This window comes from Bacillus sp. AFS040349 (assembly GCF_002577655.1).
Lineage (GTDB): Bacteria > Bacillota > Bacilli > Bacillales > Bacillaceae > Metabacillus.
This window is the reverse complement of record NZ_NUMC01000028.1, coordinates 1-57,671: the sequence shown is the minus strand read 5'-3', so window position 1 is coordinate 57,671 and position 57,671 is coordinate 1. Positions and strand designations below refer to the sequence as shown.

The window sequence follows — 57,671 nt, the reverse complement described above, 5'->3', positions numbered from 1 at the left end:
ATAAAATTTGATGAGGTGATATGAATGCGATCAAACGCCAGAATCACTGCTATTGGCACCTATGTCCCCACCAAAATCATGACAAATAATGATTTTGTTCAATTTATTGATACAAACGATGAATGGATTTCAAAACGAACAGGAATTAAGGAAAGACGCCTTGCTGCGGAAAATGAATTCACAAGCGACCTTTGTGTAAAAGCTGTTGAAGATTTAGTTATTCGGTATAACAAAGAAATCAGTGATGTTGACTTTATTATTGTTAGTACACTTTCACCAGATTTTTTAACACCAAGTGTTGCTTCATATGTTCAAGGTAGATTAGGTATTAGACAGGCAGGAGCTCTCGATTTAAATGCCGCATGTGCTGGTTTTACATACGCACTGCATATTGCTAACAGTTTACTATCAAGTGGGCTTCATAAAAAAATACTAGTAATTGGAGGGGAGACCTTATCAAAAATAACAGACTTTACAGATCGAACATCTTGCATTTTATTTGGTGACGGTGCAGGGGCTGTTTTGATGGAAGCCGACAGCGAAGGCCAATTTCTGGCATCAACTGTGAATTCTGAAGGAGAAAAAGGGCTCCATTTGTACGGTACACACCTCTCAACTACGATGTTCGATCAAGATCTTCAAGATAAAAAACAATTAGTACAAAACGGTAGAGAGGTTTATCGATGGGCTGTTACAACGGTCCCAAGCGGTATTAATACCTTGTTAGCTGATTCTAACTTAACTAAAGATGATATTGACTGGTTTATCCCACACAGTGCCAATTTGCGCATGATTGAATCAATATGTGAAAAAAGCGGATTCACAATTGATCAAACTTTATATAGTTTAGTTCATTACGGCAATACTTCTGCTGCCTCCATTCCATTAGCTCTCGATTTAGGCATAAAGGAAGGTAAAGTGAAAACAGGAGACACTTTATTACTTTACGGATTTGGCGGAGGATTATCACATTCCGGCCATATACTGACTTGGGGATAGACCATTTCCCTGCCCCGTTACATAAGATTTTAATCTTTAGTGAATAGTAAAATTAAATATAAACGATGCTAAAGGAGAATCACAACATGAAGCCGCGTATGATTTGCACCGTTTTATTTCTTTTTATAATGGTCTTTTCTCCTACCCATACAATTGGTAATGAATCTGTAAAATACGGAGCTCGAGAAGCTTTAGAAGACTCAAACATATCTCTGGCCGAGGCACTTTCTTATGCTCTTGAAGATAAATATTTAAAGCAAGCAAACTTTGATTATTCTATTGAAAAATACGGTAGTATCCGTCCTTTTGTTCAGATGAAAATCGAAGATCAACACCTGATTAGCACTTTACTACCGTTATTTAAAAAATATAATATTGACCTTCCAAAAGATAGAGCAAGACATTATATAAAAAAGGATACAGAAAGTCTCTATCAAGCGTTTCAAATACAAATAGTACGAGAAAAAAACGCTATAAAAATGTATAAAAAGTTCTTATCAATTCGAGAATTCCCGAAAGACATATTAGATACATTTCAAGAACAACTAATAGTTTCCCAAAAGCACTTAGAGGCCTTAGAACAAAATCTGATAAAATATAAGTGATTTTTTCTGTACACAAACATAAAAAAACTCCTTAGACACTTTGGTTTAAGGAGTTTTATCATTATATTTATTAGCTCGCTTTATGCTCCAAGCGAAGCTTATCAGCTACCATTGCAATAAATTCACTGTTTGTTGGTTTAGCTTTTGTCATGCTAACTGTATAGCCAAATAGAGATGAAATTGACTCTATGTTTCCACGGCTCCATGCCACTTCAATTGCGTGACGAATAGCACGTTCAACACGTGATGCAGTTGTGTTATATTTTTTTGCAATATCAGGATATAACACTTTTGTAATTGATCCTAATAATTCGATATCGTTATAAACCATAGAAATTGCTTCACGTAAGTATAAATAGCCTTTTATATGTGCAGGAACTCCAATTTCATGGATGATACTTGTAATGCTAGCATCTAAATTTTTACCTTTGGACTGTGGCTCAACAGCAGATCTCATTGAAGAATTAGCTCGTTTAATGATTGGTGCAGCATTTCCACTTACTTGACGGATGTGACTTGCTAAACCTTCCATATCAAACGGTTTTAAAATAAAGTAAGCAGCTCCAAGGTCAACCGCTTTCTTCGTTACATCTTCTTGTCCAAATGCTGTAAGCATAATTACATTTGGTTGCGGACGATCCATTTGTCTTAGTTTTTCTAAAACACCAAGACCATCTAAGTGTGGCATAATAATATCCAATACTAAAACATCCGGCTCCTTATCTTTTAACATATTTAAACATTCTTGACCATTATATGCAACACCAAGAACCTCAATATCATCTTGGCTTGATAAATATTCTTCTAATAAACCAACAAGTTCCCGATTATCGTCAACTATACAAACTTTAATTTTACCCACAAATACTTCCTCCTCAGTGTTGATTTGCCATTATATCTTATATCTATACATATGATTACATAAATCAATTCGACAATCCAGTAAAAATACCTTTATTTTTTTGAAAAAACTTTAAAAAATGGAGGATAACAAAGTTTTTCTTCAATTTACTCTATTTTTCGACTTAATACACCATTTGACAAATGAAATCCATGTTCACTTTGTCGAAAAATCTTTTCACCTTTATTTTACATAATTCCACGGACATTGAAAAGGGAAAAGATAAAAAACTGCCAAGAAAAGAGAATTTTCTTGACAGTTTCTTATTAGCTTGCTTTATCTTTTTCTTGATTTCCATAAATATCAATACCTGCTTCATTTAGCATCCATTCAATATGAACACCATATCCAGAGGTTGGATCATTAACAAATACGTGAGTAACGGCACCTATGACTTTTTCATTTTGGATAATCGGACTTCCGCTCATACCTTGAACAATACCACCTGTTTTATCCAATAATTCTTCATCTGTGATTTTAATGACCATTCCTTTAGTTGCTGGGAACTTTTGAGGAACAGAGCTAACGACTTCTACATCAAATTCCTCAACCTTGTCATTATCAACAACTGTTAGGATTTTTGCTGGACCTTCTTTGACTTCGTTAGATAAAGCAATTGGCATCGCCTTATCCATTATACCATTTGTAATATCTTGATTTAGTTCACCAAAGATACCAAAAGGACTATTACGTGTAATATTACCGATAATTTTGCGATCTCCTGAAAACCTAGCTAGTTTTTCACCTGGGTTTCCGTTACTACCCTTTTCAATTGAAGTAACAGTTGATCGAACGATTTGACCATTTTCAACAACAATTGGCTTTTTCGTATCCATATCAGAAATCACGTGACCCAATGCTCCATATTTCTTAGATTTTGGATCGTAAAATGTCATGGTTCCAATACCTGCTGCTGAGTCGCGAATATACAATCCTATTCGATATGAACGATCATTTTCGTCTTTTAGTGGATACAGTTTTGTTTTAACTTCTTGATCTTCTCTCGATAACACTAAATCAAGTGGCTTACCAGTATTACCGGCATCTTGAATAAATGGAGTAACATCGCTCATTTGCTCAATTTTCTTCCCATTTATCTTTGTAATAATGTCGCCTACTTCCACTCCAGCAATTTCACCTGGAGACTTCTTACCTTCTGCAGTATTAATTTGATGGTGTCCAACCACCAATACGCCAAGAGTATTCAGTTTTACACCAATTGACTGACCTCCAGGAATGACCTTGAAATCAGGTAACACTTTTACACCTGTTTTTTTCACCGGAAAGCCAGCAAGATCAAAAACAACTTCACCTTCTCCTGCTTTTTTCCCATGAACATCAAGTGTTTTACCATCCGTATTTTTCTGAACAGTAAACGCTGTCTCTGCATCTTGAGAAGCATTTACAGGTATCGAACGATTCACGCTCACATTTTGTGACTCAAATACCGTCATATTTTTAGGTATTTTAACGTATTCTTGAACTTCTTTCATAAAACCTAAACTCATTAATAAAACAAGGAGAAGTACACCAATTATTTTTCTGATTTTATCTGTCTGCAAAAACCTTCACTCTCCTCGCTCCTAACCCACACCATATCTTCTAATATGGCTACAGTTTTAATGTAGCCTTTTAAGGCCTTATTTATAACTGTAATAGATAGAAATTTAAAGGATTTGTTGTAAGAATTAACATCATTTTGAAAGCGAAAAAAGGCTTATCTTACCATAAATAAAAATCAAAAAAGCTGCCAACTTATATAGTGGCAGCTTTCACTTAACGTTTTGCCGAAGAAGCAAGTAACAGAAGTTCTTTTGCATGTTCCTTTGAAAGCTCTGTTACTTCCACCCCGGCAATCATTCGACCGATTTCTTTCACTTTCTCGTCTTCTACCAATGGCTTAACACTTGTTTTGGTTCGACCCGATTTTGTTTCTTTTGCAATATATAAGTGTGTATCAGCCATCGCAGCGACCTGTGGAAGATGTGTAATACATAGAACTTGAGAACCGTTAGAAACTCGGTAAATTTTTTCAGCAATAGCTTGAGCAACACGCCCACTAACACCTGTATCAACTTCATCAAATATAATTGAAGTAATTCCTTGGTGCTGTGAAAAAATACTCTTCATCGCAAGCATAATCCGTGAAAGTTCCCCACCTGATGCTGTTTTATTTAATGGTTTTAATGGCTCACCAGGGTTAGTCGAAATATAAAATTCAATTTCTTCTGCACCTGTAGAAGTATATCTTATCTCGTTAACATTGCTTCTTTTTTCTTTCATATTAACATCAAAGCTTGTTTTCTCCATATATAGCTCTTTAAGCTCTTGATGAATTTCATTAACTAACAACTTAGCATGCTTCTGCCTAATCATTGAAAGGTTTTTCGCCTCAATGGATAAATCTTCTGTAACTGATAGAAGCTCTTTTTGTAATTTAGTTAAATGGCTATCTTTATTTTGAATCGTATCAATTTCCTCTTCAATCTTAGCTGAATATGTCAAAATCTCTTCAACGGATTGACCATATTTTCTCTTTAAAGTGTTAATTTCATTCAATCTACCCTCAACGTAATTCAGTCGTCCAGGATCAAATTCAAGAGACTCCAATTCATTTCTTAGCTGATACGAGATGTCTTCCAACATATAAAAAGCGTTTGAAACGGTCTCTGAAAGTTCCTTTAATGTAGAATTAATTTGGCCCACATTCTCAAGCTGACTCATGGCAAGCCCTATCCAATCTAACCCCTTTTGTTCTCCATGAAGAGAATTATAGCCATTTTTTAGAGCGTCATATATCTTTTCATAGTTGGATATTTGATTTTTCTCTTCTTGTAATAGCTCGTCCTCTTTTGGCTGTAAATCCGCCTTTTCAATTTCGTCTAATTGAAATTGTAGTAAGTCAAGCCGATGCGCCATTTCCTGTTCATTTTCAGAAAGCTGGGTGATTTTCTTTTTAAGTCCATCATAATGTCGATAAACATCTAAATAAGCTTCTAGTGCATCTTTTACTTCTTGCCCACCATATTGATCTAGTAACGAAAGGTGATTTTCTTCGTTCATAAGCTCTTGATTATCATGCTGCCCGTGGATATCAACCAAAAGCTGACCAACTTCTCTTAAAACAGCAATAGTTACTAACTTTCCATTAATACGGCAAATACTTTTCCCCGTTGAAGACATGTCTCTTCTAAGAATAATCATTCCATCACTAACATCAATTCCGAACTCTTCACATCTTTGATAAACAGGATGGTTTGTACCATCTAATAAAAATAATGCCTCTAATTCTGCTCGTTTTTCTCCATACCGAACAAATTCAGAAGATCCTCTTGCTCCGGCTAATAAATGGATTGCATCAATGATTATTGACTTTCCAGCGCCGGTTTCACCAGTTAATACGGTTAGTCCTCTCTCAAAAGAAATGGTTAAAGATTCGATAATTGCAAAGTTTTTTATTGATAATTCCGCTAACAAACAGAATCACACCTCTTATAATAATAATAATTTCTGTTACTTTATTTCCTAAGGAATTAAAGCATATCTAAGAAACGTTGTGTGATTGTATCCGTGTCATTTGGAGTTCGACAAATGATTAGAATTGTATCATCACCACAAATCGTTCCTAAAACTTCATCCCAATCAAGGTTATCAATTAAAGCCCCGATAGCATTTGCATTTCCTGGTAAAGTTTTCATCACAAGCATATGCCCTGCAGAATCCACCTTAACAAACGCATCCATTAAGGCACGCTTTAGTTTTTGTAATGGATTGAACCTTTGGTCTGCAGGTAAGCTGTATTTATATCGTCCATCAAGCATTGGTACTTTAACTAAATGCAGCTCTTTTATGTCCCGAGAGACGGTTGCCTGGGTTACATTAAAGCCCATACCTTTTAATAAATCAACTAATTCATCTTGTGTTTCAATATCATTATTTGTAATTATTTCACGTATTTTTATATGTCTTTGTCCTTTATTCATATCAAGCACCCCTTTTGCATTGATGCAATTCTTCTTTTTTTGTATGTTTATACTCCTCATCTTATATTAAATCCTTGTAAATGTACAGATTTAATAAAAATGCTTTAGAAAAACTGCATAAATTAATACAAAATTGGATTATGTATTTCTTTGTTGATTATTGGCAATTGCATGAATATACAGACACTTCCTATAAAAACCAAATTGAAAAAAACAGGAAAATAGCTAGGGCTATTAATCCTGTTTATCACTTTGCCTTTTTTCTTTTAGTGTGGCATGTGCTTCTTCTACTACTTGTTTTGCTGATTTTTGAAAAGTATTTGTTCCTTTTTCCTGATTACCTTCCCATCTTATATGAAGAAGGAACTCAATATTTCCATCTCCTCCCGTTATCGGGGAAAATGAAAGGTTGAGAATGTCATACCCTTCCTTTAGGACGAATTCCATCATTTCTTTTAGAACATGCTCATGAACCTCTGGATCACGAACAATACCTTTTTTTCCTACAAATTCTTTTCCAGCCTCAAACTGAGGTTTTACAAGAGCAATAATATCACTTTCTGCACGTAAAATTGTTTTAAGAACAGGAAAAATAAGTCTTAAAGAAATAAATGAAACATCAATGGATGCAAACTCTGGCATTCCTTTTTCAAAATCAGCTGGAGTTACGTAGCGGAAATTTGTTCGCTCCATAACAACAACACGTTCATCTTGTCGAAGTTTCCAAGCTAATTGATTATACCCCACATCAAGTGCATAAGATAACTTTGCACCGTTTTGGAGGGCACAATCTGTAAATCCACCTGTCGATGAGCCGATATCAATCATAATTTTGTCACTAACATTAATATCAAATTCCTTTATTGCTTTTTCCAGTTTTAAGCCACCACGACTTACATAAGGAAGGGTTTGACCTTTTATTGTTAATACAACATCTCTTGATACTTTTTCACCGGGTTTTTCCAATCGTTCTTCATTACCATATATAAGACCTGCCATTATTGCACGCTTTGCTTTTTCTCTTGTATCAAACAAACCATTTTCTACAAGAAGGATATCTACTCTTTCTTTTTTACTCATGAGCGAAGTACCTTTTTTTCTTTTTTAGGAATCATAGTATCTAATTTGTTAACTACATGTTCAGTCGTCATCCCGATTTCCTCAAGAAGCTTAGATACACTTCCATGTTCAATAAATCGATCTGGAATACCGACTCTTGAAATAGCAGTTTGCGTATATTGATGTTCCTGAGCAAATTCAAGTACAGAACTTCCAAAACCACCTTGAAGAACAGCTTCTTCAATTGTCAAAATAGGGATTCCTTCAGCAAAAATTTCATGTAGCATTTCTTCATCTAAAGGTTTTATGAAACGTGCATTTACAACTCGAATTGATTTTCCTTGTTTCTCTAAGATTGCGGCAGCTTCCATTGCCATTTCAATTGTCGTGCCAAAAGTTAAGATAACAGCATCAGTACCTTGCTTTAGCACTTCCCAAGTTCCAATCGGAATCACCTTAAGCTCTTCGTCCATAGCTACACCTAAACCATTTCCTCGGGCATAACGTAGAGCAATCGGTCCATCATTATATTTAATCGCCGTATTAACTAGATGCTGACCCTCATTTTCATCTTTAGCCATCATTACGACAATGTTTGGAACATGTCGTAAAAAGGCAATGTCAAATACACCTTGATGTGTTTCACCATCAGCTCCAACTAAACCAGATCTGTCAATTCCGATGAACACATTTAAATTTTGACGACAAATATCATGCACTACCTGATCATAAGCTCGTTGTAAGAAAGTCGAGTAAATTGCTAAAAACGGCTTCATATTTTGCGTCGCCAGACCTGCTGCTACTGTAGCCGCATGCTGCTCAGCAATCCCAACATCAAACATCCGATCAGGAAATTCCTGAGCAAAAGCTTCTAATTTAGAACCAACAGGCATTGCGGGGGTAATAGCCACAATTCTCTCATCTTCACGTGCAAGTTTTTGAACAGTATCACTTACTAGCTTACTCCAGGCAGGACCAATTACTTTTGGTTTCACAAAGTCACCTGTTTCAATCTTATATGGACCTGTTCCGTGCCAGGTGCCGACTTTATCAGATTCTGCAGGTTGATACCCCTTACCCTTCTTAGTAATAACATGAAGCAAGACAGGACCTGACGTTTTTTTAGCATATTGAAGATTTTCGAATAAATCATCATAGTTATGTCCATCAACAGGACCTAAATAGGTAAAGCCTAGTTCTTCGAAGAAGACGCCTGAAACAAGCATATACTTTAAGCTATCTTTCACTCGTTCAGCTGTAGCGGCAAGCTTCCCACCTACTGCTGGTATTTTCTTTAATAAATATTCGAGCTCATCTTTCACCCAATGGTATTTCCCAGCTGTTCTAAGTCTTCCAAGAACATTATGAAGTGCACCAACATTTGGAGCAATTGACATTTCGTTATCATTTAAAACAACGATCATATCTTTTTGCTCATGTCCAATATGGTTTAGCGCCTCAAGGGCCATCCCACCTGTTAATGCACCGTCTCCAATAATAGGGATGATATGTTCTTTTGATTTTTTAATATCTCTTGCAATCACCATGCCCATTGCAGCTGAAAGTGATGTGGAGCTATGACCTGTTTCCCATACATCGTGTTCACTTTCGTCACGTTTTGGAAAGCCTGAAAGTCCTTTATATTGACGTAACGTATCAAAATCACCAGCTCGGCCAGTTAAGATTTTATGAACATAGGATTGATGGCCAACATCCCAAATAAATTTATCCTTAGGACTGTCAAACACTTTATGAAGGGCAATTGTTAACTCGACAACACCCAAATTAGGGCCGATATGCCCGCCTGTTTCAGATAATTTTTCTATTAGAAATTCACGAATTTCTGCACTAAGTTTTTCAAGTTCATTGTTAGATAATGTTTTTAAAAAGCTAGGGTCTTTAATGGATAGAAGATCCAAATGGATCACTCACTTTCAATTCAGTTTGATTCTCTAGTCGATTTCATTACTTCTATTATATTCTTGTCTATCTATTTTAACGTATATATCTAATATTTGAAAACGTTTTTAAGAATTCAATCATTCTCTGTCTTTGAAAATCGTAACGTTTTGCAAGCAAAAAAAACTTACCATAAAAATGCTATAATTACAATGATTTATGTATATAATTGACTTTTATTAAGCTTGAAAACGTTTAATCATTATGCAAAATAAAGATATCTAAAAAAAAACCGTTACCAAACGGAAACGGTTTTTAATCAATGATCTCTTTTGGCAATTAAGTCACACATTTGTTCTAATAATTCAGATGGAACAGACAGGCTTTTTATTAGTTGTTTTGCTTTTGTAATGTGATCCTCAAGCTTTGTTTTTGCTCCTTGCATCGTTAAGAGTGAAGGATATGTTGTTTTTTCATTAACCGTATCAGAGCCTACGGGCTTTCCTAGTTTATCTTGGTTTCCTTCTAGATCTAAAATATCATCTCGGATTTGGAACGCAATTCCAACATGATAGGAAAACTCTCGTAGCTTGTTAATATCTTCTTCTGGAGCTTCAGCTAATATAGCTCCAGCAATAATACTAAAAGCGAGTAGTTTTGCTGTTTTGTTTTCATGAATAGACTGAAGCTCTTCTATGCTTAACTTTTTTGCTTCGCCTTCCATGTCAGCAACTTGTCCACCAACCATTCCTTCTGCACCAGATGCTTTAACAAGTTCAGTTATTAGTCTAAGCTTCTGTTCAGCTGAACAAGTTGGATCGTTTGCAATTAGGGCAAAGCTTTGAGTTAATAATCCATCACCAGCTAGCACAGCTATTGCTTCACCAAATACTTTATGATTTGTTGGTTTTCCTCGTCTTAAATCGTCATCATCCATACAAGGTAAATCATCATGTATTAATGAATAAGTATGAATCATTTCGATTGCACAGGCAGTCGCCAAGCCTAGTTCTTCAGGTTTATTATATGTATGAAGCACAGCTAAAACTAAAATCGGTCGTAAGCGCTTCCCACCTGCTTCTAGCGAATAAATCATTGACTCTTGTAAAGATTTTGGTGTTTGAAGTTCTTTTATATATAAAGGAAGCGCCTCTTCAATCTTTTGTTTTCTAGTACTTAAAAAATCGTTTAACATATTGGTCACGATTTTTCTTCCTCCTGAAGCTCAAATGGCTTTAGCTCTCCATCTTCACGTAAAATAAAGTCCATTTGTTTTTCAACATGCTGAAGCTTATCATGACATAACTTTGAAAGTTCCATTCCTTTTTGAAAATATTCAATTGCTTTTTCTAAAGGAACATCACCCTCTTCAAGCTTACCAACAATTTCTTCTAACTGTTGCATTGCAGTTTCAAATGAAACTTCTTCATTTTTAGTTTGCTTTTCATCACTCATGTATTGTTCGCTCCTCTATCCCCTGAACTTGACAATCAATCTGACCATCTTTTAATTGTACTTTCAGTTTTTGCCCTGTTTTTATATCATCTACGCTTTTTATGAGCTTGTCATCTTGATAAACAAGACTATATCCACGATCCATAATCTTTAAAGGACTTAATGCATTTAGTTTAGCAAGTGTTCCTTGAAATTGCGACTGTTTATGTGTTATCAATGTACTCATTTCCCTGTTTAGCTTTTTAAGTAAAGCTTCATGCTCTAAATTCGATCTTTTTATTTGATCTTTTGGATGCACTTGGGCCAAACGGTTCTGCAAATACATATAGTTATCTCTTTTGCGATTGATTGTTCTTTGGCCTTCTTTTGATAATCGGTCCATCATTGTGTCTAGTTGCTGTTCTTTTTGTAGATAAAGCTGCTTTGGATAACGAAATGCATAAGAATTTCGGTAATGATTCAGCTTTTCTTTCTGAGAATTTACCTTCTCTTGTAAAGCTCGTTTGACCCTATTTTTCCGGTCTAACACACGATCAATCAAATCACTGGCGTGCGGAACAGCTTGCTCTGCTGCACCTGTCGGGGTTGGGGCTCGTAAATCTGCAACAAAGTCAGCAATTGTAAAGTCTGTTTCATGACCCACAGCAGAGATAATTGGCACATTTGAAGCAAAAATCTCTCTTGCCACAATTTCTTCATTAAAGGCCCAAAGCTCCTCTATAGAACCACCACCTCGTCCAACGATTAAAACGTCCAATGTTCCTAGTTTATTGGCAGTTTTAATGGCTTTTGCAACCGAAGCACCGGCTTGTACACCTTGAACAAGGGCTGGAATGAGGATTACTTTAGCTAGAGGGTAACGCCTGTTTATTGTTGTTAATATATCACGTATGGCCGCTCCAGTTGGTGAAGTTATGACTCCAACTTGATTCGGGTATTTTGGTATGGCTTTTTTATGTATTTCATCAAAAAGTCCTTCTTTTTGAAGCTTCTTCTTTAACTCCTCGTATGCTAGGTATAAGCTACCGATTCCGTCTGGCTGCATTTCCTTTACATAAACTTGATAGCCACCACTTTGTTCATAAACAGAAATTTCCCCACGCATTAATACCTTCATACCATTCTCTGGTCGAAACTTTAATGATTTATTTGCCCCAGCAAACATAACTGCTTGAATTCGTGCTTTTTCATCTTTTAGAGTAAAATACATATGGCCACGGCTATGTAAATTAAAGTTTGAGATTTCCCCCTTAATCCAAATGTCTGACAAGTGTGGGTCAACATCAAATTTACGTTTGATATATTTTGTTAAAGCTGTAACAGTTACATATTTTGGTTCATTCATTTGCCTGCCTCCTTCCCTTAACAAAAAAAATTGAAGGAAGGACAGAATATGAAGTTCCATTCTGCCCTTTTTTTGAATTTCTTATTATAAGTTACTTATTTCGTTTCTAGAAATTGCTTGGCAGATTGAACAGTGTTATGCGCAAGCATAGTAATTGTCATTGGACCTACTCCACCTGGAACAGGAGTTAGATAACTTGCAACTTCTTTAGCTTCGTCAAAAACAACGTCCCCTACTAATTTTCCGGTTTCAAGACGATTAACACCAACATCAATGACAACCGCACCTGGTTTAATTTGATCGCCTTTAATAAAATTAGCTCGTCCAACAGCAGCCACCAAAATATCTGCTTCCTTTGTATAGGAAGTTAAATCTTTTGTTTTTGAATGACAATAAGTTACTGTTGCATGTTCATTTAATAATAGTTGTCCAACAGGTTTTCCAACAATATTGCTTCTTCCAACAACAACCACGTTTTTGCCAGCCATTTCTACGCCGACCGATTTTATCATTTCTACAATACCAGCAGGTGTACATGGTAAAAATGTTTCTTGCCCTGTCATCATGCGACCGATATTAATTGGGTGGAAGCCATCAACATCTTTTTGAGGTGAAATTTTCTCTACAACAGCTGTTTCATTAATATGTACCGGAAGCGGAAGCTGAACTAAAATACCATGATATTCATCATTATTATTATAGCTTTCGATCACATCAAGCAGCTCATTTTCCGAAAGACTTTCAGGGAAATGTTCTAATTTAAACCCTACACCGATTTCCTCAGCAGCTTTTTGCTTTCCTCTAATATAAGAGAGTGATGCTGGATTGTCCCCTACTAAAATAACAACAAGTTTCGGTAGCAAGCCTTTTGCTTTAATTTGTTCTACCTCAACAGCCAACTCACTTCTTTTTGTTTTAGATAACTCTTTACCATCAATTATCGTTGCAGCCATTCCTTATTCCTCCTCAATTATCCCTAATTAAATCTCTAAATTTTGTTTAATTTTAGAAAGAACACCATTAACAAACTTGCTAGAATGATCATCCCCAAATGCTTTTGCAAGTTCCACTGCTTCATCAATTGTCACATTAGCAGGTACATCTTGTTCATATTTTAGCTCATAGGCAGCCATACGAAGAATGGTTTTATCAATGTTTGCCAAGCGATCAATTGTCCAATTTACAAGATGAGGACTTATTAGCTCATCAAGCTCTTTTTCATGCTCAATTGTTCCGAAAACAAGTTGATTCATAAATTCATTAGAACGTTCTTCATCTAAAGCATGTTCAATTGCTTCATTGGGATCTGTATTACTTACATTCACTTGAAAAAGCGCTTGAAGGGCCTTTTCTCTTGCTGTTCTTCGTTTCATCCTTTACTTGCTCCTTTAATGTTAAAAAATGTCGAATGTCATAATGTGATCATAACATATCTCACAAACATATTCATTCAGAAATCACCTGTTTTTTAGGAATTCCCGAATGAAAAGGCTTTTTTTATAAAAAACATTCGTTGTTTTAAATTTGATATTTTCTTTTCCTTACTGTTTTTAACTATAATCCTATTTGATTATGTAAAGCATTTAGATTGAAAAGAATATTGCCCTATTATCAATATAACCAGTCATAAAGATTCTATAATCACATGATACCTTTTCATGTAAGAAAAACCTGACTCAACCCCTAGTTATTTGTATATACAAACATCCAGTCAATCCTTCCATCTTATCATACAAAAAAAGAAACCAAAGGAAGGTCCTTTGGCTCACAGACATGTATATCTTTATTTAGAATTAGAGCATTACATTTCTTGGTCTACTTCTACTTCATTTGCTTTTGTCTCAAATTGAACACCAACAACATGAATGTTTACTTCATTCACTTCTAATGCGGTCATATTTAACAACGCTTGGCGGATATTGTCTTGAATTTTTTGGGCAACAGTTGGAATGGAAACTCCGAAGATCATGACGCAGTATACTTCGATAATAATTCCTTCCTCAGTTAAATCAACTTTTACACCTTTTCCGTGATTTTTCTTTCCCAGTCTCTCCACAACACCTGCAGCAAAATTACCACGCATTGATGCTACTCCTTCAATTTCCGAAGCCGCAATACCTGCAATGACTTCAATTACCTCAGGAGCAATCTCGACCTTACCTAAACCGTTGTTTTCAGGATTCATCTCTAAAACATTATTAGTATCTTTCAAGAATCAGCACCTCCGAGTAATTTTATGACTCCATAACCTTATGCAATTCTAGGAATTTCGTATTAAAATCTCCACTTATAAACTTTTCATGCTCAAGCAATCTTAAATGGAATGGAATGGTTGTTGAGATTCCCTCAATGACGAATTCGCTTAATGCACGCTTCATTCGAGAAATCGCTTCTTCTCTAGTTGCACCGTAAGTAATAAGCTTCGCAATCATTGAATCATAATACGGTGGAATAGAGTAACCAGGATACACCGCTGAGTCCACTCTAACACCCAACCCACCTGGCGGCAAGTACATCTGAATCTTACCAGGTGACGGCATGAAGTTCTTTTCAGGATTTTCTGCGTTAATACGACATTCTATTGACCACCCATTAAAAGTAACTTCTTCTTGTGTTACAGACAATTTTTCACCAGAAGCAACTTTAATTTGTTCTTTGATTAAGTCAATTCCAGTTACCATTTCTGTTACTGGGTGTTCCACTTGAATACGCGTATTCATTTCCATAAAGTAATACTTCTTATTCACATGGTCAAAAATAAACTCAACTGTTCCTGCTCCAGTATACGCAACAGCTTCTGCAGCTTTTACCGCTGCATCACCCATTTGTGCTCGAATTTCTTCAGTTAACGCAGGAGATGGTGTTTCTTCAATTAGCTTTTGAAGTCTTCTTTGGATAGAGCAATCACGCTCACCTAAGTGAATTGTGTTACCATGGCTATCTGCTAACACCTGGATTTCAACATGGCGGAAATCTTCAATGTATTTTTCAATATATACACCAGGATTCCCAAATGCTGTAGCAGCTTCTTGCTGAGTAATTTCGATGCCTTTTACTAAAGCTTGCTCATCTTGTGCAACACGAATCCCTTTTCCGCCACCACCAGCTGTAGCTTTAATTATAACAGGATATCCCATCTCATTTGCTAGTTTTTTGGCATCATCAATACTTTCAATAATTCCTCTTGAACCTGGTACAATCGGTACTCCAGCTTCACGCATTGTTTCGCGCGCAACATCTTTTGTTCCCATTTTTGAAATTGCTTCTGCGCTTGGTCCGATAAAAATGATGTTTACTTCTTTACAAAGCTCTGCAAAATCAGCATTTTCAGCTAAAAATCCATATCCAGGATGAATTGCGTCACTTTCAGTTAGTTTTGCTACACTAATAATATTCGTAAAGTTTAGGTAGCTGTCCTTTGAAGCGGTTGGTCCGATACAATATGCTTCATCTGCAAGCTGCACATGTAAAGCTTCACGGTCTGCTTCGGAAAATACAGCTACAGTTTCGATCTCAAGTTCTTTGCATGCACGAATAATTCGAACAGCTATTTCTCCTCGATTGGCAATTAGTATTTTCTTAATCATATTTTATGCTCCTTATTCAGGCTTAACTAAGAATAAAGGTTGACCATATTCAACTAGTTGTCCATTTTCAACCAGTATTTCAACGATCTCACCCTTTACTTCAGCTTCGATTTCATTAAAGAGTTTCATCGCTTCTACAATACATACTACAGAATCATTCGTCACCTTTGAACCAACTGATACATAATTTCCTGCTTCTGGTGAAGAAGCTGCATAGAATGTTCCTACCATTGGAGAAGTGATCTTATGTAAGTTTGATGTGTCTGCTTTAGGCTCTTCTGTTTTTGGTGCAGGAGCCTCTTGCACAGGCTGTTGAGTCGGGACAGGTTGTGATTGTGTTGACGCTGCTTCCACAGTTGGAGCTGCTACCACATTTCTTACAACTGTTTCAACTTCGTGTGATTGCTTTTTCATTTTTATTTTGGAACCATCTTGTTCGAATGTAAATTCATTAATAGAAGATTGATCAATTAATTTAATCATTTCTCTTATTTCTTGTATTTTTAGCATGCTTAGGCACCCCTTTAATTCATTGATCATGTAAATACATGATCTGCTAATTTATAATCTAGTACTAAAACTTAGTCCCATAATACCATCTTACAGTACATGTGAGAAGAAATTCAACAATAATTCTACCCATTTCTTTTCGTTTCTACCGGGAATAAGTAGATTTATTTTACTATTGTGCTATATTTTAGCGTTTCCAAAAACGGTACGAGACAAAAAAAGGTCAACCCTATTCTTTAGGGCTAACCTTTCTTGTTACTTTTTAGATTATTTATCTCTTACTGGCTGAAATGTCACGATAACATCTTCCATGTTTTCCATTTCATCTTTTACAAGTAGCATGATTTCATTTGCAGCTGTCTTGCTATGTTCTTCTGCTTTAATCGTAATTTTTACATCATTTCCTTCAGCACGTACTAAAGCATCTTCAAAACCTTTTGATTTGATTAAAGTTTCTAAAAGCATTTCTTTACGAGCTGCATCATTTAAAGCTTCCATTTCGTCATAAGCATCACTTTTTTCTTCCGCTGAGGCGTTATTGCTAGCTACAATAGCCTGCAATTGCTCTTTCATCTCATTACGTTGATCATCTAATTGCATACGTAAATCTGTAAATAACTCATCGCTAGAAACACTAGAGATTACTGTTCCATCTTCTAACTCTTCTGTTTGAATATCAGCTTCTTCTCCTGCCTCTGCACCTTCGCCTTCAGTTGCTTTACCCTCAGTTTTCTCACCTTCAGTTCCTTCTTCTTCTGCAGGTTGCTCTTCGGTAGCTTCTTCAGCTGTTGCATTTTCACTAACTTCTTGGTCTTCTCCTGTCATCACGATATTACTTGTTCCACCTTCAGGAGATGTTACATAATAAACTGATAATACCACCACTAAACTTAACATTGTTAATAACCAAACTGTTTGTTTTTTCAACATCATCTATTCATCCTCCTTCATTTTTTTCGATGCTACAGCTACACGATGGCTAGGTACTCCCAGCACCCGTGTCACTGACTCTACTATTGTTTTTTTTATATGAATGTTGTCAGCACCCTCAGCTACAATTAGAACCCCGCGGATTTCCGGCTTTTGTGTTTGAACAATAATTGGAGTCTCTTTTTCACCATCCTGGATGATAACAACTTGTTCATCAATTGATTGATCTTCCACTTCTCGTTTCCCACCTTCACGATCAGTTTCTGTTGTTTTTTGGCTTTGGGAAACGCTGTTTTTTTCAATTATTTTCTTTGCTGTTGAATCGACATTTACAACAACATGTACATTTCCTACACCTGAGATCGTTTCAAGCACTTCTTTTAATTGATTTTCATATTCAGCCTCATAATCAGAGATGGAGCCAGTCGTATCACCCTTTGCCTGTTTAAACACTTCTGTACTTTCAGCTTCCTCAGTACTAGATGTGACTGGTAGTGCATTTTGTACTGAATCCTCACTACCTGTGAAAAAATTACTAAACAGCATGAATGCTACGCCTAGCACGAATACGAGAATAAAATATTGATATTTTGATGGTTTTTTAGAATCTGACTGACCAAGCATTGACTTTAGCTTATCAATGAAGCTTTCTTTATTGCTCATTTAATGACTCCTCCCCCCTTTCCAAGTCAATTGAGATCTTTTCTTTTTCAACTTCCCAAATTTCAGCTAATGATGCTGTCATTTTTGCTAACTGAATTTCATCTACTTGTTCTTCATTTACTAATTCGTTTGTCGTATCAATGGATACAGGCTGAACAACTTCAACTGTCCCATCCGCTGCAACTTTTTTTGCTTCATTTGGCTTTAATATAACCTGAATATGCTGCAAGTCTTTTTGAGAATTGATTTCTTCTACTTGTTCGTTTTCGGAAAGGTGGATCGTATCAATCATGACATCATAACTTTGCACCAGCTCCTCTTCTGCCATCGTTTTCATTTGGACAGCCATTTGTTTTAAAATATATGCACGTTGTGAGGCTTGTATTTCTTTTTTCTGAAATTCTATTAAATTTTTTCCGTTTTCACCTTCTGAAGATGCTTGCAATCTGAATTCACTCAAAACCTCATTCTTATCAGCAGAAAATATTTTAAAGATTGGATTAATAATGACAATGATTAACAATAAACTGATGACCATCTTCGCATATTTCTGCATAGATGAATTTGGAAGAAGCAGGTCGATGACAACAGCCAGCAAAATAAACACGATAATATTGGTAATCCATTCTGTTAAAAATGACATCCTAGATTCCTCCTTTACCGCATCATCATCGTCAGATTTCCTGCAGCAATGATAACCGTTAAGCTCAAGAAAAACATAAGAGAAACGATTGCCAGTGCTGCAAAGATATAAATAACACTTTTACTAATAATATCTAAACAGGTGATAACCGGGCCTCCACCAAGCGGCTGAAGGATAGAAGCAGCAAATTTATAAATAAATGCTAGAGATAATACTTTAATCGCTGGAAATGCGGCAATAAATAAGAGAATCGCTACCCCGATTACACCAACTGTATTCTTTAATAAAACTGAGGCACTGATTACTGTATCAGTTGCATCAGTAAACATCCGGCCTAGTACTGGTATGAAATTCCCAGTGATAAACTTAGCTGTACGTATGGTGATTCCATCTGACACTGCTGCAGATGCCCCCTGGACAGATATTACGCCAAGAAAGATTGTTAGAAATGAAGCGAGTAATCCGATGCTTATATTCCTAAGTAGTCCAGCTAACTGAGTTACTTTATATTGATCTGTTAACGTACTAACAATACTTAATAAAGCCGATAAAAAAAGAAGCGGTAACACTACATTTTGTATTAATAGTCCACTAGTATTCATTAAGAAGATAATGACTGGATGGAAAAATGCCGCTGAAATAATTCCCCCTGATGAAGCCATTAAGGCTAATAGCAACGGTATCAGAGCTAATATAAAATTTGTCATTGATTCGATTGCGTTGGTTGTATATTCAATCGCAACATGAAAACTGTTGAGCGCAATTATAATTAACACCATGTATACCAAAGCATAAGCAACCTTACTAACGGTACTTTGATTAAAAGCATTTTGCAGCAACTGAAGCAGCATACTAAAAATGGTTAATAATATTAATGTGCCTAGCAGCTTTCCATTTGCAATTAATTCATGAAACAAAAACTTGAGAAATGCCTTCATCCATTCTTGAAAGGAAAGCTCTTTTTCTCCACTTAAAAATTGAAGTAAGCTTCCTTTCTGACTTTCTGGTAAAAACCCCCCGTATTCCGTCATCACCGCATCCCAATAGGTTTTAATATCGGTGACATCAAGTTTCTCAACTTGTTCATTTACAAATGTTTCTGCGTTCAATTCCATTTCCGGATTTTCCGTTTCTTGAGATGTTGTCGTGGAGGCTTGTACACTTATTGGGATCGCAAGAAAAATAGAAAGAAAAAGTAAGATATAAAGAAATGCTCTCATTCACACACCTCCACTTAAACATGTCAAATAGAATAATAATTGTAGTGATTGCTAGTTGATTCGTGGTTGTTTCATATTGTTGAGTGGTCAGAGATGGATTTTCAGGGCATTTTAACCTTATACGTCAATAAATTTAAGTTCCAGGTATCATCCCAAGGACTGTTTCAATAATGACAGTTAGAATTGGAATCGCCATTGTTAAAATAAGAATCTTCCCGCCCAATTCAATCTTAGAAGCGATGGCACCTTGTCCAGCATCTTTGGTTATCTGTGCACCAAATTCTGCGATATAAGCAATTCCAATGATTTTTAAAATGGTTTCCACATAAATGAGATTCACATTTGCATTAAATGCAATACGTTCTACCATACGGACGATTTCATACACTTGATCTATTAAAAATAGAAAAATAACACAGCCGACAAACACAACAAGCATAAAAGCGAAGGTCGGCTTTTGTTCTTTTACGATAAGTGCGAGAAAGGTAGCAATTAGCCCAAGTCCTACGATTTGTATAATTTCGATAGTTGCCGCCCCCCTTACCCTTGGAAAAGAAAGACAGATTTTATCTTCTTGAATAGATCATCTACAATGGATGCAACCATGAATAAGATATAAATAAAGCCAATGAGTGTAACCCATTGTGCGTATTCTTTTTTTCCCATTTGATCTAAAATTGTGTGGAGAAATGCAACGACGATTCCTATCCCGGCAATTTGAAAGATCGTGTTAATATCTACGCCCACCTAAAGACGACTCCCTTCCACTTCTACATCAATAAAATGACTAATAATAATCCTGATAAAACACCCAAGCTTTTCACCATTTTTTCATAGCGATTTTGACGGTCAATAGCATCTGCTTCTTCCCTTTCTAAATGAGAGAGCGCTAACTTTATATGCTTCTGCTGTGAAACACGATCATGCTGTCCTAAAGTTTCCCCAAATTGCTTTAGGACTTCGTACTCTCCTTGCTTAAACGCTGTAAAACGCCAAATTTCCTGCAGACTTTCCTCCCAAGCCCCTTTGACACTCGTATGACCCTTAACCAACTTCTTAGCAAACTGCTCAAAAAACCATGATAACGGCTTAGGCAGCTGCTTTGAGATATTTTGGGACGCAACAATAAGAGAGGTATGACCATACATAATTTCTGCTTCCAGTGATTGTAAAGCAACCTTAAGCTGCCTTAGTTGCCTCGTTCTTTGACTCAAGTGCTTTGCCGCTTCAAAACCCACCCAGGTTGTTGCAATGACAATGAGGATCGCACCTACCCATTTAATCATTTATGCAACACTTCCTTTTTTAGTAAGTGTTGACCATGATTGTTTACTATTTGTTGAACCGTTCCTGGGCCATCCCTTCTAGTCAGCTCTACATAACGATCAAAGACGTTGGCTTCGAATAACGCTTTTAAGCTTGGCCGATTCAACAACTCACTTGCACGATATCCATGTACCGTTACAAATAATTGAACACCCGCATGAACAGCCTCCATTACAGCTTCTGCATCCTCTAACGTACCAATTTCATCAACAACCAACACGTCAGGACTCATTGACCTGATCATCATCATCATTCCCTCAGCCTTTGGACAAGCATCAAGAACATCCACACGTTCACCTAATTGATGCTGCGGAACACCCTTTACACACCCGGCAATTTCCGATCTTTCATCAACAATTCCTACTTTTTTTGATTCAATTTGTTGATACCCATTACTAATTAAGCGAGCGAAATCTCTTAATAGAGTCGTTTTTCCTGTTTGAGGAGGGCCAATAATTAATGTATTCAACCATTTTTGTTGATAAAGATAGGGAATGTATTTCTCAGCGATACCTATCTTTTCTTTTGCAATTCGGATATTAAACGATGTTACATCACGAATGGCTTTGACTCGTCCATTTTCTGTAATGACTCGTCCAGATAAACCGACTCGATGTCCTCCTCGGACGGTTATATAACCCTTTTTTAATTCATCCTCTAATGTGTAAATGGAATAATGACTTAGCTCATTTAATAGATTGATTGAATCCTCATAGGTTGTGTTATAAGAAAGAAAGACAGGCTTTCCAGCAATAATCACTTCAACTCTTTTCATAACACGTATTCGGATTTCTTCTATTCGAGACAGACTTGCAGGGTGAAGTTTCACAAGTTCTTTGCTAATCGATTCCGGAAGCATTTCTATCATTTCCTTCATTTCGCTTCCTCCTATTAACCTATTCGTTACTCTAATGTATGCAGGCTTGACCATAATCATTACTTATTTACATAATGTTTTGTAGGAAGTAGACGCGTTCACTTATAAATTCCAAATAAGATAAAGAACACCCCAAGACCGATAAATAATAATTTGGCATAAGATAATTGATCAGCAATGTGAAAGATTCCAATCGTCATTGTTACAATAAAAATGACTGGACCTACAATTGCTAACAAAGAATTGATCGTAACAGCCTTCTTTACATCATTAAAGAGAAGCATTAATATCGCAGCTGTAAGTTCAATTGAAGCAGATAAAAACCTCAGTCCAGCCATTGTCATAACAGTAGAATCAATATGAGAGAATATTCGTTTCATGTTGTCCTCCTAAAACACAGTTTGTACAACATATGCTGCAAAGCGAAAAATTAGACAGAAAAAAATTCGGGCGGTGCCAGGCACCACCCGAATTTTCTTGATTCAGAATAAGAGGACAAGTGCCTCGTTCAGGCCCGACAAGTATAAGGTGATATAGAATAGAAGGTGTTCTTTGTCTTATATTCTAAATTGGCTTATGACCCTCGAGGGGCTAGGCACTGGAGCAGGATGTCGAGACGTTATCCACAATTAATGCAAATTTATAAATTCCTAAACGATAAAAAAAGAGATGCCTACGCTTAAAGGGTTCCGTTTTCTATCACAAAACGTCAATTTGCATAGGAAAATGCAAACCAAAAGGTAATCTCTTTGCACTATAAAATGAAGAGCAATTTGTAAAAACATTAAAAATAGCAAGGGTTTCATCTTGCTATTTTTAAAAATTATTAATTCTTTGTATTTCGTTTCTTCTTTGAGAAGGTATGATGAGAATAAGCGGAGAATTTCCTGTTATTGTGTATTGGGAAGCTTAAAAAGCAAGAATAAGCGGAGATATTCCGGTTAACTGCTCTAGATAAGGCAAAAACAAGAGATTTGGCTAAAATAAGCGGAAAATCTCCCCTTATTTTAAACGAAATATGGGCATTTGCCGATTTAGACGGAATTTTTCCGTTTAATTTTTATAATAACATTGAACTCCAACATTCAAGCCTAACCTATATCTTCCGTTTATCAATTTGCAATTTAAAAAATGAAATGTATTTTGCTGAGTTACACTTATTGTATGCCCACATTTTAATATCCAAATTGCACTACAAATTCTCCCAAAATAGTTATTGAAATCCCTTTAAATCAACAAAAATGACCTCCAAATTAAAATTCAATTTGAAGGTCATTTTGCATTGCATTTTTAATGTTTTCGATAGATTACGTAACCGTTAGCATACGCTGCAATCTTTTTCCAACTATTATCTTAATTATGCACGTGAAACATAAGAAGCTTCAGTTGTGTTAATGATTAAACGATCACCTTGGTTGATAAAGAATGGAACTTGAACTGTTAAACCAGTTTCTAGAGTAGCTGGTTTAGTTCCACCAGAAGCAGTGTCTCCTTTAATACCAGGTTCTGTTTCTGTTACTTCTAGTTCAACTGAATTTGGTAATTCCACCCCTAGAGTTTCTGTACCAAACATCACAATTTGAACTTCCATATTTTCTTTAAGAAACTTTAATTCATACTCAATTTGAGATGAGTTTAATTCAATTTGATCATATGTTTCTGTATCCATAAACGCATGTTGGTCACCATTTGCATATAAATATTGCATTCTGCGTGTTTCAATTTGCGCTTTTGCTACTTTTTCACCCGCACGGAATGTTTTTTCTTGAACAGCACCTGTACGTAAGTTACGTAATTTTGAGCGAACAAACGCTGCTCCTTTTCCAGGTTTTACGTGTTGGAAATCCATTACACGCCAAATGCCGTTGTCTACCTCGATTGTTAAACCTGTGCGAAAATCATTTACTGAAATCATTTAAAAAATCCTCCTAGTGATATATAAATAAGGAATGGTAAACGATTATTTACATCATTCTCTATAAGAAAAGCGCTGGAGCTAGACACCAAAACTTATCACAAAATTTTATACTATTATAAAATAATAAGATCTTTCGGTGAATGAGTTAAAGACTCATTTCCTTTTTCCGTGATTACTGTATCATCCTCAATTCTTACTCCACCAAGGCCAGCTACATAGATACCCGGTTCAACCGTGACAACCATCCCTTGCTCAAGAATTGTATCCGATTTAAAGGATAGGGCTGGACCTTCATGAACCTCCATACCAAGACCATGTCCGGTAGAATGCCCAAAGTACTCCCCATATCCTTGCTCTTTTATGTAATCACGTGTTAAGGCATCTGCTTGTTTACCAGTTAAACCTGGCTTAATGCCGCTCATGCCTCGTAATTGAGCCTCTAGAACAATCGAATAGATTTTCTTAAGCTCATCACTTGGTTCACCTACTGCAAACGTTCTAGTAATATCTGAACAGTATCCTTTGTAGTATGCACCAAAGTCAAGTGTTACAAAATCACCTTTTTCAATTTCCTTTTCACTCGCTACACCATGAGGTAAAGCCGAGCGATAACCTGAGGCTACAATGATGTCAAAAGATGATGAAACTGCTCCGTTTTTTCTCATAAAAAATTCAAGCTCATTTGCCACGTCAATTTCTTTTAACCCTGGTTTTATGTAAGTTAAAATGTGCTTATAAGCCGCGTCCGCTATTTCAGCAGCTTCCTTTAATATCTTAATCTCTGCTGGTGACTTAATCAAGCGTAACTTTTCCACAGCACCTGAAACTGGAATAAATTCACTGCTCTTTAATGCTTCTTTGTACGAAGAAAATAATTGATAAGTTAAAGAATCTTGTTCAAAACCAAGTCGTTTTATACCAAGCTTTTCAACTTGATTTGCTACCTCCTCAATAATTGGACCAGTATGCTGAACAATTTCAAAGCCTTCAACTTCCTTTGCTGCTTGTTCTGTATAACGGAAGTCTGTTATAAAAACTGCTTTGTCTCCTGAAATGACTACCACACCAGCCGTACCGGTAAAACCAGTCATATATCTTCTATTATAACTGCTCGTTATTAAAAGACCGTCAATTGATAATTCTTTAAAACGTTGACGAATTTTTTCAAGTTTCATATTTTAGCCTCCAATTCGTTCTTTTAATGCTAATATCGCCAGCTCATATCCTTTAAAGCCGAGTCCAATAATTTGCCCAACTGTAACCGGTGCTGTTACAGATGTATGTCTGAATTCCTCTCTTGCATGAATATTTGAGATATGTACTTCAATGACTGGTATAGAGATGCTCGCAATCGCATCACGTATTGCATAACTATAATGTGTAAAAGCACCAGGGTTTATAACAATACCATGATATTGCTCACTCGCTTCATGAATCGCATCAATTAAATCACCTTCATGATTTGATTGAAAACATGTAACTTCACAACTAACTTTTTCACCAAATGTTAAAAGGTCTTTCTCAAGATCTGTTAATGTTTTTGAACCGTATATTTCAGGTTCTCTTAATCCAAGCCTGTTCAGGTTTGGACCATTAATAACTAAAACCTTCATGACTCCCTTACACCTCACAGTTAATCCTTAAGTTAAAACTAGTCTGTTAATATCGCAAAGGATACACTTCCTTCTGCAATCAACAACTAAGCTCTAACATAATAGTATAAAAAAAGAATGTTCATCACATGAACATTCTACCATATCTAAACATATCTCTACTAATGTTTCCTTCAGCTTTCAGGATTCGCTTGGAATTCATTGTAATCAAATGAAATCGAGTAACCAACAAATGCACCATATAGAATATAGAGACATAATGTAGTAACAATAGTTCCTCGAGGTAGTTCAAAAACTGTATCCAAATTAGGAAAGATTGGATTTAATACAAAGAAAACTAAAGCCCATAAGGCTCCACCAAATGCAACACCAATCCACATGGATTTAAATCGTTTCAATATTGCAAAATAAGCTAATGCCACTCCGATAGAAACAAGGCCGAGGATAACGATACTTATTAGATGCCCTAAAGTTCCATCCTTCCAATCTCCTAATGCGAATGGCTGAAGAATTAAGTTTGGACTAATTTCCGTAAAATTTAAAATATAAGAAAAATATGCTAACAAGCTCCAAAATACTCCTCCAACAAAACCTGTAGATATCGTTTTTCCGATCGGTGACATTGGTTCTTCTTTCTTGTTCTGTTCTAATTTAGGATTATCTTTCATTTTTTGTTCATCTTCATTTTTTTTCTTTTTATCCGCCATTTTCCAACACCTCCATTATTACTATGTCCAATTTTTGATTGTCCATGTTTTTAGAAATACAGTTTTTATTAAAGAAATTTAAAAAGCTATGTTAAGGGTGTAGTTGCACAAAAAATTTTTCAAAGTTTAACTAATTAACTAGATGTGTGGCATAGCCCGAGATTATTTTCTAATAAAATGGAAATTCCATGTCTAGCAGGAAAAAGCATGGGTATAATGTAAATAAAGGAATGTTTTCCAAGCAATTGGTTACACTAACGAAGATGACATGGGGGCTAAGTTTTTATTTTGACAAAATATCCAACCATGAACAGAATAAGAAAGTCGCAATCATATTGTTCATTTCTAAACATCGCTCTAGAGGTTTCCTTTTAAATTCTGTATTATAGAGATAATAGCTAAACATTGTATTAGGCGTTGTTTACTTTAATTAAGAATTAGGAATAGATAGGTTGGTGTCATATGTCAAATCAAAACAAGCCTGCATATGGTGGGCAAGCTGTTGTCGAGGGTGTTATGTTTGGTGGTAAGCATCATTATGTAACAGCAATTCGTCGAAACGATAACTCAATTGATTATTTTCATTTACCTAGAAAAAATCAATCTGTTTTATCAAAACTTAAAAAAATACCCTTTTTAAGAGGTATTATTGCCATTATTGAAGCAAGTGCAAATGGTTCAAAGCATCTAAATTTTGCTACTGAACGTTTTGAAGTAGATCCTGAAAATGATGAAAAAATGTTAGCTGAGAAAAAGAATGACTCAAAGCTTACGATGTGGCTGGGAATTGCAGCGGTCGGGGTACTTTCATTTTTCTTCGGAAAAGTCATTTTTACTCTTCTACCCGTTTTTTTAGCAGAATTTTTCCGCCCCCTTATACCATCAGATTTCGGGCAAATTCTCTTAGAAGGCGCTTTCAAACTTATGTTACTACTAGCATATATATATGCTATATCTTTTACACCTTTAATTAGGAGGGTGTTTCAATACCACGGGGCAGAGCATAAAGTAATTAATACTTATGAAAACAACTTGGAATTAACAGTAGAAAATGTCCAAGGTCAATCCAGGTTGCATTACAGATGTGGTAGTAGCTTTATTTTATTTACTGTGATTGTTGGTGTGTTTGTTTACACTCTTGTTCCGACTGACCCTCTATGGCTGCGAATCGTGAACAGACTAGCCTTGATTCCTGTTGTATTAGGTATTTCCTTCGAGGTGTTACAGCTAACGAATAAGGTTCGTGAAATACCAGTGTTACGCTATTTAGGATACCCAGGACTCTGGTTACAGCTGTTAACAACGAAGGAACCTACAAACGATCAAGTTGAAGTTGCGATTGCAAGCTTTAACGAATTAATTCGGATGGAAAAAGAGACAGAAACATCTACAGAACAAATTGTTTAATCGTAATCTACTTTGATTGGTATCTTTTCTTGGAGGTGGTCAAATGAATCGTCGTGTGAATTGGATTGTCATGATTGTTATCTCTTTAGGGGTTATTGGTTTTATTACAACCTTAGTATCTGATCCTGTATGGCTTTTGAAACAAATCGCCATCTATGCTGCTATTGCTGGTTTAATCTATCTTGTTTATCGATTATTTTCAAGAAGAAGAATGGGCAGAGAACATTCCTCTTATATGAAAGCTGCAAAGCAATCTAAAAGACGTTTTGACGACCGTAGCACTAAGTCTTCTAATGTCAAAAACATTTCACAAGCTAAAAAAGCAAGAAAATCCTCTGCAATCAAAAAGAAAAAACAAACTCCTTCACATTTAACTGTCATTGAAGGAAAAAAAGGCAAAAAGAAAAACAGAGCGTTTTTCTAAAAAGACCACTTCTTTAGAAATTCGTCGGTTCTGTTTCTACCTAGCTCTATAAGGGCTAGTTTTTTTTGTTCATTTAATTCAAATTCTGTTGTTACAATGTCTTCAACAGGGATAAACACAATATCTTTTTCATGTCGTCTTGAAATATGCCGCCCATCATGTGCTTCCTTCATTGTTTCAAATAATGCTCCAAATAAATCAATAGCATTATTAATCTTCTTTTTTGGTCGCTCTTTTTCACTATAACTAAGCTTTATGCCAAGAATAGGCCTTGTTTTATACGGCTTATCTTGGTGATAATATAGCCAAATTGGAAAATTACTAAGAACTCCTCCATCTACAAAAATAGTAGCTCCCTTAGAAGTATTCAACTTAACAGGTTCGAAAAAATAAGGTAAGCTACAGCTCATGCGCACGGCCTTTGCCACTGAAAAGGATTGTGGATTAATACCGTATTGATGGAGATCATCAGGTATGACCATCAACCTTCCATTAGTTAAATCAGAAGCGATAACTCTTAAACTCCCTGGTGCTATATCAGCAAACGTAGAAATACCTCTGTCCCTTAATTTCTGACATAGCCATTCCTCTAATTTATTGCCTCGATATAACCCTAGATTCCAATATAATGAGAGCCATTTTGTAAATGGTAAAGGCAGAAGAAATTTTCGTTCATCTAAAAACATTTTCAAATCTACTTCATCCATTATCTTTAATATTTCATCACTTGTATATCCTGCAATAATAAAAGCAGAAATAATAGAACCTGCACTCGTACCAGCAAGTCTTTTAAACTGATAACCCCTTTTTTCAATTACCTGATAGGCACCAATGAGAGCAAACCCTTTAATACCACCACCTGAGAAAACTCCATCAATTTTCAATCGGCCTCTCCCCTTCCCTCTTATAGTGTAAGAGCGGGCAAATGAAAATAGACCATCAATCATGATTTAGGGGTCATCATTAACTCAATGTACAGAAATCTAGAGACAACCCTTTTAAAATAACTAGCTTCAAAATATGAACACAAAGAAAAAACCCTTTTCAACAAAAGGGATTTTTTCTAAATATTATTGTTTCATTTTTGGATCAAGAACATCTCTTAAACCATCACCCATTAAATTAAATCCTAAAACGGTTAACATGATCGCCAATCCAGGAAAGAAAAGCGTCCAAGGCGCTTGTACAAGGTACTGCTTAGAATCTGACAACATTTTTCCCCACTCCGGATTTGGTGCTTGTGCTCCTAATCCAAGGAAACCTAGAGCCGCTGCTTCAATGATAGCAGTTGCTATAGCTAGTGTTGCTTGTACAATGATCGGTGTCATACTATTCGGCAATATATGTCTAAATAGAATTCTATTATCCTTCATACCTACTGCTCTTGCTGCCATAATATACTCTTCTTGTTTAACACTCAAAACCTTTGATCGAACAAGACGACCAAAGTTAGGAATATTTATAATAGCAATTGCAATTAAAGCATTTTGTAAAGATGGTCCAAGGATAGCCACTACAGCTATTGCTAATAAAATACTAGGGAAAGCAAGCATAATATCAAAAATTCTCGAAATAATTGAATCTACCCAGCGTCCATAATAGCCTGCAATAATTCCTAAAAGTGTACCAAAAATTGCAGAACCTAACACAGAAAAGAAACCAACCCATAGTGAAATTCGAGCACCATAGAGAATTCTCGAGAGAATATCACGCCCAAAATCATCTGTTCCAAACCAATGCTCACTTGATGGTGCTAACAGTCGTTTTGACAATTCCTGTTCCTTAAAGCCATAAGGAGCAATAACAGGCGCAAGTATGGCCAGAATGATAAAAAAGATAACAATTCCAAGGCCAACTAGTGCCAATTTGTTTTTACAGAAGGATCTCCACGCCTCTTTCCAAGGTGGTGTTACTTCTTCCTCTACAGCTGTATTTAAAGGATTTGGAGTGTTTTTTGCTAACTCTGCCACGATTTATCCCCCCATTCTTATTATTGATGATATTTTATACGTGGATCAACGACAGCATATAATAAGTCGACGATTAAATTGATTAAGATAAAAATAGCTGCAATAACTAAGATCCCTGATTGTATTACTGGATAGTCACGATAACCGATTGCATCGTATAAATAACGACCAATTCCAGGCCAACCGAAAATCGTTTCTGTTAAAATCGCTCCACCTAATAACAAACCTGTTTGCAAACCGATTACAGTTAAAACTGGAATAATAGCATTTTTTAAAGCATGTTTATAAACAACCCAGAACATTCTTAGACCCTTTGCTCTAGCTGTACGAATATAATCCGATTTCATTACTTCCAACATCGTAGAACGAGTCATTCTTGCAATGATCGCCATCGGTATTGTAGCTAATGCCAAACTCGGAAGGATAATGTGCTGTAGTACCTGAACAAATTGATCTGTCCTGCCTTGTAATAAGGTATCGATCATATAAATATTCGTTATGGCGGTTATCGGGTTCCTAACATCTTCTCTTCCTGTTGAAGGCAACCAACCCAACTCTATCGAAAACGCCCATTGCTCCATTAAACCAAGCCAGAAAATTGGCATTGATACACCAACTAACGCCAAGATCATAGCTAAATAATCAAACCATGAATTTGAGAACCATGCACTAATAATACCTGCATTTACCCCTATAAATATAGCGATTATCATTGCCACAATTGTTAGTTCAATCGTTGCAGCTAAGTACGGCCAAATTTCCTCATTAATTGGACCTCTTGTTCTAAGTGAGGTTCCAAGATCTCCTGTCAAAAGTGCTTTTATATAATCCACATATTGGATATACCATGGTTTATCTAATCCTAGTTCTGTCGTTAATGTAGCAATGGCCTCTTTCGTAGCCTTTTGTCCAAGAATAACCTGCGCTGGATCACCTGGTATAGCACGTATGATTGCAAACACAACTAATGTCATTCCAAACAATACGGGTATAAGTGAAAAAACACGACGGACTGTATAAGAAAACATATTGCTCACCTCTTTTTGTAGAAACTATCAATATTTTGCTTAACAAAAGGGGAGACAAAGCTCCCCTTTCTTTACATGATTATTTAAATTCAACTTTCGTTAATGCCTCAGAACCAGTTGGATGTGGTAAATAATTTACTAAATCACTAGTTCCCGCTAATAACGGTGTTGAGTGAACCAATGGAACCCATGGTGCATCATCATGAATGATTTCTTGAGCTTGTTTGTATAAATCATTTCTTGTATTTTGATCAGTTTCAGTTTGAGCTTTAATTAATACATCATGAAGCTCATCATTGCTGTAATAAGAATAGTTGTTACTTCCAATACTATCTTTGTCTAAAAGCGTGTATAAGAAGTTATCTGGATCTCCATTATCACCAGTCCAACCTAACATGTACGCGTCGAACTCACCTTTAGCAGCTTTATCTAAGTAAGTTGCCCAGTCTACTGATTGAATTTCAGCTGTAACGCCAATCTCAGCAAATGATGCTTGGATAACCTCTGCTACCTTCATTCCTTCAGGCATGTAAGGACGTGCTACTGGCATAGCCCAAAGATCCATTTCAAATCCATCAGCATAGCCTGCTTCAGCTAATAGTTCTTTTGCTTTTTCTAAATCATAAGGATATGCTTCAATCTCATCATTATATCCTTCAACAGAAGGTGGCATTGGGTTTTTTGCAACTTCTGCTTTCCCACCATAAAATGCTTCGATAATGGCTTCTTTGTCAATTGCATGATTTAATGCTTGACGTACAAGTTTATTATCAAATGGAGGACGATTTACTGTAAATCCTAAGTATCCAGTGTTCATTGATGGACGTTCAATTAATTGAAGCTGATCATTACCTGTAATTGTTGCTTCATCTGAATTATTTAATCCATCCATAAGGTCGATCTCACCATTTGTTAAAGCATTTAATCTTGCAGAGTTTTCAGGAATAACACGGAAAATAACTTGCTTTAACTTAGGAAAACCTTCTAACCAGTAATCATCATTCTTTTCAAGTACAATACGATCATTTTGTTTCCACTCTACAAATTTAAATGGACCCGTACCAACTGGATTTTCTCTAAATTTGTCACCAGACTCCTCGATAGCCTTCGGACTAGCAATTCCGAATGGAGACATTGCTAAGTTCTTTAAGAATGGAGCTTGTGGGCGGTTTAGAACAAATTCAACTGTGTAATCATCAACAGCTGTAACAGATTCAATAACATGCCCTTCTTCACCATTAAATCCACCAAACATTGTGTAGTAAGGGAAATCATCTGCATTTCCATTCATCCAACGTTCAAAGTTAAAAACAACTGCTTCTGCATTAAAATCTGTACCGTCATGGAATTTAACACCTTGACGTAGCTTTAATGTGTATGTAAGAGCATCTTCTGAAACTTCCCATGACTCTGCAAGTCCTGGGTGAAGTGTTGTATCTTGCTCTCCATATTCAACTAAGGTTTCAAAAATGTTTTCAGTTACTTTAAATGTTTCACCTTCAGTTGTTGTAATTGGATCAAGAGATGTCGAATCTCCCCCACGTCCAAAAACTAAAGTATCCTTTTTCTCTCCTTCGCTAGAAGACTGTCCTTCGCCACCAGCTTTTTCGTTTGAGTTACCACTACATCCAACTAGAAGCATACTAATCGCTAATAGTGAAATAAGTAGCAGCTTGAGTGATTTGTTTTTCATTCGCTTTCTTACCCCCATTTTTTTTATTTATCATAAATGCTGCATGTTAGTCATTGTATAAATGACATGCAACAAAATGACCATTTATATTTTTATATTCTGGTCGAGTTGTTTTACAAATGTCCATACATTCTGAGCATCTTGTATGAAAGGCGCATCCTGCAGGAGGATTCGATGGACTTGGTATTTCACCAGTAATCGTAATTTTCTCACGATTATTTTCTGGATCTGCGATAGGTACAGCAGATAATAGTGCCTTTGTATAAGGATGCATCGGGTTCGTATAAAGTTCCTCACTATCAGATAACTCTATTAATCTACCTAAATACATAACACCCACTCGGTCACTAATATGACGAACAACACCAAGGTCATGAGCAATAAAGATATAGGTAAGTTGAAACTCATTTTGTATATCTTTCATTAAGTTTAGTACCTGGGCTTGTATGGATACGTCCAATGCTGACACCGGCTCATCGGCGATAATTAATTTAGGCTTTGTCATAAGCGCTTTCGCAATACCAATCCTTTGACGTTGTCCACCACTAAATTGATGTGGATACCTTCTTGCATGGTAGCTGCTCAAGCCAACGATTTCTAACATCTCTTGAACTCGTTTCTTTCTCTCTTCTTTTGAACCAATTCCATGTACAATAAGGGGCTCTTCTAAAATTTTTTCAATAGAATGTCTCGGATTTAAAGAAGCATAAGGATCCTGGAAAACCATTTGTATGTCTCTTCGTGTTTTTCTTAATTCTGTTTTAGACAGGTTCCTAAGATCTTTATCTTCAAAAATGATGCTTCCGTCACTAGCTTCTATTAATCTCATAAGCAATCGGCCTGTTGTAGATTTCCCACAACCACTTTCACCTACGATTCCTAATGTTTCGCCCTTTTTAACGAAGAAAGATAAATCATCAACCGCTTTCACTTCACCTTGCTTTTTGCCAAGTAATCCACCATTTATAGGGAAATACTTTTTTAACCCGTTAACTTGAAGAAGTAACTCTGTCATTTTTCTCTACTTCCTCCTTTCCACTATGCAAAAAGCATCGAACATTATGATCTTCTTTTTCCATTTTATATAGTTGAGGTGTTTCTTCTTGGCATTGACCAAACATTTCCTCACATCTTGCTGCAAAACGACATCCGTTTATAATACTTCCAGGTCGTGGAACATTACCAGGTATACTGTATAACCGATCTTTTTTCCCTCGAATATCAGGGACCGATTTAATTAATCCCTTTGTGTATGGATGTTTAGGATTTTTCAAGATTGTTTTTACGTCACCTTGTTCGACAATTTGACCGGAATACATAACAATTACCCTATCACATACTTCTGCCACTACTCCTAAGTCATGAGTAATAAAAATGATTGATGTATTCATTCTTTCATTTAAATCTTTCATAAGAGATAGAATTTGGGCTTGTATCGTAACATCTAGAGCAGTTGTAGGTTCGTCCGCGATTAAGACTTGCGGATTACAGGCCATCGCCATCGCAATCATTACCCTTTGCCTCATCCCCCCGGAGAGTTGATGTGGATAATCATTAACGATTTCATCTGCTCTTGGTATTCCAACTAACTTAAGCAATTCAACTGCACGCAGTCTTGCCTCTTTTTTCGCTAGATTTGTATGTAACTTTAAAGCTTCAATTAATTGATTGCCTATTGTAAACAATGGGTTTAATGAAGTCATAGGCTCCTGGAAGATCATCGATATCTGATTCCCTCGGATGCCTCGCATTTCTTTTTCACTAAATTTTGTTAAGTCTTTACCTTCAAATAATATTTCACCATGCTCAATCACACCAGGAGGGCTAGGTATTAATCCCATTGTTGACAATGATGTAACACTCTTTCCACTTCCCGACTCTCCAACAATCCCTAAGATTTCGCCTTTATTTAACTCGAAACTTATTCCATCAACTGCTGGGACCAGCTTTTTTTCAGAACGAAAGGATACCTTTAAATCTCTTATTTGAAGTATAGGTTCTTTACTCATTTGATCACCTACCAATTATCTTGTTAAAATTTTAAATTATTAAAATATAATGAAAGTAGTGAATATTATCACATAAAAAATATTCTAATATTGTCGCTTTTTGTCGTATCGAAAGAACTTTCTTTCGACATATTTCGATATCACCACTTTAAACCTTTACTGCTAGCTTGCGTTAAAGAGTTAAACACATTAAGGGATATTGCAGAAAAAGGATCACACCCTCGCGCCACCTTTTTTTTAAAAAAGCTTCTAATTCTTTCTCAGGATAATAATTAAAATAATATCCCACTACATTAATAATGATTTTACCTTTCTTATCATTACAATGTTTCTTTACACAGACAAGGAGTTGGTTACTTTTTATACCAAGTATCTTTTTGGACAAACAAAAAAGCGGTGAATGTAGATTAACTATCATTCACCGCTTTTTCTTACTCTTCATTATTTTTTTGGATATTCCGTAGTGATTGAATTCTCTCTTCTTTTTCTTCAAAATATTGAACAAGATCTCCAATTCGATCGATTGCATTCCAACTTAGATGATGCTCAATACCTTCAACATCATTATATATCTTATCTTGATCAACGCCGATAATAGTTAAAAACTGCTCTAGCAGCTCATGGCGATAAACTAGTCGTTTTCCTGTTTTCTTCCCTTTATTCGTTAACACGAGTCCGCGATATTTCTCATAAATTAAATACTCATCTTTATCTAATTTCTGAACCATTTTTGTGACGGAGGAGGGATGAACAGCCAATGCTTCTGCAATATCAGAAACACGTGCATATCCTTTATCTTCAATAAGTAAATATATTTGTTCGATATAATCTTCCATACTAGGTGTTGGCATGTAGTCCCCTCCAGAATTGCCGATCTTTTTTAACGAAATCATTACAATTTTACATGAGTTTAAAGGTAATGACAAGGAATATTAGGAAAGCACTCCCAATTTCATGAGTGATCCTAGTATAGAACAAATTCTCCATGAGAAAATAACTTGATTGCTCATTTCTATGGCATTTTCAGGTAGTGGATTTAAATGAAATGACATTAAAATCTGTTGCCAGGTTCTTTTATCTTCGATTATGAGGAGTTTATCTTCGATTTTGTCCATTTTATCTACGATTCCTGAGATTTATCTACGATTATTGGGATAGTATCTTCGATTAGATAAAATTCACCATTTTTCGACATGATGAATTTCACTCATCCTCATATAAAAAGGACCTGACATGGTCAGATCCTTTTTAAAAGTTCATATTATAACCCGCACTTCAATTGTGCTCCACAGCTCGTACATGTGTTACAGCCGCCTAAATCTTCAACCGTACCTTCACGACAAACCGGGCAAGTGTTTCCTACTTCATTACCAATTGTAACGTCTGTTGAACGAAGGTCATTTATAGTATCTACAAGTACTACTTTCCCTTTTTCTTTCGGAACAACTTCTTCGTCACTATCATCAAACGTATTTTCTTCTGCTTTTAATGTTAAAACTTGTGTGTCACGGCTACCATCTACATAAACAGTACCGCCTTTTGCTCCACCTTTATATAAACGCTCATACACTTTTTCAACTTGCTCAACTGTGTAACCTTTAGGAGCATTTACAGTTTTACTGATTGAACTATCAATCCAACGTTGGATAACACATTGTACGTCAGCATGTGCTTCCGGTGCTAATTCCATTGCTGATACGAACCATGATGGTAGGTTATTCGCATCTGCTTCTGGATGTTGATCTAAATATTCTTGAACGATATCCGCTTTTACTTCAATGAACTTCCCTAAACGCCCGCTACGGAAGTAAGAGAATGAGAAGTAAGGCTCAAGGCCTGTTGCGACGCCAACCATTGTTCCTGTGGATCCCGTAGGAGCAACAGTTAATAGATGTGAATTACGAATTCCGTATTCTTTTACACCTTCACGAATATCTTCAGGCATTTTGCTCATAAAGCCTGTTTGTGTGAATGCTTCTCTTAAACGATTTGTTTCTACTTCTTGTTCACCAGCTAAGAATGGGAAGCTTCCCTTTTCTTTAGCAAGTTCAATAGATGCACGGTATGCAGTAGTAGCAATCGTTTCAAATACTTTATCTACTAACTGATTACCTTCTTCAGAACCGTACTCTGTTTCACAATAGATTAGTAAGTCATGAAGACCCATTACACCAAGACCGACACGACGCTCACCTAGAGCTTGATGTTTGTTTTCTGGTAAGAAGTATGGAGTTGCATCGATTACGTTATCTTGCATTCTAACGCCAACTTCAACTGTTTTTCTAAGCTTTTCGAAGTCAACTGTTTTTGTTTCTTTATTTGCCATTTCCGCTAGGTTTACAGCTGCTAAGTTACAAACGGAATATGGTGCGAGTGGTTGTTCCAGTTTTTGTTATCCTATCGGCTTTTTATCCGATAGTTCTTACGGTTTTATTCCCGCAAGTTCAGCATATCTTTTCATTACACACTTTTTTCATAAACCTAATCAATTCTTTTCTTCCACGGTCTTCCCCAAAAACAGCTTTTGAGATGACTCTGATGTCCTTCACTCCAAACTTACTTTGGATATCGTGTATTAATTGAGAAATAGTAGTTTTAATTTTATTAAGGGGTGTTCCTAAAACTATATCCTTATTGTCGATTGACCATCTTATAACATAATCCCTTATACCTTTGTGGATAGATTCTCGTTTTTCCATGTATTGAACTGTTGCATTTCGGATAGCGGAGTTTCCTGAGCATGTTCTACTACAATATTTCTTAGGTGAAGTAGATAACACCTCATATTCTTTATTACATTCAATACATTTTCTTTGTACTCTCGCAACTCGAATATATCCTTTTTTCATTCCACTTTTCTTTAATCCTTCTAGCATTTTCTTCTTTGCGAGACTTTCAGAGGCCCACAACTTTCTAGTGTGTTCCCCTATTTTCTTCTTGGCATTTTCACTATGTTTTAAGTTATAGTGAGCGTTAAGCTTACCATGTGCAGTTTTATTAATGGTCGTTTTTTCAGATTTTATCCATTCGTCTATTGTGGATGTTAAAGAAAAAGGTAAAGGTTTATATAATTCTAACAGATGTTTATAGGTAATAAGCTCAAAATCGACGTTATATATTGCCTTAATACAATCTAATGCCTTTCTGGCCTCAATTAATACATTTTCATTTCTGGACTTAATTTCGACTATCTTCTCAAGTTTTCCATTTTGATCGTAGAAAAAGAAATCAGGTTTATAAGTTTTATATCCTATATCATAGGAATGGTCTTCATAACTCCATGGTATTTTGTGAAAATCGAGATATTTTGCATAGGCGTATTCATAAGAACTCCTAAGATAATAGTTCTTATAAAATCCAGCATACCCTCTATTCATGCAAATCACCCCAATACCATTTTTATAATGATATAAATATAAAACTAAGTGTGTCATGCTGCGGCCTCGTGGACGGATTATATTCTCATTCTGAGGTTCACCGTCTATGCGTTGCCCCTGACTAAATCTTTACATTCAGCCTTCGGTTCGGATTAGCATCTCAGCCTTCCCGCTTTATTCCGCAGTTTTTAACGTGAGGCAAACTAAGCCACTTTACCACACGGATTTGTCGCAACAACTTGTTGACCATATGCTTTAGCATTTGTCATGTCGTTTGCATTATCTATAAAGAAAATACCTGGCTCTGCTGAATAAGTTGCACAAATATTAATTAAGTTCCAAAGCTCTTTTGCTTTAATTTTGCGGTACGTACGAACTTTGTAGCCAAGACCTGCCCATTCACGTACATCCCCAACTTTGTGCCAGTTTTCATTGTATTCGTTCATTTCTTGCTGAGTGTAGCTCTCTACATCTGGGAATCGAAGCTCATATTCGGCATCATTTTCTACAGCGTCCATAAAGTCTTTCGTTAGTGTAATAGAAATATTTGCTCCTGTTAAAAACTCTGAATTATGAACACTGTAAGTGCCGCCAGTACGTAGTTTTAACTCTGCGTCTTTAATAATCTTTTCACTAAATCCACCTGTGCCCGGAATTTGCTTGTAGTTCACAATTCCTTGATACATATCAATTTCTTGTTGTGTTAGTGGTGTGAATTTTAATTTATCTTGAGCGTATTTTTTAATCGCTTCATCGTTTGTGTTTTCAATTAGGTAACGTAAAATTCTTGGGTTTTGCATTTTTGAGATAATGAATTCTATGATGTCTGGATGCCAGTCTGCCAGCATGATCATTTGCGCCTTATAAAAATGTTACGTTGATTCGTTAGATCAACTCTCTAAGTCACCTTAGAGTTCAGACCATATCTTACACTCTATCTGAGTGCCCTCGCACTTCGGGATCACTTAATCCCTACTCTACTCACTTTCGCCATGTATGACGTGTTTTCGATGGTCGTTGAACCTTCTCCATAATAGGAGCTTGGCTGCTGATTGTCTTTATCCACTTACTGTTTTTAAGCATTCACGCTTACCGTTTCCAGTTACGTTGTAGCCAGTAAGTCATGTATGATGCATTTTACATTATCAAAATTATTTAATATGTCATCTTCCCAAAAACGGACTATTTGAAATCCGTTTTTTAAGGCAATCTCATTTTTTTCAATATCTATTTTTATCCTCTGTATTTGCCACTGCATAGGTTCAGGATAAAATTTTGGATTTGCATGCCAGTAGTCACCATCACATTCTATAATTAATTTATGCTCTATTAAAAGAAAATCAAATTGTCTGCCTTTCAAAACAAAAGAGTATTTGTATTTTATATTGAGTCTCTTTAAATACTCCTCCATTAACCTTTCAATTGTTGTTTTTTTAAAGACTTGATTTTCCATTTGTTTCAATATAGATGCACGAATCTTATCTATGGTCTCTTTACTATAAATCCCAGTTTTACCACTATTCCAAGAAGGAGTTTTATTTAACTTTCTAGTTTTTGCTGTTTTATTAATTATAGTCCTAAAATGTTCCTGCTTTTGTTCATTGCTCATTGAATGATGCCAATTAGCAAGCTTTTGTGATTTTAACTTTCGTGCACATATTTGACTACAGGTTTTGGTACCTCTATGTTTAGCCTCAAACTTCTTACCTCATGTTTGGCAAACTAATGGTTTTCCTATAGCACCACATGAAATACTACAAAACTTGTTAGGCTTCCCTCTTCTTAATGTTACAAGCCTTCGACATAACTCATATGCACATTTCAAGTCATTGTCTTGGTAATAGTGTTTTAAAAGGTATTCATTTAATGTAAGACCATGTTTCTTTAGATGTGACGTGAACTTCCTTGTTTGTTATGAGATAGTTGAAAATGACATATTTTACATTTTTGAAATTCAGATGCATCATATGGTTTTATCATTTTTAAATCACCTCTAGTTAATTACCTTTCAATTATGAAGATCTCTAGAAGTAATTAATAACTTAAACCATAAAGAGTTTCCAGCAATTCACGAGGTTTTTTATAGACGAGGCACGCGTTATTGTACTCTACCTCGTCTTGATCCACCTTGCTCAACAAGATGAGTCAACTTAGCAATATCATCTAACCATGAAACAGAACCAGATGATTTACCGTTAACACCTTTTGCAAGTGTATTACGTGGGCGAAGTGTTGAACCATTTGTTCCTACTCCACCACCGCGGCTCATGATTTCCATTACTTGCTTACGATGCTCTGAGATTCCTTCACGTGAATCTTTCACAAATGGCATTACGTAACAGTTAAAGTATGTTACTTCTGTTTCCGCGCCAGCTCCATAAAGAACACGGCCGGCTGGAATAAAGTTTAGGTTCACAAGCTCTTGATAGAACTTTTCAAACCATTCTTGACGTTTTTCCTCCGTTGTTTCAACTGATGCTAATCCCGTTGCATTTCTTTTTGCAATTTGTTCGTAAAAGATTTCAAGTGGTTTTTCAATGACGTCTAACGAGCGTTTCACGATTCCTGTTTCCACTTCCTCAGGCTTGTCTAATGAGTGTTTATACTCCTCTTCGACTAGAACACTTGCCATTTTTGCTTCCCAATCAATCGACTTGATATACCCAAGTCCTCTCGCTGGAAATTTAGGGTCTTCTTTAATTGTTAAGACAACGAAGTCCCCTTCAGATAACGTGATTTTTTCCGTATCTTTAAATGTGTAACGATCTAGCATAACTAGTCTTGAAACACCCTTATGAGTTAACTTCATATCTTTTGTAATAGGATGAACTTGTGGGAATGCACTGATATCTTTATTAAGCTTCTCCACATCTAAGCTCATCTTCTGCTCAGTAACAACTGTCATTGTACCAACTCCTCTATCTTTCTAGTAAATCTCCTGATTAAATTTATCATATTCAAATGCATTATTCAATATATAGTGTCTACTTTCTCACAAACAATACTACATATAGTTTTTAGGTCAACTATTTTTCATTTTGTCAAATTGATAACTTATTAAAAAAGAAAGCAAATGAAAGGTTTATAATGATTTATGAGTAAAAAAGGGGATTTTTGAAGAATTTTGTCACTTGCAAGGTGTTTTGTGTCGGAAAATGTTGCCATATCAGGCTTTTATTAATTTTTGTTTTAAAAAATTACTTTTCGTCAAAGTTCTACAAGTCTGACTTTTTCTAAAATAATCAAAACCACCAGTGTGAACTGGTGGTTTGCTCTGCGGCTGAAAGCCTCTCTTACCGGCCTTGGCCTTAAAGGCCCACTGAAAGGTTTCCCTTTTGCACCACATTCACTCACCAATTCTAAAGAATTTCTCTATTTCTTTTTATTTTTTTCTCCTGTGAACGGATCAAACTCTTCGAACAATGTTAACTGGTCAGCTCGGTAGTCTTCTACCAGCTGATTTCTAATGTATTCTTGTATTTGCTTTTTATTTCGGCCTACTGTATCAACATAGAAGCCACGGCACCAAAATTTCCGATTTCCATATCGATACTTTAAATTCGCATGCCTATCGAAAATCATGAGACTGCTCTTTCCTTTCAAGTAACCCATGAATTGAGACACGCTTAATTTTGGTGGGATACTTACTAACATATGAATGTGGTCGGGACAAGCATTGGCTTCATGAATGACAACACCCTTTCGTTCACACAAATCCCGGATGATCTGTCCAATACTCTTTTTGTATTTTCCATAAATAATTTGTCTTCTGTACTTTGGTGCAAACACAATGTGGTACTTACAATTCCATGTTGTGTGTGCTAAACTATTCATGTCCTTCAAAGGGCATACCTCCTTCTATGGCGAGATAAAGTGGTCGGGAAACCAATTTTATCCTACCATGTGAAGTGAGGTTTTTTTAATACCACGCTTGAAGCTCTTTAGAACCCCCGGCATAGCCAGGGGTTTTCGAAACCACAATAAAGGACGCAATCTTATAAGATTACGCCTCATGATCATTTACCTTTTAAAATTCCACTCATCACTTTCATACTTATTCTTAGCTATTTCATTTACATAAGCTTCTTCTTCACTTGTTAATGTATAAGGCTCAAGCTCTATATCAAGGCCCTTTTCAAAGCCTTCTTTAAATGCCTTTTTCGCCTCATCAATTGTAACTGGTTCATCTCGAAGCTCATTTGTCGCCACTGCTTTGTTTTTAAAAGCACGTTGCATTCTCTCTTTCACACGATCATTAGGATACTTGAATAAGTCAAATAACATATCCTCATCAAGATCTAGTAGGATCGATCCATGCTGAAGAATTACACCTTTTTGACGTGTTTGTGCACTTCCTGCAACTTTACGCCCTTCTACAACAAGCTCATACCATGATGGTGCATCAAAGCAAACAGCCGATCGTGGTGATTTCAAGCCAGCCTTTTCTTCATCTGTACGTGGTATAGCAAAATATGCATCAAGACCAAGGTTTTTAAAGCCTTCTAGTATTCCTTCAGATATTACCCTGTAAGCCTCTGTTACAGTTTTAGGCATTTCAGGATGCTCCTCTGAAACAATGACACTATATGTAAGTTCCTGGTCGTGTAGCACTCCTCGTCCACCAGTTGGTCTCCTTACAAATCCTAAGCCATATTTTTTTACAGCTTCTAAATCAATTTCTTTTTCTACCTTTTGAAAATATCCAATTGAAAGAGTTGCCGGATTCCAACCATAAAATCGTATTGTTGGAGGAATCTTTCCTTCACTATGCCATTCTAAAAGTGCTTCATCCAAAGCCATATTATATGCTGGTGAACAATTACCAGAATCAATGTATCTCCAAACTTCTTTTATCATGTTGTAACCCTCTTTGTTCATTAATTTTACTTTTTTAGTCTAGCAGAACTTTTTAAAGAAGAAAATAATAATGCATGTAACCTGATGACATTTCAGACAAGCTCTTATATAATAATAGAAGTCTTATAAGAGTTCTTATGAGCTTACAAACAAAGATCACACTAAATTAAAGGGGTCGAGAACATTGACAACAACTATTTTATTAATTATTTTAGCAGCCGCTCTAATTGCGTACACTGCTTTTAACTTTTTCTACCAACGTAAAATAATGAAGCAATTACCTGAAGAAGATTTTCGTGCAGGCTATCGTAAAGCACAATTAATCGACGTACGTGAGCCGAATGAATTTGAAGGTGGACATATTCTTGGAGCTAGAAATATCCCACTTTCTCAGTTACGTCAACGCTTAAAAGAAATACGTTCTGATAAGCCAGTCTACTTATACTGCCAAAACACAGTTCGTAGTGGTCGTGCAGCACAAATGCTGAAACGTAAAGGTTATAACGACTTAAACTGCTTAAAGGGTGGTTATAAAAACTGGACAGGTAAAGTTAAAAAGAAATAAGAGATGAATCCTACAAGAAGCGACTAGCAACGCGCATACCTAAACCACGTTTGGGATGTGAGTGTCAGTCTGCTTCTTTTTTATTTATTTCCTATGGAGGAGTGATGATTTGAAATTTATCGATAGTTTATCCTTTCTGTTTCGGCAACCAAAGATTGTTCTTATCCCAATTTTTTTAGATGTATTGTTAACTCTCCTTGTAACGACAGGAGCATTGTGGGGATTTACTATTTTTGATTCATTTGAAATTACGATCGGGAACCCTATCCAACCTTTTCAACCTACTGGAACATACCCAATTTGGATACCTCAGATTAGTGATTTAAAAGTGCCAGCAGGATTTATTCATGCCACACTAGATTATAACGTAGCCTTATCCCTTATCATCACAGCTGCTTTTTTTGTCATCAAAAGCTTTTTTATAAGTGGTTATTTAGGCAGTTTAAAGTCAGTACTTACTGAAGAAGAAACAATGATTTTTCATGAAGGGCGATATTATTTCAAACGATTTTTTCTACTACATATCCTTTTCGCAATCATCATGCTCGTATTAACATTATTAGGTTCATTAATCGGTCCATTTGTTATTGTTTTATTTCTTCTTACTATTCCGTATATCCTCACTCCTTACGTCGTTGTTTTAGAGGATTGTGGAATCACAGAGGCACTTGGTGAATCTAAAAATTTAGTACAGCAACATTTTTGGTTTTTACTGAGGTTTGCTCTTTTACTCATGTTTATTACGTTTTTGCTCACATTGTCTTTACAAACGCTACCGAAATCTGCAATCTACATCATAATACTCATTGTTTATTCTTTTATAAGCTCAGCTGCCATACTTACCGTTATGGGACGTTTATATGAAAAGGGAGAAGAAGAAGCAACAAAGGAATTAAACGGTAAAATTCATCTACCATTCCTACTTGCCTGCTATTTCGTTCTATTCTCCTTACCATTACTTGGTGCAAATTTAGCCAAAGGTGAATATCTTATGTTTCTAGACTTCTCAGAAAAACAAACATTTGAAGGACTTTCCTTCAGGTCTGCAAATGGATATATTCTAGACGACACGTTTCCAACATATGAATGGCTTAACGATGAAAAAATAAAAATAGAATTATCGCTTCCTTCATTGAAAGATGAACCTGATAAAATATCAGGAACGGGTACAGTCGGTATTGTAGCTCCAACTAATAGCGGAAAGCATGAAATGAAAAACGTAGACTTTATTTACAAACTACATAAATCAACCATTAATGACGTCACTTATTACCGAAATTCTCAGCAAGAGTCTATCTCGCTTTTGAATTGGGAAAGCGACATTCCACAGCCTGCTGTTACAATAATGGTTAATAACGAAGGAAATGATGTGTTCTTTTATTTAGCGGAACCTGTTCATCCTCAAGATGGAGTCTTTGGCTTTCAGCAAACAGAAACATATTTTGACGTTAATGAAACAGGACAGATATTTTTACCGATAAGAAATGATACGAACATGTATAGCTATCCTTATTATTGGTTTTCAACTGAATTGACGAAAGAAAAGGTCAGCTCATTCCTTGAAAGTAAAAATAACTATAGTGGGTTCCATCTAAACGATCCAGGCTTTCAAGTAGCCTCACTTATACGAGAGGGCTCATATCAGACAATTATTAGGCTTGCACCAAACTTAACTGAGCAAAATATTCAGCATAACTTAGATGAATGGAGTACACGTTGGGAAGGTTTCTTTGAAGACCAATATGGCAACTTATCGCTAGCAGAGTATTTAACATACGCAAGTAAGTCGGCTACATACGAAGGACTTGAATCTCATCTCACAACTGAGAATGGTGAAGAATACTACGAAAGAATTCTCTCATTTCCTACTACTGAGTTAAAGGTTCGCTATAGTGTGAATGAAGAGGGTCAATTTGAAGAACTTTATATAATAGAAGAACAATAATTTTTTTCATATAATTCCTTGCAGAATAATCGACTTTTTCTGCTAAAATCGATAAGATAAGTAAAGGTGAAAAATTTTAGTTTCAATTTGTTGGAGGAATAACATTTTGCTTATAGCTATAGCGTTTTTTCTATTTATGTCTTTTTTCTTATCAGGAAGTGAAACTGCATTAACAGCTGTTAATAAAATGAAATTAAAGAGCCGAGCAGAAAATAATGATAAGAAATCGCAAAAATTACTCGAACTTGTTTCGAAGCCTGATGAGTTAATTACCGGGATACTAATCGGTAATAACATTGCTAACATTATGCTTCCAACTCTTGTGACCATTATTGCACTTGAATATGGAATTAGTGTTGGGATTGCGACTACAGTGTTAACCGTTGTTTTAATCATCTTTGCAGAGGTATTACCAAAATCAATTGCCGCTACATTTGCAGATAAAATTGCTTATACAGTTTTCCCAGTCATAAGAATTATCCTGTTTTTGTTTAAGCCATTGATTTTCCTTCTATCAAGATTTACGAGAACCGTCATTAACAAACTTTCAAACGATGAAGAAAAAACTGCATCAATCTCAAGAGAAGAACTTATTACGATGGTAAATATCGCTACATCAGAAGGAATTCTACAAACGGATGAAGAACAGCGAATTAAAGGAGCAATTGACTTTTATGACCTGGATGTTCGAGATGCTCTTAAAGTCCCTCGAACAGAAATACAAGGAATCTCATCAGGTTCAACCTTTGAAGAAGCACGTGAAATCGTCTTAGAAGGAAGTCATACTCGCTATCCTGTTTATAAAGAAAGCATGGACAATATTGTAGGTGTGCTTCATTCAAAGTCACTTCTATCTTGGTCATTAGAACCACATAAAAATTTAGAAGATTTTATTGATGATGATCCTCTTTTTGTATTCGAATTTCACTCAATCGAAAAGGTCTTTAAATTAATGTTAAAAAAACGAAGACATTTAGCGATTGTTCTTGATGAATACGGCGGAACAAAAGGTATTTTAAGTCATGAGGATATTATTGAAGCGATGATCGGACAAGAAATAAAAGATGAAACCGATCAGGATGAAGAAATACTAATTGAAGAATTAACCGATTATCATATTATTTGTAATGGTAAACTTGCATTGCGACGTTTAAATGAAGTGTTTAAAACGAAAATTCCTGAGCAAGAAGATATCCTTACAGGGTTTCTACTAAAAGAAATGGGACGTTTTCCAGATGAAGGAGAAACTTATGAATACCATCACCTTCATTTTGAAGTAATGAACGTTGAGGATAATAAACTAAAGAGAATTAAAATCACTAAAAAAGTCGTACCAGATGAATCTTAATGATACATATAAGAAAAGCGCAAGCGCCTTGGTCAGCCTCGGGCAATAAGACGATTTGGAATAGAAGGCGTTCTTTGCCTTATATTCCAAATTGGCTTATGACCTCGAGGGGCTAGGCGCTGGAGCTAGACACTAAAACTACGTACAAAATTTTATACTTTCTTACCTATTAAATAGGCCGCATAATTTTGCGGCCTTTTCATCATTATCTTGCAAAACTTAATATTTGTTTCAAGAAACCTAATCCTGATTTCTGCTCCTGTTTCATTCGTTCTGATCTGTATTGATGCTCCTTCACAAACGTTAAAAATCGTTCCTCACGCTCATCTGTTTTCTTTTGAGCAAGCTCCCGTTCAACTTCAATTTCTTCTTTATATGATGCCCTTTCCGCTTCAGCAGTGACCGCTAAGCTTGTAATCATATCCTGAACATCAGAGAACTCAAATCTTGCCACTTCTGTTTGTAATTTTGCTGTTTCAGTAATTTTCTCGCTAACAGATGAAACCACATTTTTTTCTAGCTTTTCAAGACGTTCGTCAAGCTTTAACATGTTTTGAACTTCCTGTGATTCAATAAATGACGTAATTTTTGATAGTGTTTCATGTAATTCGGTAACATCATTTCCTTCTTGTACTGAAGATGTACTCGTTGTTCTTTGACTTTGGAAAAGCTGTTTAATGGTTTGTGTATCCATATTACTTTCCTTAAACGCTTTTACCTTTTGGAAAAACTCAATATTTTCTGCTGTAAACAGCCTAGCGTTTTTATCATCTCTCTTGATTGTAATAAATTCTGAATACTCTTCTTCCCATTGCTTTAAAATAAACACCTTTTCTCCTACAAGCGAAGACGCCTTAGATATAGTTATATACTTTGCTGCCAACCTAAACACCAACCTTTGTCTATTTTTTCTTATCTAACTAGTTCTACTAAATCCCTAGTAAATTCCTCCCTCTCGACAAAGGTTCTAAAAACTAGTCATAATGTTGGGGGTTTTGGTTGTTTTCAACATGAAATGATGAATCTTTATGAACATGAACATGAAAAAATAATAAATACTAGAAGATGAGTGATTATAACCTAAATAAAAGGTCGAAAACTGGAAATTATGTTTGTCTTTTTTCAAGTTTTTTGGTAAATTTACTAAGTTATTTATCCTTTATATACAAAATCATATGAATTTTTTTGAAATAACACATTCTGCTTTCTGTTTACCCTCTCTAGACACCATGAAAAATGTAGTCACAAAAAGAAATGGAGAAAAATTTATGTTTAACAAAATTGATTCTTTAGACACGGTCATTAAGTTAGTGCCAATTTTAAAAGCAGCAGTGCCAGCTGATCTATCTATTGCTATTTGTAATTTGCATGAATTTGTTGCTTATTTTCCAGGCGAGAATATCAACCTTCAAATAAAAATTGGACAAAAAATTAATCCTGACGAACCTCTTTCTGTCGCCATTCGTCAAAATAAAAAACTACAAGCTGAGGTACCTGCTGAATTTTATGGATTTGAATTTACAGGAACAGCTCTACCTCTACATGATCAAAATAATCAAGTAATCGGCGGAATCGCCATTCAATTACGTAGAGAGAGAGAACTAAGAGCAATTATTAAGCAAATAGCTGGCTCTTTATCACAAGCTAAAGAAAGTGTAAACATGGTAGTGGACGGATCAAACTCGTTAGCATCTCTATCTCAACAACTCCTTTTACAATCACAGCAAGCATCAAGTGATGTAAAAGAAACAGATGTTGTTTTATCTATGATTAAAAAGGTAGCTGATCAGACAAATTTACTCGGTTTGAATGCAGCAATTGAAGCAGCACGAGCTGGGGAAAAAGGCAAAGGTTTTGAAGTTGTCGCTAACGAAATTAGAAAATTCTCAAAGGAGACAGTCTCTTCCACTCAAAAAGTAAATCAAATAACTTCTCAAATTCAGGGTGTTACAACTAAGATGGGGGAGTCCATACAAACAATCGCCTCAATTGGAAACGACCAAGCAACATCGATGCAGGAAGTTTCTTCATTAATAGAAGAGATTGAGCAACTTTCGAAAAGATTATCAGAATTTGCAAACAAGATCTAATGTCATGAAAACGATAAAAAACTGACTTACCATCTTTGGCAAGCCAGTTTTTTATTATGCACGTTGATATTTTAAAATCGGTTTTCTCGCAGCTGTTGTTTCATCTAAGCGTTTAACAACTGTTGTATGTGGTGCTTCCTGAACAATTTCAGGTGTTTCTTCTGCTTCTTTCGCAATTTGAATCATCGCATCAATAAAGGAATCAAGTGTTTCTTTTGATTCTGTTTCAGTTGGTTCAATCATGATACACTCCTCCACGTTTAATGGGAAGTAAATTGTTGGTGGATGGTAACCGAAATCCAATAATCTCTTCGCAATATCAAGTGTACGAACACCAAGCTTTTTCTGACGCTTTCCAGAAAGAACAAACTCGTGTTTACAATGCTGATTAAATGGAAGATCATAATATGGTGCTAAGCGACGCATCATATAGTTTGCATTTAACACCGCATATTCTGTTACAGCTTTTAAGCCATCAGGGCCCATTGTACGAATGTAGGTATACGCACGAACATTAATGACAAAGTTTCCGTAGAATGGTTTTACTCGTCCGATTGACTCTGGACGATTGTAATCAAAATGATAGCCTTCTTCTGTTTTCACTAGCACTGGTTTTGGAAGATAAGGAATTAAATCTTCCTTTACCCCAACAGGACCAGATCCAGGACCGCCACCACCGTGTGGACCTGTGAATGTTTTATGAAGGTTCAAGTGAACAACATCAAAGCCCATATCTCCTGGACGAGCTTTACTTAATACCGCATTTAAGTTCGCTCCGTCATAATAAAGCTTTCCACCTGCATCATGGACAATTTGCGCCATTTCTAAAATATGTGCTTCGAAAAGTCCTAGTGTATTCGGATTTGTTAGCATTAATGCTGCCGTTTGATCATCAACAACACGTCGTAAATCCTCTAAATCAACAAGACCATTTTCATCTGATTTAACTGTGATCGTTTCAAAGCCTGCAACTGTTGCGGATGCTGGGTTTGTGCCGTGAGCTGAGTCAGGAACGATAACCTTTGTACGCTTTGTATCATTGTTCGCTTCATGATACGCACGAATCATCATTAACCCTGTCCACTCACCGTGAGCTCCTGCTGCAGGTTGAAGTGTTACTTCATCCATTCCTGTGATTTCTTTTAAATGCTCTTGAAGGTCAAATAATAATTCCATTGCCCCCTGAACCGTTGATTCGTCTTGTAATGGATGGATATGAGCCAGCCCAGCAATACGCGCCACATTTTCATTAATTTTTGGATTGTACTTCATTGTACAAGATCCTAGTGGATAAAATCCTGAATCAACACCATGATTTCGTTTTGACAATGCTGTGTAATGTCTCATAATATCAAGCTCAGACACTTCAGGTAGTTCAGCTTGTTCTGTGCGAATATAAACAGAAGGAATGAGTTCGTCTAACGATAATTCATCAACCTCAAGCTCTGGTAAGCTGTATCCAATACGACCTTCTTTGCTTAGTTCAAAAATTAATGCTTGATCTTGATTACTCATTAAGCATCCCCCAATTCCTTCACAAGTGTGTCAATTTCTTCTTTAGTACGCAGCTCTGTTACTGCAATAAGCATATGATTTTCAAGCCCAGAATCAACTCTACCTAAATCAAAACCACCAATAATGTCTTTTTCTAAAAGCTGTTTGTTAACTTCTGATACAGGTTTTGATAATTTCACAACAAATTCATTAAAAATTGGTTGATCGAAAGGAACCTCAATACCAGCTTTGATACATGCTCTTTTCGCATAGTTCGCTTTTTGGATATTTTGAATAGCCATTTCTTTCACACCTTGCTTACCAAGAGCTGTCATCGCTACAGAAGCAGCAAGTGCATTTAACGCTTGGTTTGAGCAAATATTAGAAGTTGCTTTGTCACGACGAATATGTTGTTCACGTGCTTGAAGTGTTAACACAAATCCACGTTTTCCGTTTTCATCCGTTGTTTGCCCAACAAGACGACCTGGAACTTTTCTTAATAACTTATTTGTTACCGCAAAATAACCACAGTGTGGGCCACCAAATGCAGTTGGTATACCGAAAGGCTGTGCATCACCCGCAACAATATCCGCACCAAATGCTCCAGGAGGTGTTAATGCTCCTAATGCAAGTGGGTTAGAAGAAACGATAAACATACTTTTTCCAGTATGTGCAATTGGCTCAATGTCTTTTAATGGCTCAATATGACCAAAAAAGTTTGGATACTGCACAATCACAGCTGCTACATCATCATTCATTTCCTGTTGTAATGCCTCTAAATCTGTTACACCGTTTGTCACAGGTACTTCCACAACTTCAATGTACTGTCCAGCAGCATACGTTTTAATGACATCACGTGATTCAGGGTTAACTGCCTTAGAAACTAACACCTTCTTTTTCTTTGTCTGACCTGCTGCAAGCATTGCTGCTTCTGCTAATGAAGTTCCTCCATCATACATAGAAGAGTTAGCAACATCCATACCAGTTAACTCACAAATCATCGTTTGAAATTCGAAAATAGCTTGAAGCTCCCCTTGTGAAATTTCCGGTTGATATGGTGTATAGGCAGTATAAAATTCTGAACGAGAAATTACATGATCAACGATTATTGGCATGTAATGATCATAAACACCCGCACCTAAAAATGATGCATGACTGCGTAGATCCTTATTTTTTGCTGCAAGCTTCGTAAGTTCTTTTAGAAGCTCTGTTTCAGATTTTGCTTTTTTAATGTTATATTCTCCTTGAAAACGAACACTCTCAGGAATATCTTGAAAAAGCTCTTCAACAGAAGTAACACCAATTGCTCCAAGCATTTCCTGCTTATCTTGTTCCGTCATTGGTAAATAACGATGATTCATTACGTGTGAACCCCTCTCATTTTAAGGTCATATTTTATAAATTAGTTTTTAGGACGTTTATAAAAAGGTGTCGCAACGACAACGGCTTTTAATCGCTTTTTACGAACCTGAACTTCTACTTCTGTTCCTAGTTCAGTAAATTCTGTTTTTAATAGAGCCAATCCTATGTTTTTACCTAATGTTGGTGATTGAGTACCTGTTGTCACCACACCAACTTCTTCGCCATTCACAAACACCTCATATCCATGACGTGGAATTCCTTTTTCAATTAGTTCAATTCCAACAAGCTTGCGGGCAGCTCCGTTTTCTTTTTGATCCTTTAATACTGCTTTTCCGTTAAAATCAGCTTCTTTATTAGGTTTCACCGCAAACCCTATGCCTGCTTCAATTGGTGTAATATCTTTTGTAAGCTCCTGGCCATATAAAGGAAGAGTTGCTTCAAAGCGAAGGGTATCACGTGCACCAAGGCCACAAGGTAACACACCGTCTTCTTTTCCAGTTTCTAAAATTTTCCCCCAAAGCGTAACAGCATCATTTGCCGCACAGTAAAGCTCGAAACCATCTTCACCCGTGTAGCCTGTTCTTGAAACTAAAGCTTTTACACCAGCAATATTTATTTCATCTCTAAATTTGAAAAACTTAATTTCTGATAAATCTATGTCTGTAAGAGTTTGAAGGACTTTTTCAGCAAAAGGTCCTTGAAGAGCTAAAAGAGCTAAGTCGTTGGAAACATTTTTAATCGAAACATCACCGAAGGTATTTGCTGTAAGCCAATCCACATCTTTTTCAATGTTTGAAGCGTTGATAACAAGTAGGTAGTTATGATCTGCTTTTTTATAAATAAGAAGATCGTCAACTGTACCGCCATCTTCATAGCACATCGCTGTATATTGTGCACCGCCATTTTTGAGCAAAGACACATCGTTTGTAGCGATTTTTTGTAAAAAAGCTAAGCTATCTTCACCACGAACTTCAACCTCACCCATGTGAGACACATCGAAAAGTCCTGCTTTTGTACGAACAGCTTCATGTTCTTCTTTAATAGAAGAAAATTGAACTGGCAAGTCCCAGCCCCCAAAATCAATCGTTTTAGCACCGTAATTTTTATACACATCATATAAAGGTGTACGATATAGCTCTGTCATATGGATTGCTCCCTTCAAATCCTTTAAAATTTGGCATCAAAAAAAGGACATAGTACTCCCATTTATTAAAATAGAAGTCTCTGTCCTTTTAACCTGAAAGTTTACCTTATGTAAAAGTAGTACAAATTCGTACCTACATAGGGCTTTCCCCTTTGGTAGTTTGTCTTTATGACAAACACTCTCCAGAGTTGCGTCAAATAAGAGTTCTTTTGCCTGAGAGATTCACAGTTGTTTGCTCCTTCGGCGCTATACTAAGTTATAGTCTCTCCCCTTATTCTCATCCGCTCATATTTTGTTGTAAAGTTGGTTATACTAATAAAACCTTTATTCATGACATTTGACATTTTAACATTTCAGTAAAGAATGAAAGCGTTAAGCTAACTGAAAGATATGAAAATGATGAACTTTCTTACTAACATCCTACCATGACCGAAGAGTTTCGACAATCACTTTTTAGCTTAACATTAAAAATTTTTTACGTCATAATGTTCGTGTTTTCATTATATCAATGTCATAATCTTTCATATATCCCTTCATCTTAATGAAATAGTGAACATTACAATATAGCACACAACATGAAAGGACTGTCTTTACGATGAATATAAAGACGAACTTCGATACAACCTGGCAGGAAGGCTTTTTTGAAAAACTAGATAGCGATGGACCATGGTCGAACTGGGAGCTGTATAAGCTTGCCTATGAGGTTCAAAAAAATACAGCAGTACCAACCTTTGAGGGATTGCAAGCACCTAACCATCTACCACACTTCACTCCTCTCCCCCACCAGCTAGAGGTGGCTCAAAGAGTTGTTGAAAAAATGAACGGAAAAGCGATTTTAGCTGATGAGGTTGGTTTAGGTAAAACAATTGAAGCCGGCTTAATTTTAAAAGAATATATGATTCGTGGATTAGTTAAAAAGGTGTTAATACTAGTCCCTGCCTCCCTCGTTTCACAATGGGCTCGGGAATTAAATGAAAAGTTCTTTATTCCAGCAGTCGAGCAAAAGAAAAGCTATGTATGGGAAGCATGTGATGTTGTTGTTTCATCAATTGATACAGCCAAACGAAGTCCACATCGAGATATTGTGTATGAACAAAATTACGACTTAGTCATCATTGATGAGGCCCACAAGCTTAAAAATAATAAAACGAAAAACTATGAATTTGTTCAGAATTTGAAGAAAAAGTATTGCTTACTTTTAACAGCTACTCCCGTTCAAAACAGAGTTGAAGAGATTTTCAATCTTGTTTCCCTGTTGAAACCAGGTCACCTTGGCAACGAAGCATATTTTACAGAGGTGTTCTCCGCTAAAGAACGTTCTCTGGAAGATCATGAACATTTACGTGAACTCATTAACAAAGTAATGATCCGTAATCGTCGCGGAGACACCGGAATTGACTGGCCGAAACGAAATGTAGAAACTGTTCCAATTGAGTTTTCCGAAACAGAGCAAAACCTATATGACACGATAACAGCTATAAAATCGTCTTCACAATATGCAGCAAATGCTTTTTCAATCATGACACTCCAACGAGAAGCATGCAGCAGTCGTGAAGCCGTTTATATGACATTGAAAAAAATGCTGGATTTACCTGAGGAAGAGGAAGCAGCTCTACCAAATGACGTTATTAAAGATATCATGATGGCAATAGACGGTGTAACTCAAAACTCAAAAGCTCTCAAGGTAGTAGAGCTAATCAAAGAAATTGATGATAAAGTCATTATTTTTACTGAATACCGTGCTACACAGTTTTATTTACAATGGTTTTTACAACAAAACGGTATCAGCTCTGTTCCTTTCCGCGGTGGGTTTAAACGCGGGAAAAAAGACTGGATGAAGGAACTGTTCAAAAACCGCGTTCAAGTGTTAATTGCAACCGAAGCTGGTGGTGAAGGGATTAACCTACAATTCTGTCATAATATTATTAACTATGATTTACCATGGAATCCAATGAGGCTGGAACAACGGATTGGACGTATCCATCGTTTAGGACAAGAACATGACGTAAACATCTACAATATGGCAACAAGAAACACAGTTGAAGAACATATACTGACCCTTTTATATGACAAAATTAATTTGTTTGAAAAAGTTATCGGTGATCTTGATGAAATCCTAACTCGACTAGAAATTAAAAACTTTGATGAGCATATTCAAGACATTATGGTCAATTCGAAGAGTGACCGGGAAATGAAGATTAAAATGGAAAATTTAACATCGATTCTTGACTATGCACATTACTCACAAGAACAAAGAAAAGCAGCTAGTGGCGACAAATAATTTTTCCCTGAAAGGTGGCGAAAAGCATGCAACAAGAGCAAATTCACAGCTATTTAGAAAGCTTCTTCACAGCCAATTCCTGTGACATCATTGAAAAAGGTCAAGGCTACATAACGGTTCAGCTAACCATTGAAATGGACAAGGAATTAATGAACCGCCCTTTCTACTGGCATTACCTTGAAAAAACAAACGGTATTCCAAACCCGATGAAGCTCACTCTCATCACAGATCAAAATCAAGCACCAAGCGATCTAAAGGGCGAGGTCATGCACTTCGGTGCCCCCCGCCTTCACCAAATTTTTCGTTCGACAACAAATTTAGGAAGCTATATCCGACTTTTTGAGCAGGTCAAAGAACCGGGTGGAAACATCCCATTACACCCTTGGATTGGTGTTAACATTATGGTTTCCTATCAATGTGATATGAAAAAGGATCAGCTTTACTCTATTGGGTTGCATTTGGTTAGTGGGACTTTAGTAGAAAACTTTCAAGATAAGCTAGAGAAATTAGAGCTAACACCGAAGATTCCGGATCTCTGTTTTACGATGACACCTTTGATTAAGCCACAAAGTGGAATTAAACGGATTGAACAGTTTATTATGCAATCTATTCATGAACAAGATCATTCCTGGGCGGATAAAGCGAGGGAAAGATGGAATGAAGATTTAAAGCTTTTGGATCATTTTTATGAAGATATGGATGAGAAGCCTGATTGTTATGAGGTGGAGAAGGAAGCATTGAGGGAGCTTTATGAGCCGCAGATAAATATTTCGGTTCAGAATGGTGGGATTTTTTATTTGACGCCGCAGGGGATATTTAAATAGAGTAAGGAGAATGGCAATCTTAGTGCGATTGTCATTCTTTTGTGTCTAGTTACTTCTACTATATCCTCCAAAATTAAAATATAGTTCGACAAAATGAATATTTGCTTGGAGCTATGTTCATTAAAGTTTTGTTAACAAAACTTCAGAAAAACTCACTTTTCTAATTCCCCTACGTAATTTACAGGCATATATACCCATCTTATATTACATAAATGTTAAAAACTCAAAATACACAAGAAAATTTTTGTCATCGACATCATTCTGCACACTTCCTAAAAATTCCCTTTTATAATATGAATAGTTAATAAGACAGACATAAACTAAGGACTTTCGCACAAAAAGATTATTTCTTTAGTAATAATATAATCAGTTCAAGGGCAAACCTATTGAAAAATAGGGACGCAAAGTCACAGGTCTAAAGTTTAAAACTATGATGGCTGGACTGCCTGGAATACAAGAGTATTTTAGGAGGATGAGATAGTTGAATAACGAAACGATACATAACCTGATTAAAGACAGGCAGCTTGACCATGAATGGGTCAAATTAATTTTAGAGGCACTTGAGATTGGTATAAGTGTAGAAGAAATAAAAGATTTCTTTATTAAAAAAGGAAATCCAACTACTTAACTCTTTCTCACAGAATTTTTTTAGAAAACCGTTCTCCATATCAAACAAAATCCTTCTTTATATGTTATAATAGCATTATTAAAGGAAGGTGACTTTGACGTGATTGGCCCACGAATAAAAAAATATAGAACCCAAAAAAACCTATCACTATCAGAACTAGCAGAACGAGCAGGAGTTGCAAAATCATATTTAAGTTCGATTGAGCGCAATCTCCAGTCAAATCCTTCTGTTCAGTTCTTGGAGAAAGTGTCATCTGTACTCGGTGTACCGGTAAATACACTTTTAAATGAACAAAACGAAACAGATCCCGAAGAACTTGACTTAGAATGGACTAAACTTGTTCAAGATGCTATGAAATCCGGTGTGTCTAAAGAACAGTTTAAAGAGTTTTTGGAGTTTAACAAGTGGAGACTTCAGAATGATCTTGATAAATGAGGCATAATTAATAGCTTACTTTTAGCTTTAAATTATGTCTTTTCTACTTAGTAAAAGTAAAATATTCCATTTAAAATATACCTATCTATTAACTAAAATAATCTAAAATCCATGCACCATGTAATAACATAACAAATGAATACAGAAGAGCAGCAAACGTAGTTAATAAAAACACTCCCTTATTATTAACTATATCTAACGATAGGTATACAATTAAACTCAGTAAAATTGATAAAGTAAACTTAAAAACGATAAAATACATAGGTTTCATAATGAACAAAGATTTCATAACTGGATTTGCTTCATCAATAATGTTCATGGTTAACCCTATATAAGTAAGAATTCCATCCACTATGTTTAATAATGCAAGATACAAGAAAACATACTTCAATATAGTACCTCCTAGATCTAAGGAATCTTTATATTCTCCAAACTAAAATAGGGAATTTGTGCATGTAAGTATCTCCACTATCGGTCCCCCTTATACTAAAGTCGAAATAATTTAACCGAGCACTTTTTTGTTCATTATATATGTATTTGATAAATTAGA

The 57,671-nt window shown here is 36.0% G+C and carries 55 protein-coding genes, 3 pseudogenes and 2 riboswitches; of the genes and pseudogenes, 12 read left to right on the top strand and 46 right to left on the bottom strand.

From position 1 onward, the window contains the following. Nucleotides 1-24 precede the first annotated feature (24 nt). Nucleotides 25-999 carry a ketoacyl-ACP synthase III gene (locus COD11_RS07000; RefSeq protein WP_098796043.1) on the top strand — a complete coding sequence of 325 codons (975 nt, stop codon included), beginning with the start codon at nt 25-27 and terminating at the stop codon, nt 997-999. Between the two features lie 86 nt (nt 1,000-1,085). After that, nucleotides 1,086-1,604, top strand: coding sequence for a ferritin family protein (locus COD11_RS06995; protein ID WP_098796042.1), 519 nt, complete (start codon nt 1,086-1,088; stop codon nt 1,602-1,604). A 70-nt stretch (nt 1,605-1,674) separates the two neighbouring features. Here COD11_RS06995 and spo0A read toward each other — a convergent pair whose 3' ends face one another. From spo0A to COD11_RS06860, 27 genes are all read right to left on the bottom strand, one after another. Further along, on the bottom strand, nt 1,675-2,466 hold the full coding sequence (gene spo0A, locus COD11_RS06990; RefSeq protein WP_098796041.1) for a sporulation transcription factor Spo0A: 792 nt from the start codon (nt 2,464-2,466) through the stop codon (nt 1,675-1,677). Nucleotides 2,467-2,771: 305 nt separating this feature from the next. After that, nucleotides 2,772-4,067 (bottom strand): SpoIVB peptidase, encoded by a 1,296-nt coding sequence (gene spoIVB / locus COD11_RS06985; RefSeq protein WP_098796040.1) that lies wholly within the window; start codon nt 4,065-4,067, stop codon nt 2,772-2,774. A gap of 214 nt (nt 4,068-4,281) precedes the next feature. Continuing rightward, nucleotides 4,282-5,982 (bottom strand): DNA repair protein RecN, encoded by a 1,701-nt coding sequence (gene recN / locus COD11_RS06980; protein ID WP_098796039.1) that lies wholly within the window; start codon nt 5,980-5,982, stop codon nt 4,282-4,284. 56 nt (nt 5,983-6,038) lie between these two features. Next, nucleotides 6,039-6,488 (bottom strand): transcriptional regulator AhrC/ArgR, encoded by a 450-nt coding sequence (ahrC, locus tag COD11_RS06975; RefSeq protein ID WP_098796038.1) that lies wholly within the window; start codon nt 6,486-6,488, stop codon nt 6,039-6,041. A 234-nt stretch (nt 6,489-6,722) separates the two neighbouring features. After that, nucleotides 6,723-7,568 (bottom strand): TlyA family RNA methyltransferase, encoded by an 846-nt coding sequence (locus tag COD11_RS06970; protein WP_098796037.1) that lies wholly within the window; start codon nt 7,566-7,568, stop codon nt 6,723-6,725. Further along, on the bottom strand, nt 7,565-9,466 hold the full coding sequence (gene dxs, locus COD11_RS06965) for a 1-deoxy-D-xylulose-5-phosphate synthase (protein ID WP_098796036.1): 1,902 nt from the start codon (nt 9,464-9,466) through the stop codon (nt 7,565-7,567). The genes COD11_RS06970 and dxs overlap by 4 nt, the downstream gene beginning before the upstream one ends. Before the next feature lie 299 nt (nt 9,467-9,765). Then, on the bottom strand, nt 9,766-10,650 hold the full coding sequence (locus tag COD11_RS06960) for a polyprenyl synthetase family protein (RefSeq protein WP_255301554.1): 885 nt from the start codon (nt 10,648-10,650) through the stop codon (nt 9,766-9,768). Then, nucleotides 10,647-10,901, bottom strand: coding sequence for an exodeoxyribonuclease VII small subunit (locus COD11_RS06955; protein WP_098796035.1), 255 nt, complete (start codon nt 10,899-10,901; stop codon nt 10,647-10,649). Before COD11_RS06955 ends, COD11_RS06960 begins: the two co-directional genes overlap by 4 nt. Continuing rightward, entirely contained in the window at nt 10,894-12,246 is a 1,353-nt protein-coding gene (xseA, locus tag COD11_RS06950; RefSeq protein WP_098796034.1) for an exodeoxyribonuclease VII large subunit, read from the bottom strand. The genes COD11_RS06955 and xseA overlap by 8 nt, the downstream gene beginning before the upstream one ends. A 95-nt stretch (nt 12,247-12,341) precedes the next feature. After that, entirely contained in the window at nt 12,342-13,199 is an 858-nt protein-coding gene (folD, locus tag COD11_RS06945; protein WP_098796033.1) for a bifunctional methylenetetrahydrofolate dehydrogenase/methenyltetrahydrofolate cyclohydrolase FolD, read from the bottom strand. A 27-nt stretch (nt 13,200-13,226) separates the two neighbouring features. Further along, a complete protein-coding gene (nusB, locus tag COD11_RS06940; protein WP_098796032.1) occupies nt 13,227-13,619 on the bottom strand; it encodes a transcription antitermination factor NusB in 393 nt (130 codons plus the stop codon). Between the two features lie 428 nt (nt 13,620-14,047). After that, a complete protein-coding gene (locus tag COD11_RS06935) occupies nt 14,048-14,431 on the bottom strand; it encodes an Asp23/Gls24 family envelope stress response protein (protein WP_098796077.1) in 384 nt (127 codons plus the stop codon). 49 nt (nt 14,432-14,480) lie between these two features. Then, the gene (gene accC / locus COD11_RS06930) at nt 14,481-15,833 is read right to left on the bottom strand and encodes an acetyl-CoA carboxylase biotin carboxylase subunit (RefSeq protein WP_098796031.1); all 1,353 of its coding nucleotides are present in this window, start codon (nt 15,831-15,833) and stop codon (nt 14,481-14,483) included. Between the two features lie 12 nt (nt 15,834-15,845). Next, nucleotides 15,846-16,343, bottom strand: coding sequence for an acetyl-CoA carboxylase biotin carboxyl carrier protein (gene accB, locus COD11_RS06925; RefSeq protein ID WP_098796030.1), 498 nt, complete (start codon nt 16,341-16,343; stop codon nt 15,846-15,848). Between the two features lie 267 nt (nt 16,344-16,610). Then, nucleotides 16,611-17,276 (bottom strand): SpoIIIAH-like family protein, encoded by a 666-nt coding sequence (locus COD11_RS06920; RefSeq protein ID WP_098796029.1) that lies wholly within the window; start codon nt 17,274-17,276, stop codon nt 16,611-16,613. Further along, complete coding sequence (gene spoIIIAG / locus COD11_RS06915; protein WP_098796028.1) at nt 17,277-17,936, bottom strand: stage III sporulation protein AG; 660 nt, start codon at nt 17,934-17,936, stop codon at nt 17,277-17,279. Further along, the gene (spoIIIAF, locus tag COD11_RS06910) at nt 17,926-18,579 is read right to left on the bottom strand and encodes a stage III sporulation protein AF (protein ID WP_098796027.1); all 654 of its coding nucleotides are present in this window, start codon (nt 18,577-18,579) and stop codon (nt 17,926-17,928) included. Before spoIIIAF ends, spoIIIAG begins: the two co-directional genes overlap by 11 nt. A gap of 14 nt (nt 18,580-18,593) precedes the next feature. Next, nucleotides 18,594-19,799: a stage III sporulation protein AE gene (gene spoIIIAE / locus COD11_RS06905; RefSeq protein ID WP_098796026.1), complete on the bottom strand. Its 1,206-nt coding sequence runs from the start codon at nt 19,797-19,799 to the stop codon at nt 18,594-18,596. 133 nt (nt 19,800-19,932) lie between these two features. Next, the gene (gene spoIIIAD / locus COD11_RS06900; RefSeq protein WP_176551010.1) at nt 19,933-20,325 is read right to left on the bottom strand and encodes a stage III sporulation protein AD; all 393 of its coding nucleotides are present in this window, start codon (nt 20,323-20,325) and stop codon (nt 19,933-19,935) included. 14 nt (nt 20,326-20,339) lie between these two features. Next, nucleotides 20,340-20,546, bottom strand: coding sequence for a stage III sporulation protein AC (gene spoIIIAC / locus COD11_RS06895; RefSeq protein WP_026558844.1), 207 nt, complete (start codon nt 20,544-20,546; stop codon nt 20,340-20,342). Between the two features lie 23 nt (nt 20,547-20,569). Beyond that, the gene (gene spoIIIAB / locus COD11_RS06890; RefSeq protein WP_098796024.1) at nt 20,570-21,085 is read right to left on the bottom strand and encodes a stage III sporulation protein SpoIIIAB; all 516 of its coding nucleotides are present in this window, start codon (nt 21,083-21,085) and stop codon (nt 20,570-20,572) included. After that, entirely contained in the window at nt 21,082-22,002 is a 921-nt protein-coding gene (spoIIIAA, locus tag COD11_RS06885) for a stage III sporulation protein AA (protein ID WP_098796023.1), read from the bottom strand. Before spoIIIAA ends, spoIIIAB begins: the two co-directional genes overlap by 4 nt. Nucleotides 22,003-22,100: 98 nt before the next feature. Then, nucleotides 22,101-22,382, bottom strand: a complete 282-nt coding sequence (locus tag COD11_RS06880; RefSeq protein ID WP_098796022.1) for a YqhV family protein — start codon at nt 22,380-22,382, stop codon at nt 22,101-22,103. A 977-nt stretch (nt 22,383-23,359) separates the two neighbouring features. Continuing rightward, entirely contained in the window at nt 23,360-23,917 is a 558-nt protein-coding gene (efp, locus tag COD11_RS06875; RefSeq protein WP_098796021.1) for an elongation factor P, read from the bottom strand. Between the two features lie 116 nt (nt 23,918-24,033). After that, on the bottom strand, nt 24,034-25,095 hold the full coding sequence (locus tag COD11_RS06870; RefSeq protein ID WP_098796020.1) for a M24 family metallopeptidase: 1,062 nt from the start codon (nt 25,093-25,095) through the stop codon (nt 24,034-24,036). Nucleotides 25,096-25,098: 3 nt separating this feature from the next. Beyond that, a complete protein-coding gene (gene aroQ / locus COD11_RS06865; protein ID WP_098796019.1) occupies nt 25,099-25,533 on the bottom strand; it encodes a type II 3-dehydroquinate dehydratase in 435 nt (144 codons plus the stop codon). 173 nt (nt 25,534-25,706) lie between these two features. Beyond that, complete coding sequence (locus COD11_RS06860) at nt 25,707-26,240, bottom strand: YqhR family membrane protein (protein WP_255301553.1); 534 nt, start codon at nt 26,238-26,240, stop codon at nt 25,707-25,709. A 462-nt stretch (nt 26,241-26,702) separates the two neighbouring features. Here COD11_RS06860 and COD11_RS06855 point away from each other — a divergent pair, with 462 nt between their 5' ends. Together COD11_RS06855 and COD11_RS06850 are read left to right on the top strand one after the other, a co-directional pair. Further along, nucleotides 26,703-27,647: a DUF1385 domain-containing protein gene (locus COD11_RS06855; protein ID WP_098796018.1), complete on the top strand. Its 945-nt coding sequence runs from the start codon at nt 26,703-26,705 to the stop codon at nt 27,645-27,647. Nucleotides 27,648-27,690: 43 nt separating this feature from the next. Then, the gene (locus tag COD11_RS06850) at nt 27,691-28,071 is read left to right on the top strand and encodes an SA1362 family protein (protein WP_098796017.1); all 381 of its coding nucleotides are present in this window, start codon (nt 27,691-27,693) and stop codon (nt 28,069-28,071) included. On the opposite strand, the gene COD11_RS06845 is transcribed toward COD11_RS06850, so the two are convergent. From COD11_RS06845 to COD11_RS06765, 14 genes and pseudogenes are all read right to left on the bottom strand, one after another. Continuing rightward, entirely contained in the window at nt 28,068-28,955 is an 888-nt protein-coding gene (locus tag COD11_RS06845) for a patatin-like phospholipase family protein (protein ID WP_098796016.1), read from the bottom strand. The two genes, COD11_RS06850 and COD11_RS06845, sit on opposite strands and share 4 nt — an antisense overlap. Nucleotides 28,956-29,141: 186 nt before the next feature. After that, on the bottom strand, nt 29,142-30,041 hold the full coding sequence (gene nikC, locus COD11_RS06840; RefSeq protein WP_098796015.1) for a nickel transporter permease: 900 nt from the start codon (nt 30,039-30,041) through the stop codon (nt 29,142-29,144). Between the two features lie 20 nt (nt 30,042-30,061). Continuing rightward, nucleotides 30,062-31,069, bottom strand: a complete 1,008-nt coding sequence (locus COD11_RS06835; RefSeq protein ID WP_098796014.1) for an ABC transporter permease — start codon at nt 31,067-31,069, stop codon at nt 30,062-30,064. A 79-nt stretch (nt 31,070-31,148) separates the two neighbouring features. Further along, nucleotides 31,149-32,762 (bottom strand): ABC transporter substrate-binding protein, encoded by a 1,614-nt coding sequence (locus tag COD11_RS06830; RefSeq protein ID WP_098796013.1) that lies wholly within the window; start codon nt 32,760-32,762, stop codon nt 31,149-31,151. 46 nt (nt 32,763-32,808) lie between these two features. Beyond that, nucleotides 32,809-33,777 (bottom strand): ABC transporter ATP-binding protein, encoded by a 969-nt coding sequence (locus COD11_RS06825; RefSeq protein ID WP_098796012.1) that lies wholly within the window; start codon nt 33,775-33,777, stop codon nt 32,809-32,811. Next, nucleotides 33,752-34,771 carry an ABC transporter ATP-binding protein gene (locus COD11_RS06820; RefSeq protein ID WP_098796011.1) on the bottom strand — a complete coding sequence of 340 codons (1,020 nt, stop codon included), beginning with the start codon at nt 34,769-34,771 and terminating at the stop codon, nt 33,752-33,754. Before COD11_RS06820 ends, COD11_RS06825 begins: the two co-directional genes overlap by 26 nt. A 431-nt stretch (nt 34,772-35,202) precedes the next feature. Then, a complete protein-coding gene (mntR, locus tag COD11_RS06810) occupies nt 35,203-35,622 on the bottom strand; it encodes a transcriptional regulator MntR (RefSeq protein WP_098796009.1) in 420 nt (139 codons plus the stop codon). Nucleotides 35,623-36,032: 410 nt separating this feature from the next. Next, nucleotides 36,033-37,154, bottom strand: a pseudogene (locus tag COD11_RS06800) (hypothetical protein); the annotation flags it as partial. 61 nt (nt 37,155-37,215) lie between these two features. Further along, nucleotides 37,216-38,148, bottom strand: a complete 933-nt coding sequence (locus COD11_RS06795) for a PDDEXK family nuclease (protein WP_098796006.1) — start codon at nt 38,146-38,148, stop codon at nt 37,216-37,218. A gap of 212 nt (nt 38,149-38,360) precedes the next feature. Further along, nucleotides 38,361-38,999 (bottom strand): annotated as a pseudogene (locus COD11_RS06790) (hypothetical protein); the annotation flags it as partial. Nucleotides 39,000-39,250: 251 nt separating this feature from the next. Further along, nucleotides 39,251-39,757: an endonuclease domain-containing protein gene (locus COD11_RS06785; RefSeq protein ID WP_098796004.1), complete on the bottom strand. Its 507-nt coding sequence runs from the start codon at nt 39,755-39,757 to the stop codon at nt 39,251-39,253. Between the two features lie 501 nt (nt 39,758-40,258). Beyond that, a pseudogene (locus COD11_RS06780) lies at nt 40,259-41,053 on the bottom strand (ribonucleotide reductase N-terminal alpha domain-containing protein); the annotation flags it as partial. 467 nt (nt 41,054-41,520) lie between these two features. Further along, entirely contained in the window at nt 41,521-41,982 is a 462-nt protein-coding gene (gene tnpA / locus COD11_RS06770; RefSeq protein ID WP_098796075.1) for an IS200/IS605 family transposase, read from the bottom strand. A 186-nt stretch (nt 41,983-42,168) separates the two neighbouring features. Further along, nucleotides 42,169-43,005, bottom strand: a complete 837-nt coding sequence (locus COD11_RS06765) for a lipoate--protein ligase family protein (protein WP_098796001.1) — start codon at nt 43,003-43,005, stop codon at nt 42,169-42,171. 196 nt (nt 43,006-43,201) lie between these two features. On the opposite strand from COD11_RS06765, the gene COD11_RS06760 reads away from it, so the two are divergent. From COD11_RS06760 to COD11_RS06750, 3 genes are all read left to right on the top strand, one after another. Continuing rightward, entirely contained in the window at nt 43,202-43,570 is a 369-nt protein-coding gene (locus tag COD11_RS06760; protein WP_476143167.1) for a rhodanese-like domain-containing protein, read from the top strand. A gap of 109 nt (nt 43,571-43,679) precedes the next feature. Further along, nucleotides 43,680-45,515 carry a hypothetical protein gene (locus COD11_RS06755; protein WP_098796000.1) on the top strand — a complete coding sequence of 612 codons (1,836 nt, stop codon included), beginning with the start codon at nt 43,680-43,682 and terminating at the stop codon, nt 45,513-45,515. A gap of 106 nt (nt 45,516-45,621) precedes the next feature. After that, nucleotides 45,622-46,863 carry a hemolysin family protein gene (locus tag COD11_RS06750; RefSeq protein ID WP_098795999.1) on the top strand — a complete coding sequence of 414 codons (1,242 nt, stop codon included), beginning with the start codon at nt 45,622-45,624 and terminating at the stop codon, nt 46,861-46,863. Between the two features lie 205 nt (nt 46,864-47,068). Here COD11_RS06750 and COD11_RS06745 read toward each other — a convergent pair whose 3' ends face one another. After that, entirely contained in the window at nt 47,069-47,746 is a 678-nt protein-coding gene (locus tag COD11_RS06745) for a MerR family transcriptional regulator (protein WP_176551005.1), read from the bottom strand. A 292-nt stretch (nt 47,747-48,038) separates the two neighbouring features. Between COD11_RS06745 and COD11_RS06740 the strand changes: the two genes are divergently transcribed. Next, the gene (locus tag COD11_RS06740; RefSeq protein WP_483296279.1) at nt 48,039-48,953 is read left to right on the top strand and encodes a methyl-accepting chemotaxis protein; all 915 of its coding nucleotides are present in this window, start codon (nt 48,039-48,041) and stop codon (nt 48,951-48,953) included. Nucleotides 48,954-49,007: 54 nt separating this feature from the next. Here the strand turns inward: COD11_RS06740 and gcvPB are convergent, their stop codons facing one another. Genes gcvPB through gcvT form a run of 3 tightly spaced genes read right to left on the bottom strand, consistent with a single transcriptional unit; the run spans nt 49,008 to nt 52,953 of the window. Further along, the gene (gcvPB, locus tag COD11_RS06735; RefSeq protein ID WP_098795996.1) at nt 49,008-50,468 is read right to left on the bottom strand and encodes an aminomethyl-transferring glycine dehydrogenase subunit GcvPB; all 1,461 of its coding nucleotides are present in this window, start codon (nt 50,466-50,468) and stop codon (nt 49,008-49,010) included. Further along, complete coding sequence (gene gcvPA / locus COD11_RS06730) at nt 50,468-51,808, bottom strand: aminomethyl-transferring glycine dehydrogenase subunit GcvPA (protein WP_098795995.1); 1,341 nt, start codon at nt 51,806-51,808, stop codon at nt 50,468-50,470. Before gcvPA ends, gcvPB begins: the two co-directional genes overlap by 1 nt. Before the next feature lie 41 nt (nt 51,809-51,849). Further along, nucleotides 51,850-52,953 (bottom strand): glycine cleavage system aminomethyltransferase GcvT, encoded by a 1,104-nt coding sequence (gene gcvT / locus COD11_RS06725; protein ID WP_098795994.1) that lies wholly within the window; start codon nt 52,951-52,953, stop codon nt 51,850-51,852. A 191-nt stretch (nt 52,954-53,144) separates the two neighbouring features. After that, nucleotides 53,145-53,234, bottom strand: a riboswitch (glycine riboswitch). A gap of 314 nt (nt 53,235-53,548) precedes the next feature. Between gcvT and COD11_RS06720 the strand changes: the two genes are divergently transcribed. From COD11_RS06720 to COD11_RS06705, 4 genes are all read left to right on the top strand, one after another. Further along, complete coding sequence (locus COD11_RS06720; RefSeq protein WP_098795993.1) at nt 53,549-55,234, top strand: DEAD/DEAH box helicase; 1,686 nt, start codon at nt 53,549-53,551, stop codon at nt 55,232-55,234. 26 nt (nt 55,235-55,260) lie between these two features. After that, entirely contained in the window at nt 55,261-56,058 is a 798-nt protein-coding gene (locus COD11_RS06715; RefSeq protein ID WP_098795992.1) for a YqhG family protein, read from the top strand. A 366-nt stretch (nt 56,059-56,424) separates the two neighbouring features. Next, a riboswitch (cyclic di-GMP riboswitch) is annotated at nt 56,425-56,508 on the top strand. 31 nt (nt 56,509-56,539) lie between these two features. After that, nucleotides 56,540-56,686, top strand: coding sequence for an anti-repressor SinI family protein (locus COD11_RS06710; RefSeq protein ID WP_098795991.1), 147 nt, complete (start codon nt 56,540-56,542; stop codon nt 56,684-56,686). Between the two features lie 99 nt (nt 56,687-56,785). After that, on the top strand, nt 56,786-57,121 hold the full coding sequence (locus tag COD11_RS06705; RefSeq protein WP_098795990.1) for a helix-turn-helix domain-containing protein: 336 nt from the start codon (nt 56,786-56,788) through the stop codon (nt 57,119-57,121). An 88-nt stretch (nt 57,122-57,209) separates the two neighbouring features. Here the strand turns inward: COD11_RS06705 and COD11_RS06700 are convergent, their stop codons facing one another. Continuing rightward, nucleotides 57,210-57,512 (bottom strand): DUF5658 family protein, encoded by a 303-nt coding sequence (locus COD11_RS06700; RefSeq protein WP_098795989.1) that lies wholly within the window; start codon nt 57,510-57,512, stop codon nt 57,210-57,212. Nucleotides 57,513-57,671 lie beyond the last annotated feature (159 nt).

What these genes read in the sequence shown, in the direction of transcription:
- COD11_RS07000 (WP_098796043.1), top strand. Translation starts at nt 25, where the DNA reads ATGCGATCAAACGCCAGAATCACTGCTATTGGCACCTATGTCCCCACC.
- COD11_RS06995 (WP_098796042.1), top strand. Translation starts at nt 1,086, where the DNA reads ATGAAGCCGCGTATGATTTGCACCGTTTTATTTCTTTTTATAATGGTC.
- ahrC (WP_098796038.1), bottom strand. Translation starts at nt 6,488, where the DNA reads ATGAATAAAGGACAAAGACATATAAAAATACGTGAAATAATTACAAAT.
- COD11_RS06970 (WP_098796037.1), bottom strand. Translation starts at nt 7,568, where the DNA reads ATGAGTAAAAAAGAAAGAGTAGATATCCTTCTTGTAGAAAATGGTTTG.
- COD11_RS06955 (WP_098796035.1), bottom strand. Translation starts at nt 10,901, where the DNA reads ATGAGTGATGAAAAGCAAACTAAAAATGAAGAAGTTTCATTTGAAACT.
- xseA (WP_098796034.1), bottom strand. Translation starts at nt 12,246, where the DNA reads ATGAATGAACCAAAATATGTAACTGTTACAGCTTTAACAAAATATATC.
- folD (WP_098796033.1), bottom strand. Translation starts at nt 13,199, where the DNA reads ATGGCTGCAACGATAATTGATGGTAAAGAGTTATCTAAAACAAAAAGA.
- nusB (WP_098796032.1), bottom strand. Translation starts at nt 13,619, where the DNA reads ATGAAACGAAGAACAGCAAGAGAAAAGGCCCTTCAAGCGCTTTTTCAA.
- COD11_RS06935 (WP_098796077.1), bottom strand. Translation starts at nt 14,431, where the DNA reads ATGAATCCTGAAAACAACGGTTTAGGTAAGGTCGAGATTGCTCCTGAG.
- accC (WP_098796031.1), bottom strand. Translation starts at nt 15,833, where the DNA reads ATGATTAAGAAAATACTAATTGCCAATCGAGGAGAAATAGCTGTTCGA.
- accB (WP_098796030.1), bottom strand. Translation starts at nt 16,343, where the DNA reads ATGCTAAAAATACAAGAAATAAGAGAAATGATTAAATTAATTGATCAA.
- COD11_RS06920 (WP_098796029.1), bottom strand. Translation starts at nt 17,276, where the DNA reads ATGATGTTGAAAAAACAAACAGTTTGGTTATTAACAATGTTAAGTTTA.
- spoIIIAG (WP_098796028.1), bottom strand. Translation starts at nt 17,936, where the DNA reads ATGAGCAATAAAGAAAGCTTCATTGATAAGCTAAAGTCAATGCTTGGT.
- spoIIIAF (WP_098796027.1), bottom strand. Translation starts at nt 18,579, where the DNA reads ATGTCATTTTTAACAGAATGGATTACCAATATTATCGTGTTTATTTTG.
- spoIIIAE (WP_098796026.1), bottom strand. Translation starts at nt 19,799, where the DNA reads ATGAGAGCATTTCTTTATATCTTACTTTTTCTTTCTATTTTTCTTGCG.
- spoIIIAB (WP_098796024.1), bottom strand. Translation starts at nt 21,085, where the DNA reads ATGATTAAATGGGTAGGTGCGATCCTCATTGTCATTGCAACAACCTGG.
- spoIIIAA (WP_098796023.1), bottom strand. Translation starts at nt 22,002, where the DNA reads ATGAAGGAAATGATAGAAATGCTTCCGGAATCGATTAGCAAAGAACTT.
- COD11_RS06880 (WP_098796022.1), bottom strand. Translation starts at nt 22,382, where the DNA reads ATGAAACGAATATTCTCTCATATTGATTCTACTGTTATGACAATGGCT.
- efp (WP_098796021.1), bottom strand. Translation starts at nt 23,917, where the DNA reads ATGATTTCAGTAAATGATTTTCGCACAGGTTTAACAATCGAGGTAGAC.
- COD11_RS06870 (WP_098796020.1), bottom strand. Translation starts at nt 25,095, where the DNA reads ATGAAACTTGAAAAAATTCGTCAACGTTTTAAAGAATTATCAATTGAC.
- aroQ (WP_098796019.1), bottom strand. Translation starts at nt 25,533, where the DNA reads ATGAAGGTTTTAGTTATTAATGGTCCAAACCTGAACAGGCTTGGATTA.
- COD11_RS06860 (WP_255301553.1), bottom strand. Translation starts at nt 26,240, where the DNA reads ATGGCGGATAAAAAGAAAAAAAATGAAGATGAACAAAAAATGAAAGAT.
- COD11_RS06855 (WP_098796018.1), top strand. Translation starts at nt 26,703, where the DNA reads ATGTCAAATCAAAACAAGCCTGCATATGGTGGGCAAGCTGTTGTCGAG.
- COD11_RS06850 (WP_098796017.1), top strand. Translation starts at nt 27,691, where the DNA reads ATGAATCGTCGTGTGAATTGGATTGTCATGATTGTTATCTCTTTAGGG.
- COD11_RS06835 (WP_098796014.1), bottom strand. Translation starts at nt 31,069, where the DNA reads ATGTTTTCTTATACAGTCCGTCGTGTTTTTTCACTTATACCCGTATTG.
- COD11_RS06830 (WP_098796013.1), bottom strand. Translation starts at nt 32,762, where the DNA reads ATGAAAAACAAATCACTCAAGCTGCTACTTATTTCACTATTAGCGATT.
- COD11_RS06825 (WP_098796012.1), bottom strand. Translation starts at nt 33,777, where the DNA reads ATGACAGAGTTACTTCTTCAAGTTAACGGGTTAAAAAAGTATTTCCCT.
- COD11_RS06820 (WP_098796011.1), bottom strand. Translation starts at nt 34,771, where the DNA reads ATGAGTAAAGAACCTATACTTCAAATAAGAGATTTAAAGGTATCCTTT.
- mntR (WP_098796009.1), bottom strand. Translation starts at nt 35,622, where the DNA reads ATGCCAACACCTAGTATGGAAGATTATATCGAACAAATATATTTACTT.
- COD11_RS06795 (WP_098796006.1), bottom strand. Translation starts at nt 38,148, where the DNA reads ATGAATAGAGGGTATGCTGGATTTTATAAGAACTATTATCTTAGGAGT.
- COD11_RS06785 (WP_098796004.1), bottom strand. Translation starts at nt 39,757, where the DNA reads ATGAGCAATGAACAAAAGCAGGAACATTTTAGGACTATAATTAATAAA.
- tnpA (WP_098796075.1), bottom strand. Translation starts at nt 41,982, where the DNA reads ATGAATAGTTTAGCACACACAACATGGAATTGTAAGTACCACATTGTG.
- COD11_RS06765 (WP_098796001.1), bottom strand. Translation starts at nt 43,005, where the DNA reads ATGATAAAAGAAGTTTGGAGATACATTGATTCTGGTAATTGTTCACCA.
- COD11_RS06740 (WP_483296279.1), top strand. Translation starts at nt 48,039, where the DNA reads ATGAATTTTTTTGAAATAACACATTCTGCTTTCTGTTTACCCTCTCTA.
- gcvPB (WP_098795996.1), bottom strand. Translation starts at nt 50,468, where the DNA reads ATGAGTAATCAAGATCAAGCATTAATTTTTGAACTAAGCAAAGAAGGT.
- gcvPA (WP_098795995.1), bottom strand. Translation starts at nt 51,808, where the DNA reads ATGAATCATCGTTATTTACCAATGACGGAACAAGATAAGCAGGAAATG.
- gcvT (WP_098795994.1), bottom strand. Translation starts at nt 52,953, where the DNA reads ATGACAGAGCTATATCGTACACCTTTATATGATGTGTATAAAAATTAC.
- COD11_RS06720 (WP_098795993.1), top strand. Translation starts at nt 53,549, where the DNA reads ATGAATATAAAGACGAACTTCGATACAACCTGGCAGGAAGGCTTTTTT.
- COD11_RS06715 (WP_098795992.1), top strand. Translation starts at nt 55,261, where the DNA reads ATGCAACAAGAGCAAATTCACAGCTATTTAGAAAGCTTCTTCACAGCC.